This is a genomic window from Pacificoceanicola algae, assembly GCF_049341065.1.
GTDB lineage: Bacteria > Pseudomonadota > Alphaproteobacteria > Rhodobacterales > Rhodobacteraceae > Pacificoceanicola.
Genome location: NZ_JBMPIX010000003.1, coordinates 53,373 through 108,483 on the forward strand (window position 1 = coordinate 53,373; position 55,111 = coordinate 108,483).

General features: G+C 61.8%; 57 protein-coding genes (1 of these 57 running past the window's edge). 46 read left to right on the top strand and 11 right to left on the bottom strand.

The annotated features are described in order from the left end of the window. Nucleotides 1-253, bottom strand: partial view of a tyrosine--tRNA ligase gene (gene tyrS, locus ACOYQJ_RS05150; RefSeq protein ID WP_422904943.1) — the beginning only. Its footprint begins 995 nt before the window's first position; 253 of the gene's 1,248 nt are visible here — the first part of the coding sequence; the start codon lies at nt 251-253; the stop codon falls past the left edge of the window. A 100-nt stretch (nt 254-353) separates the two neighbouring features. Between tyrS and ACOYQJ_RS05155 the strand changes: the two genes are divergently transcribed. Continuing rightward, nucleotides 354-1,409, top strand: a complete 1,056-nt coding sequence (locus ACOYQJ_RS05155) for an anhydro-N-acetylmuramic acid kinase (protein WP_422905310.1) — start codon at nt 354-356, stop codon at nt 1,407-1,409. Nucleotides 1,410-1,784: 375 nt separating this feature from the next. Here the strand turns inward: ACOYQJ_RS05155 and moaA are convergent, their stop codons facing one another. Continuing rightward, a complete protein-coding gene (moaA, locus tag ACOYQJ_RS05160; RefSeq protein ID WP_422904944.1) occupies nt 1,785-2,792 on the bottom strand; it encodes a GTP 3',8-cyclase MoaA in 1,008 nt (335 codons plus the stop codon). 85 nt (nt 2,793-2,877) lie between these two features. Between moaA and ACOYQJ_RS05165 the strand changes: the two genes are divergently transcribed. Next, complete coding sequence (locus tag ACOYQJ_RS05165; protein ID WP_422904945.1) at nt 2,878-3,378, top strand: hypothetical protein; 501 nt, start codon at nt 2,878-2,880, stop codon at nt 3,376-3,378. Here ACOYQJ_RS05165 and ACOYQJ_RS05170 read toward each other — a convergent pair. Genes ACOYQJ_RS05170 through glmU form a run of 3 tightly spaced genes read right to left on the bottom strand, consistent with a single transcriptional unit; the run spans nt 3,375 to nt 7,251 of the window. After that, complete coding sequence (locus ACOYQJ_RS05170; RefSeq protein ID WP_422904946.1) at nt 3,375-4,049, bottom strand: DNA alkylation repair protein; 675 nt, start codon at nt 4,047-4,049, stop codon at nt 3,375-3,377. The genes ACOYQJ_RS05165 and ACOYQJ_RS05170 overlap by 4 nt on opposite strands. Nucleotides 4,050-4,078: 29 nt before the next feature. Then, a complete protein-coding gene (glmS, locus tag ACOYQJ_RS05175; protein ID WP_422904947.1) occupies nt 4,079-5,896 on the bottom strand; it encodes a glutamine--fructose-6-phosphate transaminase (isomerizing) in 1,818 nt (605 codons plus the stop codon). Continuing rightward, a complete protein-coding gene (glmU, locus tag ACOYQJ_RS05180; protein ID WP_422904948.1) occupies nt 5,896-7,251 on the bottom strand; it encodes a bifunctional UDP-N-acetylglucosamine diphosphorylase/glucosamine-1-phosphate N-acetyltransferase GlmU in 1,356 nt (451 codons plus the stop codon). Before glmU ends, glmS begins: the two co-directional genes overlap by 1 nt. A 133-nt stretch (nt 7,252-7,384) precedes the next feature. Between glmU and ACOYQJ_RS05185 the strand changes: the two genes are divergently transcribed. After that, entirely contained in the window at nt 7,385-8,047 is a 663-nt protein-coding gene (locus ACOYQJ_RS05185) for an HAD-IA family hydrolase (RefSeq protein ID WP_422904949.1), read from the top strand. 20 nt (nt 8,048-8,067) lie between these two features. Here the strand turns inward: ACOYQJ_RS05185 and ACOYQJ_RS05190 are convergent, their stop codons facing one another. Next, nucleotides 8,068-9,372, bottom strand: coding sequence for an MmgE/PrpD family protein (locus tag ACOYQJ_RS05190; protein ID WP_422904950.1), 1,305 nt, complete (start codon nt 9,370-9,372; stop codon nt 8,068-8,070). A gap of 104 nt (nt 9,373-9,476) precedes the next feature. Between ACOYQJ_RS05190 and ACOYQJ_RS05195 the strand changes: the two genes are divergently transcribed. The 41 genes from ACOYQJ_RS05195 (at nt 9,477) to ACOYQJ_RS05395 (ending at nt 45,596) form a co-directional block, all read left to right on the top strand. Beyond that, nucleotides 9,477-10,670, top strand: coding sequence for a DegT/DnrJ/EryC1/StrS family aminotransferase (locus ACOYQJ_RS05195; protein ID WP_422904951.1), 1,194 nt, complete (start codon nt 9,477-9,479; stop codon nt 10,668-10,670). A gap of 120 nt (nt 10,671-10,790) precedes the next feature. Next, nucleotides 10,791-11,954, top strand: coding sequence for an isovaleryl-CoA dehydrogenase (locus ACOYQJ_RS05200; protein WP_422904952.1), 1,164 nt, complete (start codon nt 10,791-10,793; stop codon nt 11,952-11,954). A 3-nt stretch (nt 11,955-11,957) separates the two neighbouring features. Next, the gene (locus tag ACOYQJ_RS05205) at nt 11,958-12,275 is read left to right on the top strand and encodes a hypothetical protein (RefSeq protein ID WP_422904953.1); all 318 of its coding nucleotides are present in this window, start codon (nt 11,958-11,960) and stop codon (nt 12,273-12,275) included. Further along, nucleotides 12,272-12,754 (top strand): lysozyme inhibitor LprI family protein, encoded by a 483-nt coding sequence (locus tag ACOYQJ_RS05210; protein WP_422904954.1) that lies wholly within the window; start codon nt 12,272-12,274, stop codon nt 12,752-12,754. The genes ACOYQJ_RS05205 and ACOYQJ_RS05210 overlap by 4 nt, the downstream gene beginning before the upstream one ends. Next, nucleotides 12,754-14,304 carry an AMP-binding protein gene (locus tag ACOYQJ_RS05215; RefSeq protein ID WP_422904955.1) on the top strand — a complete coding sequence of 517 codons (1,551 nt, stop codon included), beginning with the start codon at nt 12,754-12,756 and terminating at the stop codon, nt 14,302-14,304. Before ACOYQJ_RS05210 ends, ACOYQJ_RS05215 begins: the two co-directional genes overlap by 1 nt. Further along, a complete protein-coding gene (locus ACOYQJ_RS05220) occupies nt 14,301-14,588 on the top strand; it encodes a hypothetical protein (RefSeq protein WP_422904956.1) in 288 nt (95 codons plus the stop codon). Before ACOYQJ_RS05215 ends, ACOYQJ_RS05220 begins: the two co-directional genes overlap by 4 nt. Beyond that, nucleotides 14,585-15,169: a hypothetical protein gene (locus ACOYQJ_RS05225; protein ID WP_422904957.1), complete on the top strand. Its 585-nt coding sequence runs from the start codon at nt 14,585-14,587 to the stop codon at nt 15,167-15,169. The genes ACOYQJ_RS05220 and ACOYQJ_RS05225 overlap by 4 nt, the downstream gene beginning before the upstream one ends. 28 nt (nt 15,170-15,197) lie before the next feature. Continuing rightward, nucleotides 15,198-16,802 carry a carboxyl transferase domain-containing protein gene (locus ACOYQJ_RS05230; RefSeq protein ID WP_422904958.1) on the top strand — a complete coding sequence of 535 codons (1,605 nt, stop codon included), beginning with the start codon at nt 15,198-15,200 and terminating at the stop codon, nt 16,800-16,802. A 158-nt stretch (nt 16,803-16,960) separates the two neighbouring features. Beyond that, entirely contained in the window at nt 16,961-18,901 is a 1,941-nt protein-coding gene (locus ACOYQJ_RS05235; protein WP_422904959.1) for an acetyl/propionyl/methylcrotonyl-CoA carboxylase subunit alpha, read from the top strand. Then, nucleotides 18,898-19,566: a glutathione S-transferase family protein gene (locus ACOYQJ_RS05240; protein ID WP_422904960.1), complete on the top strand. Its 669-nt coding sequence runs from the start codon at nt 18,898-18,900 to the stop codon at nt 19,564-19,566. Before ACOYQJ_RS05235 ends, ACOYQJ_RS05240 begins: the two co-directional genes overlap by 4 nt. Nucleotides 19,567-19,617: 51 nt before the next feature. After that, a complete protein-coding gene (locus ACOYQJ_RS05245; protein WP_422904961.1) occupies nt 19,618-20,469 on the top strand; it encodes a hydroxymethylglutaryl-CoA lyase in 852 nt (283 codons plus the stop codon). Next, on the top strand, nt 20,466-20,987 hold the full coding sequence (locus tag ACOYQJ_RS05250; RefSeq protein ID WP_422904962.1) for a P-loop nucleotide/nucleoside kinase family protein: 522 nt from the start codon (nt 20,466-20,468) through the stop codon (nt 20,985-20,987). The genes ACOYQJ_RS05245 and ACOYQJ_RS05250 overlap by 4 nt, the downstream gene beginning before the upstream one ends. Beyond that, nucleotides 20,975-21,754, top strand: coding sequence for a crotonase/enoyl-CoA hydratase family protein (locus ACOYQJ_RS05255; RefSeq protein ID WP_422904963.1), 780 nt, complete (start codon nt 20,975-20,977; stop codon nt 21,752-21,754). The genes ACOYQJ_RS05250 and ACOYQJ_RS05255 overlap by 13 nt, the downstream gene beginning before the upstream one ends. Further along, a complete protein-coding gene (locus tag ACOYQJ_RS05260; protein WP_422904964.1) occupies nt 21,754-22,137 on the top strand; it encodes a hypothetical protein in 384 nt (127 codons plus the stop codon). The genes ACOYQJ_RS05255 and ACOYQJ_RS05260 overlap by 1 nt, the downstream gene beginning before the upstream one ends. Nucleotides 22,138-22,364: 227 nt before the next feature. Further along, the gene (locus tag ACOYQJ_RS05265; RefSeq protein ID WP_271433951.1) at nt 22,365-22,730 is read left to right on the top strand and encodes an NADH-quinone oxidoreductase subunit A; all 366 of its coding nucleotides are present in this window, start codon (nt 22,365-22,367) and stop codon (nt 22,728-22,730) included. Continuing rightward, nucleotides 22,721-23,254 carry a NuoB/complex I 20 kDa subunit family protein gene (locus ACOYQJ_RS05270; protein ID WP_422904965.1) on the top strand — a complete coding sequence of 178 codons (534 nt, stop codon included), beginning with the start codon at nt 22,721-22,723 and terminating at the stop codon, nt 23,252-23,254. The genes ACOYQJ_RS05265 and ACOYQJ_RS05270 overlap by 10 nt, the downstream gene beginning before the upstream one ends. Continuing rightward, nucleotides 23,251-23,847 carry an NADH-quinone oxidoreductase subunit C gene (locus tag ACOYQJ_RS05275; RefSeq protein ID WP_422904966.1) on the top strand — a complete coding sequence of 199 codons (597 nt, stop codon included), beginning with the start codon at nt 23,251-23,253 and terminating at the stop codon, nt 23,845-23,847. Before ACOYQJ_RS05270 ends, ACOYQJ_RS05275 begins: the two co-directional genes overlap by 4 nt. Next, the gene (locus ACOYQJ_RS05280) at nt 23,844-24,047 is read left to right on the top strand and encodes a hypothetical protein (RefSeq protein WP_422904967.1); all 204 of its coding nucleotides are present in this window, start codon (nt 23,844-23,846) and stop codon (nt 24,045-24,047) included. Before ACOYQJ_RS05275 ends, ACOYQJ_RS05280 begins: the two co-directional genes overlap by 4 nt. Continuing rightward, nucleotides 24,047-25,267: an NADH-quinone oxidoreductase subunit D gene (locus tag ACOYQJ_RS05285; RefSeq protein WP_422905311.1), complete on the top strand. Its 1,221-nt coding sequence runs from the start codon at nt 24,047-24,049 to the stop codon at nt 25,265-25,267. The genes ACOYQJ_RS05280 and ACOYQJ_RS05285 overlap by 1 nt, the downstream gene beginning before the upstream one ends. A 97-nt stretch (nt 25,268-25,364) precedes the next feature. Then, on the top strand, nt 25,365-25,667 hold the full coding sequence (locus tag ACOYQJ_RS05290; protein ID WP_422904968.1) for a hypothetical protein: 303 nt from the start codon (nt 25,365-25,367) through the stop codon (nt 25,665-25,667). A 58-nt stretch (nt 25,668-25,725) separates the two neighbouring features. After that, nucleotides 25,726-26,967 carry an NADH-quinone oxidoreductase subunit E gene (locus ACOYQJ_RS05295; protein ID WP_422904969.1) on the top strand — a complete coding sequence of 414 codons (1,242 nt, stop codon included), beginning with the start codon at nt 25,726-25,728 and terminating at the stop codon, nt 26,965-26,967. 32 nt (nt 26,968-26,999) lie between these two features. Continuing rightward, nucleotides 27,000-27,923, top strand: coding sequence for a helix-hairpin-helix domain-containing protein (locus ACOYQJ_RS05300; RefSeq protein WP_422904970.1), 924 nt, complete (start codon nt 27,000-27,002; stop codon nt 27,921-27,923). Between the two features lie 129 nt (nt 27,924-28,052). Next, complete coding sequence (locus ACOYQJ_RS05305) at nt 28,053-28,817, top strand: hypothetical protein (protein WP_422904971.1); 765 nt, start codon at nt 28,053-28,055, stop codon at nt 28,815-28,817. Nucleotides 28,818-28,829: 12 nt separating this feature from the next. Next, entirely contained in the window at nt 28,830-29,045 is a 216-nt protein-coding gene (locus tag ACOYQJ_RS05310) for a DUF5337 family protein (RefSeq protein WP_422904972.1), read from the top strand. A 9-nt stretch (nt 29,046-29,054) separates the two neighbouring features. Continuing rightward, complete coding sequence (gene nuoF, locus ACOYQJ_RS05315; RefSeq protein WP_422904973.1) at nt 29,055-30,353, top strand: NADH-quinone oxidoreductase subunit NuoF; 1,299 nt, start codon at nt 29,055-29,057, stop codon at nt 30,351-30,353. A 164-nt stretch (nt 30,354-30,517) separates the two neighbouring features. Beyond that, entirely contained in the window at nt 30,518-30,874 is a 357-nt protein-coding gene (locus ACOYQJ_RS05320) for a hypothetical protein (RefSeq protein ID WP_422904974.1), read from the top strand. A gap of 118 nt (nt 30,875-30,992) precedes the next feature. Then, entirely contained in the window at nt 30,993-31,400 is a 408-nt protein-coding gene (locus ACOYQJ_RS05325; protein WP_422904975.1) for a DUF5333 domain-containing protein, read from the top strand. A 207-nt stretch (nt 31,401-31,607) separates the two neighbouring features. Continuing rightward, nucleotides 31,608-33,626: an NADH-quinone oxidoreductase subunit NuoG gene (gene nuoG / locus ACOYQJ_RS05330; RefSeq protein ID WP_422904976.1), complete on the top strand. Its 2,019-nt coding sequence runs from the start codon at nt 31,608-31,610 to the stop codon at nt 33,624-33,626. A gap of 2 nt (nt 33,627-33,628) precedes the next feature. Next, nucleotides 33,629-34,027 (top strand): YNQ4 family lipoprotein, encoded by a 399-nt coding sequence (locus ACOYQJ_RS05335; protein WP_422904977.1) that lies wholly within the window; start codon nt 33,629-33,631, stop codon nt 34,025-34,027. A 7-nt stretch (nt 34,028-34,034) separates the two neighbouring features. Continuing rightward, nucleotides 34,035-35,072: an NADH-quinone oxidoreductase subunit NuoH gene (gene nuoH, locus ACOYQJ_RS05340; RefSeq protein WP_422904978.1), complete on the top strand. Its 1,038-nt coding sequence runs from the start codon at nt 34,035-34,037 to the stop codon at nt 35,070-35,072. A 5-nt stretch (nt 35,073-35,077) separates the two neighbouring features. Next, entirely contained in the window at nt 35,078-35,572 is a 495-nt protein-coding gene (gene nuoI / locus ACOYQJ_RS05345) for an NADH-quinone oxidoreductase subunit NuoI (protein ID WP_422904979.1), read from the top strand. Then, nucleotides 35,569-35,976, top strand: coding sequence for a carboxymuconolactone decarboxylase family protein (locus ACOYQJ_RS05350; protein ID WP_422904980.1), 408 nt, complete (start codon nt 35,569-35,571; stop codon nt 35,974-35,976). The genes nuoI and ACOYQJ_RS05350 overlap by 4 nt, the downstream gene beginning before the upstream one ends. Further along, a complete protein-coding gene (locus ACOYQJ_RS05355; RefSeq protein WP_422904981.1) occupies nt 35,973-36,575 on the top strand; it encodes an NADH-quinone oxidoreductase subunit J in 603 nt (200 codons plus the stop codon). Before ACOYQJ_RS05350 ends, ACOYQJ_RS05355 begins: the two co-directional genes overlap by 4 nt. Then, nucleotides 36,575-36,718 (top strand): hypothetical protein, encoded by a 144-nt coding sequence (locus tag ACOYQJ_RS05360; RefSeq protein ID WP_422904982.1) that lies wholly within the window; start codon nt 36,575-36,577, stop codon nt 36,716-36,718. Before ACOYQJ_RS05355 ends, ACOYQJ_RS05360 begins: the two co-directional genes overlap by 1 nt. 52 nt (nt 36,719-36,770) lie before the next feature. Then, nucleotides 36,771-37,076, top strand: coding sequence for an NADH-quinone oxidoreductase subunit NuoK (gene nuoK / locus ACOYQJ_RS05365; RefSeq protein ID WP_023849383.1), 306 nt, complete (start codon nt 36,771-36,773; stop codon nt 37,074-37,076). A 4-nt stretch (nt 37,077-37,080) separates the two neighbouring features. Next, nucleotides 37,081-39,246, top strand: coding sequence for an NADH-quinone oxidoreductase subunit L (gene nuoL / locus ACOYQJ_RS05370; protein WP_422904983.1), 2,166 nt, complete (start codon nt 37,081-37,083; stop codon nt 39,244-39,246). Then, a complete protein-coding gene (locus ACOYQJ_RS05375; RefSeq protein WP_422904984.1) occupies nt 39,246-40,799 on the top strand; it encodes an NADH-quinone oxidoreductase subunit M in 1,554 nt (517 codons plus the stop codon). Before nuoL ends, ACOYQJ_RS05375 begins: the two co-directional genes overlap by 1 nt. 12 nt (nt 40,800-40,811) lie before the next feature. Next, nucleotides 40,812-42,254, top strand: a complete 1,443-nt coding sequence (gene nuoN, locus ACOYQJ_RS05380) for an NADH-quinone oxidoreductase subunit NuoN (protein ID WP_422904985.1) — start codon at nt 40,812-40,814, stop codon at nt 42,252-42,254. Between the two features lie 140 nt (nt 42,255-42,394). Next, on the top strand, nt 42,395-43,132 hold the full coding sequence (locus ACOYQJ_RS05385; protein WP_422904986.1) for a biotin--[acetyl-CoA-carboxylase] ligase: 738 nt from the start codon (nt 42,395-42,397) through the stop codon (nt 43,130-43,132). A 12-nt stretch (nt 43,133-43,144) separates the two neighbouring features. Further along, a complete protein-coding gene (locus ACOYQJ_RS05390) occupies nt 43,145-43,939 on the top strand; it encodes a type III pantothenate kinase (RefSeq protein WP_422904987.1) in 795 nt (264 codons plus the stop codon). Continuing rightward, the gene (locus tag ACOYQJ_RS05395; protein ID WP_422904988.1) at nt 43,929-45,596 is read left to right on the top strand and encodes a ribonuclease J; all 1,668 of its coding nucleotides are present in this window, start codon (nt 43,929-43,931) and stop codon (nt 45,594-45,596) included. The genes ACOYQJ_RS05390 and ACOYQJ_RS05395 overlap by 11 nt, the downstream gene beginning before the upstream one ends. Nucleotides 45,597-45,599: 3 nt before the next feature. Here the strand turns inward: ACOYQJ_RS05395 and ACOYQJ_RS05400 are convergent, their stop codons facing one another. The 4 genes from ACOYQJ_RS05400 to ACOYQJ_RS05415 form a co-directional block, all read right to left on the bottom strand. Continuing rightward, nucleotides 45,600-45,971, bottom strand: a complete 372-nt coding sequence (locus ACOYQJ_RS05400) for a PilZ domain-containing protein (RefSeq protein ID WP_422904989.1) — start codon at nt 45,969-45,971, stop codon at nt 45,600-45,602. A gap of 169 nt (nt 45,972-46,140) precedes the next feature. Further along, entirely contained in the window at nt 46,141-47,658 is a 1,518-nt protein-coding gene (locus ACOYQJ_RS05405) for a DEAD/DEAH box helicase (RefSeq protein ID WP_422904990.1), read from the bottom strand. A 167-nt stretch (nt 47,659-47,825) separates the two neighbouring features. Further along, nucleotides 47,826-48,785 (bottom strand): glycosyltransferase family 2 protein, encoded by a 960-nt coding sequence (locus tag ACOYQJ_RS05410; RefSeq protein WP_422904991.1) that lies wholly within the window; start codon nt 48,783-48,785, stop codon nt 47,826-47,828. Beyond that, nucleotides 48,782-50,512 carry a glycosyltransferase family 2 protein gene (locus ACOYQJ_RS05415; protein WP_422904992.1) on the bottom strand — a complete coding sequence of 577 codons (1,731 nt, stop codon included), beginning with the start codon at nt 50,510-50,512 and terminating at the stop codon, nt 48,782-48,784. The genes ACOYQJ_RS05410 and ACOYQJ_RS05415 overlap by 4 nt, the downstream gene beginning before the upstream one ends. A 230-nt stretch (nt 50,513-50,742) precedes the next feature. Here ACOYQJ_RS05415 and tgt point away from each other — a divergent pair, with 230 nt between their 5' ends. After that, complete coding sequence (tgt, locus tag ACOYQJ_RS05420; RefSeq protein WP_422904993.1) at nt 50,743-51,870, top strand: tRNA guanosine(34) transglycosylase Tgt; 1,128 nt, start codon at nt 50,743-50,745, stop codon at nt 51,868-51,870. A gap of 14 nt (nt 51,871-51,884) precedes the next feature. Here tgt and ACOYQJ_RS05425 read toward each other — a convergent pair whose 3' ends face one another. Then, nucleotides 51,885-52,316, bottom strand: a complete 432-nt coding sequence (locus ACOYQJ_RS05425) for a hypothetical protein (protein WP_422904994.1) — start codon at nt 52,314-52,316, stop codon at nt 51,885-51,887. Nucleotides 52,317-52,596: 280 nt separating this feature from the next. Here ACOYQJ_RS05425 and lon point away from each other — a divergent pair, with 280 nt between their 5' ends. Beyond that, on the top strand, nt 52,597-55,005 hold the full coding sequence (gene lon, locus ACOYQJ_RS05430; protein ID WP_422904995.1) for an endopeptidase La: 2,409 nt from the start codon (nt 52,597-52,599) through the stop codon (nt 55,003-55,005). Nucleotides 55,006-55,111: the final 106 nt, after the last annotated feature.

Sequence of the window (55,111 nt, forward strand, 5' to 3'; positions counted from 1 at the left end):
GATCACCCACCTTTGTTGTGCCGCCGCCCATCAGGGTGATCGGCTGGTGGCCGGTCTTTTGCAACCAGCGCAGCATCATGATCTGGATCAGGCTGCCCACATGCAACGACTTGGCCGTCGCATCAAAGCCGATATAGGCCGGAACCACACCCTGTATCAGCGCATCGTCCAGCGCCTGATAATCGGTGCAGTCGGCAAGAAAGCCGCGCTCCATCATGACGCGCATGAAGTCCGATTTGGGATGGTAGGTCATAGCTTCACCTCTGTATACGTAAGCAAAGGCACCTATAGAAGGCGTGAGGGCGAAGGTGAAGGGCAAGTTGAGTGCAGAGCCGGTTTGGGCATTGGGGGCCATGTCGGGCACATCGCTGGACGGCGTCGACGCGGCGATGATCCGCACGAACGGGATAGAGATTTTCGAGTTTGGCGCTAGTGCCTACAGGCCCTATTCCGCGACCGAACGCGCAGGATTGCGGGCGGCGTTGGGACGTTGGCCAGGGGATGATCTGGGCGCAGCACCCGACATTTGCTTTGAGGCCCATCGTGACGTGCTGTCTGGCTTTGAAGGCGCTGAAATCATTGGCTTTCATGGTCAGACCCTTGCGCATGATCCTAGCGGCCGTGGCACCCACCAGATGGGGGATGGCGCGGCATTGGCCCAGGCTTTGGGATGCACTGTGGTCTGGGATTTTCGCTCGGCGGACGTGGCTCTGGGGGGGCAGGGCGCACCACTGGCACCGTTCTATCATTTTGCCTGCGCCAAGTGGATCGGCGCAACCGAACCGGTGGCGTTTCTCAACCTTGGCGGAGTGGGCAATCTGACATGGGTCGACCCCTCCAAGGCGCGCCCGCAGGACGACGGCGCCGTGCTGGCCTTTGACACCGGCCCGGCCAATGCACCGCTGAACGATCTGGTGGCAGAAAGATTGGGGCTGGACTGCGACTGCGACGGCGCCTTGGCGCGCAAAGGCCGAGTCGAAGAAGGCGCGTTGGAGCTGTTCCTGGATGAGGCCTATTTTCGCAAAATGCCGCCCAAATCTCTGGACCGGGACGATTTTTCCCTGATGATGGACCTCGTGCGGGAACTCTCCAATGCGGATGCCGCCGCGACGATGACGGCCATGGCTGCCACCGCCGTCATGCAGGGGATGGAACACTGCCCCAGCCTGCCGTCGCGTGTGCTGGTCACCGGGGGGGGGCGCAAAAATCCGGTGATGATGCAGATGCTGTCCGTCGGATTGGATTGCCCCGTGCAACCGATCGAAGAGGTCGGACTGGACGGAGACATGCTGGAGGCACAGGCTTTTGCCTTCCTCGCCGTGCGTGTGGCGCGTGGATTGCCCACTTCTGCGCCCGGAACTACCGGCGTCGCGGCGCCCGTTGGTGGCGGGCAAATCAGCCGCCCCTGACGTACCTCCCGTTGCAAGCCCTAGATGCCTCCGGCGGAGGTATTTGAGGCCCAAAGAAACCAAGAAAGCCGAACGCCCGCCACGTTCCGAGACATGGCGGGCGGGAAGCAATCTGGGTCTTCCAGAGGCTTCTTCGGGCGCGGTCATCGGCTCCTCAGCCTGTACCGCACAATCAGTTTTTCCAAAATTGGTTAGGAAAATGTTTCTTTGGGCTCAAAATACCTCGGGGGTGAATTGGCCGTAGGCCAAGAGGGGGCTGGCCCCTTCTGGGTGAAGCATTTCGCGACACCTTAAGTCGCCAATAGCCCACCGCGCCTTTCGCTCTCGGTGTATTGGCGTACTTTTTTGAGCCTGGTGTTTTTCAAAACGCTGAAGTCAGCCGCCCGTGTGGCTCATGTGGCGCGAGACGCGGCCGTCTACATTCTGACGCGAATAGTCAAAATCGTGCCCTTTGGGTTTGAGGGCGATGGCGGCGCGAATGGCCGCTTCCAGGGCGGCGTTGTCGCTGGGATGATTTCGCAAGGGGGCCCGCAGATCAGCCATGTCCTCTTGGCCAAGGCACATGAACAGCTCACCTGTGCAGGTCAGGCGCACTCGGTTGCAGCTTTCGCAGAAATTATGGGTCAGCGGCGTGATAAAGCCGATCTTCTGGCCGGTTTCTTCCAGCCGGACATAGCGCGCAGGCCCGCCTGTGCGTTCGTCCAGATCGGTCAGAGTGTAATGCTCGCCGAGCTTTGTCCGCAGATCGGACAGCTTCCAATATTGGTCCAGCCGCTGTTCATTGCCGATGTCACCCATCGGCATGACCTCGATCCACGTCAGGTCCATGTCGCGCTTGGCGCACCATTCGGTCATCGACAGCAACTCGTCTTCGTTGAAGCCCTTCAGCGCCACCGCGTTGATCTTGACCCGCAGGCCCGCCTTTTGCGCCGCGTCGATCCCGCGCAGAACCTGAGGCAAACGTCCCCAGCGCGTAATATCCGCAAATTTCTGTTCGTCCAGCGTGTCCATCGACAGGTTCACCCGACGCACACCAGCATCAAACAGATCCTGCGCAAAACGTTCCAGCTGCGATCCATTGGTCGTCAGCGTCAGCTCTTTCAAGGCGCCAGAGTCCAGATGCCGCGTCATCGACCGGAAGAAAGTCATGATATCGCGCCGCACCAGCGGCTCGCCCCCGGTGATCCGCAGCTTTTCCACACCCAGACCCACGAAGGTCGAACACATGCGGTCCAGTTCCTCCAGTGTCAGAAGCTCTTTCTTGGGCAGAAAGGTCATGTTCTCGGACATGCAATAGACGCAGCGAAAATCGCAGCGGTCGGTGACCGAGACCCGCAGATAAGAGATCGGGCGCTGGAAGGGATCAATCAAAGGTGCTGTCATGGTTTTAACCTAGTGCTCGGCGGATATTTGAGCAAGTCTGCGCGTGAAATTGTATTGGGGCGACCAAGGTCGTAGTGTGCGCGGTATGAGAGCAGCAGGTATCATCTTTTTGGCCTTCGGGTTGTCCGCTTGTGGTGGCAGTGGTTTTTTTCAACCCAACCCGCCTGAATCGAGCCTTCCCTCCGGTGCGACAACCGATCAGTCCCGCCCGCAGGCGCGCCCCGAAACCATTGCGGTCAAACCGCCCGCCAACGCCCGCTCGGTCGAAGATTTTGACACCACGACCGCAGCGGAACGCAAAGAGGCCGCTGCCGCCCCGAAACCTGCCGGTGAACAACAGTTGGGCGAAACCATTGCGTCGCTTGGAGACGTGTCAAAACCCGGGTTCTGGCTGGAGACTCCACTGGTCACGTCGCCTGCCAAGGGGCGTGTGTTTTTTCCCGCCTCGGGCAAATCCGCACAGGTCGATCTGATCCCGATTGATGGCCCTGCGACCGCAGGCAGCCGCCTGTCTTTGGCTGCGATGCGTCTGATCGAGGCGCCGCTGACCGACCTGCCAACCATTCAGGTTTTCTCGGGCGGCTAAAGGTACTTCCCGGCCTCGCGCCGGGCGAATCCCTTCATCTGCGTGCCATTTGTTTCCAGAAAGGCCCGCGCCCGATCGGCGTCATGTTTGGACAGATCGCGAATCCACCAGGCAACGGCTTTCTGGATGAACCATTGCTGATCGCTCACATAACCCGCGGCCCAGCCCAAGACCCTGTCCCGAATGGCAAGATCCTGTTCTGACGGGAAATTCTGCTTGGTCCAGGGCAGGGTGATCACCATAGCCGCGCGTTTGGTCCACATGTGCTCGGATCGGGTCCAGGCGTCGACTTCATCCAACCGGGCGGGGTTCGCCATCAGCCGCCGCGCACCGGCAGAACAGACGTGATCGGCAATCGCCCAGGCATCGAATTGCGGCACCCAAGATGCGATCAACCGCCATACCGCATCATCGTCCTTGATCCGCGCCTGCGTCAGCAGCTTGGCCGCCGCGATCCGCGCCTCGTGAATGTCGGTCTGCCAAAGGGCATCGGCCAGCCCAACGCGCGCGGCGATGTCCATGCCCTGCCGCCACCCCGTTACCAAGTCATTGATCGCCGGATTGGGCGTGCCGAGATAGGTGCGGCTGGCTTTGTGATAAGCTGCGCTGCCCTTGGCGCGCTCTGGGTCCGCCTCTGCCCTCAAGGCGGACAGAGCGGCTTCAAGGTCCATCGTCGCACCGAGTGGGGGCCGCGCCCCCGTCATTCCACCGTCACCGATTTTGCAAGGTTGCGCGGTTGGTCCACGTCGGTGCCTTTCGCGATGGCGGCGTGATAGGCCAAAAGCTGTGCGGGCAGGGCATACAGAATCGGCGTCAACTCTTCTAGAACCTCGGGCATGACGATGACTTGCCACACCTCTTCGCCCGCCACCTTTGCGCCTTGTGCATCGGTGATCAGACAGACCTTGCCACCGCGTGCCATCACCTCCTGCATGTTCGACACCGTCTTGTCGAAGAGCGAGTCCTGCGGCGCCATGACGACCACGGGCACGGTCTTGTCAATCAGCGCGATGGGGCCGTGTTTCAGCTCGCCGGACGCATAAGCTTCGGCGTGTATATAGCTGATTTCCTTTAGTTTTAGTGCGCCCTCCAGCGCGAGGGGGTACATCAGGCCACGCCCAAGGAACAGCACGTCGCGCGCCTCGGCGATCTGCCGGGCGGCGCGGGCGATCAGCTCATCGCGGTCCAGCGCGATGTTGAGGACGCCGGGCAAAGCGCGCATCGCTTCCATGATTTCGTGCAAACGATCGTCGCTCAGACGCCCGCGCGATTGGGCGGCTTTCAGCGCCAAGAGCAGCAGCACGTTCAACTGGCAGGTAAAGGCTTTGGTCGACGCCACGCCAATCTCGACCCCGGCGTGAATCGGCAGAACCAGATTGCTTTCGCGCGCAATCGAGGAGGTTTCGACATTGACCACGGCAACGATCTTGTCGGCCTTTTCCTGACAATACCGCAGCGCCGCCAGGGTATCCGCCGTCTCGCCCGATTGGCTGACGAACAGCGCAACGGTGCCGGGCATGATTGGCGGTTCGCGATAGCGGAACTCCGAGGCGATATCGACCTCGACCGGGATGCCTGCCAGCTTTTCGAACCAGTATTTCGCGGTCAGGCAGGCATAAAACGCCGTGCCGCAGGCAACCATGACCAGCCGATCAACCTTGTCGAAGTCCAGTCCCGGTTCTGGCAGCGCGATGCCCTCTTCGGTCAGATAGGCCGACAGCGCGCCGGACAACACGCCGGGTTGTTCCGCGATTTCCTTGGCCATGAAATGTTTGTAACCGGCCTTGTCGACACGGGCTGCATCCATGCGGATGGTCTTGACCTCTCGGTTGACGCGGCGCCCGGCTTCGTCGGTGATCACGGCACCGGCGCGGGTGATCACGGCGCGGTCGCCTTCCTCAAGATAGGTGATTTGATCGGTCAAAGGCGCCAGCGCGATGGCGTCCGAGCCGACGAACATTTCGCCTTCGCCATGGCCAATGGCAAGGGGCGAGCCCTTTCGGGCGGCGATCAGCAGGTCATCCTCGCCGTCGAAAAGAAAGACCAGCGCAAAGGCGCCTTCCAGCCGGTCGATGGTCTGCATGGCGGCGTCGATCGGAGACTTGCCCTGCGCCAAAAACTGCTGCGCCAACAGGGCGACGGTTTCCGTGTCGGTTTCGGTTTGCGGCTGGATTCCGGCCTCGGCCAGATCGGCGCGCAGATCCTTGTAGTTCTCGATGATCCCGTTGTGCACCACCGCCACCGGGCCCGCCTTGTGCGGGTGGGCGTTGTTTTCGGACGGGCTACCATGCGTGGCCCAACGGGTGTGGCCGATCCCCGACTTGCCGGGCAGAGAGTCATGCACCAGCAGGTCGGAAAGATTTACCAGCTTGCCAACTGCGCGGCGACGGTCAAGATGACCGTTGTTGATGGTCGCGATTCCGGCGCTGTCATAGCCGCGATATTCCAGCCTGCGCAGAGCCTCCACAAGGCTGGGCGCAACTTCGTGTGTGCCAAGAATACCTACAATACCGCACATTATTCTGCCCCTTTGATCTGCTTTGCCTTTCGGGCCCTTAACTTATCGAACAATTTTGTCGCCAATCCCGGCTTGGTCTCTTGTCGGGCCCGGGCCACGGCCAAGGCGCCAGAGGGCACGTCCTGCGTGATGGTCGAGCCACTGGCTGTCATCGCGCCATTGCCCAGCGTCACTGGCGCGACCAGCATGGTATCCGAGCCGATAAAGGCATCGGAGCCGATGGTCGTCTTGTGTTTGAACACGCCGTCGTAGTTGCAGGTCACGGTGCCCGCGCCAATATTCGTGCGCGCGCCGATTTCCGCATCGCCGATATAGGTCAGGTGGTTCGCTTTTACGCCGTCATGCAGCACGGCGTTCTTGATCTCGACGAAATTGCCGACGTGCACGTTTTCCGCCAGCTCGGCGCCCGGGCGCAGGCGGGCAAACGGCCCGACCACGCTGCCGCGGCTCACATGCGCACCCTCAAGGTGCGAAAAGGCCCGGATGCGCGCGCCGCTTTCGACCGTCACATCTGGACCGAAAACCACGTTCGGCTCGACCTCGGTATCGCCGCCGATATAGGTGTCCCATGCCAGAAACACCGTGTCCGGGGCCTGAAAGCTGACGCCATCGTCCATCATCTCGGCCCGGCGGCGGGTTTGGAAAAGTCGCTCTGCGGCGGCCAGTTCAGCGCGCGAATTGACGCCCAGCGTTTCCCCTTCGTCGCAGCGCACGACGGTCGCGGACAATTCTCGCGCTCGGGCAATGCCGACGATGTCGGTCAAGTAATATTCGCCGCTGGCGTTGTCGTTGCCCACCGCGTCGATCAAGTTGAACAGGGTTTCTGCCTTGGCGCAGACAACGCCAGAATTACAAAGCGTTATGGCGCGTTCCTCGTCCGAGGCGTCTTTGAATTCAACGATCCGCTCCAGATCATCGCCTTGTGTCACCAGCCGTCCGTAACGGCCGGGATCGGCCGCTTCAAAGCCCAGAACCACGACGTCATGCTGGGCGCGGGCCTCCAGCATCGCCTCCAGCGTTTCTTCGCGAATAAAGGGCGTGTCGCCGTACAGCACGATGGCATTGCCGCCAAAGCCTTCCAGCGCCGGACGCGCCTGCGCAACGGCATGGGCTGTGCCAAGCTGTTGGCTTTGGATCACCACTTGCGCTTCGGGGTCGTAGTCCTTGGCTGAGGCTTCGACCAGCGCCGCCTCGTGACCCGCGACGACGATGCAGGCCTCCGGCTCCAACGCGCGGCCAGCGCGCATGGCGTGCCAAAGCATCGGCGCGTGGGCAATGCGGTGCAGAACCTTGGGCAGATCCGAGTCCATCCGCGTGCCTTTGCCTGCCGCCAGTACGATGAGGGCTGTGCTCATGGCCTCTTTTCCCGTTTGTTTTTCTGTTGGCCCCGTTTTATCGGGTTATGGCGAAGGGGCAAGCGGACATTGCTCACGCTTGATTTCGGGATGTGACAGGGGCGCGCGCCCATATATGGCAGGAGGGCGGCACATGCGCTGCGTGATATTCGATCTGGACGGAACCTTGGCGGACACCAGCGGCGATCTGATCGCGGCGGCCAACCATTGCTTTGAAGCGATGGGCGAGGAGGTGCGTCTGGATGCCGTGGCCGATGCCGGAGTGGCTTTGCGCGGTGGTCGGCGCATGCTGACCGAAGGGTTGGAGCGCGCGGGCAAATTCTCGGCCGAGCGGGTGATGCAGTGGTATCCCGAACTGCTGTCTGCCTATGGCGACGCGATCGACGTGCACACAAAACTCTATCCCGGCGCGGTCGACGCAGTCGAAGCGTTGCGCAGCGGCGGCTATGCCGTCGGCATCTGCACCAACAAACCGGAAGGACTGGCCGAGACCCTGCTGCGCAGCCTTGGGGTGCGGGAGCTTTTCGGCTCGATGATCGGGGCCGATACGGTGTCCACCAGCAAGCCCGACGTCGCGCCCTATTGGGCGGCGGTGGACGGCTGCGGCGGTCGTCGCGAGGCGTCTTTGATCGTCGGCGACAGCGACACGGATCGCAAGACCGCTGCGGCAGCGGGCGTGCCGGCGATCCTTGTGACCTTTGCGCCGGGGGGGCAAACGGTGCGCGATCTGGCGCCCGAAGGGATCATAGATCACTTTGACGAATTGAGCGGCGAGGTGGCCCGCCTGATCGGCTGACAGGGCAATTCGGGCGTGGTTCAGCCCGGCTGTGCAGGGGCGAAAAGCAGACTGAGAAAGTCGCTTGCGGGCCGGGTTTCCAGAGTGTCGATGACCTGTGAAATCTGCGCGGCCCTTGCGCGGCCGAGCACAGGATCGGCCAATGCATGGAACTTGTCGTGCAACTCGGTCTGGGTCGGCGGCGCGTCCGGATCCCAGCGCGGTTGCATCCAATCGCTTTCGACCATCCCTCCGGTTCGCATAAAAAGCCGAACGCGCGCCAGCCTCGTGCCCGGAAACACCGCGTTGGCCTTGTCGCTTTCGATCATCCGCAATCCTTGGCTGAGGCGCAGAACCTCGGGGTCGTGTAACGTGGTGCCGTCCAAATCCTGCGGGTCCAGCGTGCCGCGCACCAAGGCAACCGCGCAGGGGAATGAGGTGGAATATTGCGCCTCTTCCGTGGTTTGCGGGGTTGCGGTGGCAAGGCGCAGCGCCTCGTGAAAGCTGTCGACCTCGATCCGGTCGACCTGATCGGCGCTCAGCCTATGTTGGGCGCGCAGCGCCAGCACGGCTTCGACCGGGGCCTGCGCCCAGCGGCAGACGGGATAGGGTTTGAAATACTGCTGAAGGATCAGCCAATCCTGTCCCAAACCGCCCCAGAACGCCGGGGCCTGCTCTACGATCAGAGCGGGCGCGCCGGTAAAGCTGCGCCGCGCAAGTTGTGCTGCCGAGACCCCCGCCATGGCGCCAAAGCCTGACCCGTCCTTGAGCATGGTCGGCCAGTCGATGCAGCGCATCATCTGGCTGCGCGGCCCGTGGTATTCGGCGATGCCAAGGGCCTGCCGGGTCTGATCCGGGCTCAGAGCCATCAATCGCGCGCCAGCCGCCGCCGCCGTCACCGCGCCCCAACTGCCCGAGGTGTGATAGTCCGGCGCCGTCGCGTGTTGCGCCGCCGCGGCGCGTGCGCCGACTTCGTAGCCCATGGTCAGGGTCGCCAGAAACTCCGCGCCCGAGGCTTGGCCGCCCAGCACCAGCAGCGCGGGCAACAGCGGGCAGCCGATATGCCCCTTCGCGGGGTTATACCCATCGTGGCCGTCAAGGCTGTCGATGGTCATGCCGGCGGCCATGGCAGTTGCGGCAGGGGCGGCAGACCGGGCGTCAAACAGCATGGGGGACAGGCCGGGCAGATCCTCGGCGGCATGATCGCGGATGATCTGGCTGAGGCGGGTTTGTGAGCCTGCCGCAGCCACCCCGATCAGATCACGCAGGCAGGATTTGACTTGCCTGCGCGGCGCCTCGGGGATGTCCTGCCAGCGCAGGGCGTGGATGAACTCCAGTGGTTCCATGTGCCCAGTCTTCGGGGTTCCACCCGCCGATTCTGTCCTAATCGCGACTTGCCGCGCCGTGGATGTGGATTGACCTGCGGCGCGCAGGACGCCATGAAACCGGTATGAGCACGCGTTTCACCGGCACATTCACCCAACAAGAGCCGATCCCCGAAGACGGGATCGAGGCCGCCTTGGCGGTCCTTCGTCACGGCCGGTTGCACCGCTATAACACCGCAGCCGGAGAGCTTTCGGAAACCGCTTTGCTGGAGCAGGAGTTCGCCGGTTTCACCGGGGCGAAATACGCGCTTGCGGTGGCATCGGGCGGCTATGCTCTGGGCTGCGCGCTTCGGGCTGTCGGGGTAAAGCCGGGCGACAAGGTGCTGACCAATGCCTTTACCCTCGCACCGGTGCCGGGGGCGATTGCTGCCCTTGGGGCGCAACCTGTCTTTGTTGGCGTGACCGAGGGGCTGGTGATTGATCTTGAGGATCTGGAGGCCAAGGCCGATCAGGCAAATGTCCTGATGCTGTCGCATATGCGCGGGCACCTGTGCGACATGGATCGACTGATGGCGATCTGCACGGCGCATGGGGTGACGGTGATCGAGGATTGCGCGCATACCATGGGCGCCGAATGGAACGGCACCCCGTCAGGGCGCTTTGGCGCCGTGGGGTGTTTTTCGACGCAGACTTACAAGCATATCAACTCGGGCGAGGGCGGTTTTCTGATCACCGACGATGCGGAGATCGCGGCGCGGGCGGTGATGTTGTCGGGGTCGTATATGCTGTATGAACGCCACCTTGCGGCGCCGGGGCCCGAGGTGTTCGAGCAAATCAAATACGACACGCCCAATGTCTCTGGGCGGATGGACAACCTGCGCGCGGCGATCCTGCGGCCGCAGTTGCGCGCATTGCCAGAGCAAGCGGTGCGCTGGAACGCGCGGTTTCATACGGTCGAAGACGGGCTGCGCGGCACCCCCGGTCTGACGCTGATCGACCGCGATGCGCGCGGGCGCTTTGTCGGATCGTCGATCCAGTTCCTGTTGCTCGACTGGGCCGCTGACAAGGTGCAAGAGGTCCTGCGCCGCTGCGCCGCGCGCGGGGTCGAACTCAAGTGGTTCGGCGGGTCCGAGCCAAGCGGCTTTACCTCTCGCTATGACAGTTGGCGCTATGCGCCCAGCCAGCCGATGCCGCAAAGCGACCGTATCTTGCGCGGCATCGTCGACATGCGTTTGCCTCTGACCTTCAGTCTTGAGGATTGCGCGCTGATCGCCAGCATTATTCGCGACGAAGTGGGTGCGGTCTTCCAGCAAGCCTGAGCTGGCCCAGTAGGGCATGCTTTCGGAAGCCACTCAACACGGCTGTTCAGCGCGACTTGACCCGACTCGCGCATTGTGACTTATTGAACGCGTGTTCAATAACCGCAGGGGAGGCGGAGCATGTTTCTGGCCAGCATGAAATTCGATCTGGGCGAGGATGTGAACGCCCTTCAGGAGATGGTTCACAAGTGGGCGCAAGAGCGCGTGAAGCCCATCGCCGCGCAGGTCGATCAGACCAATGAATTTCCCAACGAGCTGTGGCGCGAGATGGGCGATCTGGGCCTTCTGGGCATCACCACACCCGAGGAATACGGCGGCGCGGGCATGTCCTATCTGGCCCATGTCATCGCGGTCGAGGAAATCGCGCGGGCCAGTGCCTCGGTGTCCTTGTCCTATGGCGCGCATTCCAATCTTTGCGTCAACCAGATCAAGCTGAACGGCAGCGAAGAGCAGAAGAAGAAATATCTGCCGGGGTTGATTTCGGGCGAACATATCGGTGCGCTCGCGATGAGCGAACCCAGCGCCGGATCGGACGTGGTTTCGATGAAGCTGCGGGCGGAAAAGCGCAACGACCGCTTTGTGCTGAACGGTAACAAATACTGGATTACCAACGGCCCGGACGCCGATACTCTGGTGGTCTATGCCAAGACCGACCCGGATGCGGGCAGCAAGGGCATCACCGCCTTTATCGTCGAAAAGTCGATGAAGGGATTCAGCACCTCGCCGCATTTCGACAAGCTGGGGATGCGCGGCTCGAACACCGCCGAATTGATTTTCGACGATGTCGAAGTGCCCTTCGAGAATATCCTTGGCGAAGAAGGCAAGGGCGTGCGGGTGCTGATGTCCGGGCTGGACTATGAACGCGTCGTGCTGGCTGGGATCGGCACCGGGATCATGGCCGCCTGTCTGGACGAGATCATGCCCTATATGGTCGAGCGCAAGCAATTTGGCCAAAGCATCGGGGATTTCCAGCTGATGCAGGGCAAGATCGCCGACATGTACACCAAGATGAACAGCGCCCGCGCCTATGTTTACGAAGTCGCCAAGGCCTGCGATCGCGGGCAGGTGACCCGTCAGGATGCCGCTGCCTGCTGCCTTTATGCCTCGGAGGAGGCGATGACCGTCGCGCATCAGGCGGTACAGGCCATGGGCGGTGCCGGGTTCCTGTCCGACGCCGCGGTCAGCCGGATCTTCCGCGATGCCAAGCTGATGGAGATCGGTGCGGGGACATCGGAAATTCGCCGGATGCTGGTCGGCCGCGAACTGATGGCAGCGATGAGGTAAGCCATGCCGCGTTGGCTGTGGTTCCTGCCGCTGGGCCTGTTGGTGCTGTTTGGCGCCTTGCAGGCCTTTCGGCTGGGCTGGATCGCCGCCAACCTGACGGAAAGCGAAACCATTGCCGCCTATGCCGCGCGCTATGCTAATCAAGAGGGCGCGGGAGTGGAAAACTGGGATTGTCTGGCCCGACCGGGCGACACGGTCTGGCTGGTGATCCGCTGCGGAACGCCGCGGGCGTTTTGGGAATACCGCGTCAATCGGTTTGGCGGGCTGGTCGGCCTGTCCCCACCGGGGCAGGCGACAAGGGAAGGAGGGCCAAGAACATGAAATTCGCACTGACTCTTGTGGCGCTTGCGCTGAGCGCGCCTGCGGCAGCGCAGGATCTGGTCTTTTCCATGGACGCGACCGACGCATGTTTCGCCTCTGGCGGCACGTCCGAGGACTGCATCGGCGCTTCGGCCGAGGCCTGTACGGAAAACACCCCCGGTGGCTACACCACCGTCGGCATGGGCGGCTGTTATGACGCCGAGCGGCAGGCCTGGGATCAACAGTTGAATCAGGCCTACGCTGAAGCGATGGCCTATGCCAAGCAGATGGACGCCGAAAACGCTGATTTTGCGCCCTCGCAGGTCGATACCCTGCGCGAGATGCAGCGCGCCTGGATCCCCTACCGTGATCGCTCCTGCGATTACATCCGCAGCCAATGGGGCGGTGGAACCGGGGGCGGGCCAGCCTCGATCATGTGCCTGATGCAGGAAACCGCCAGACAGGCGCTGTTTCTCGAATCAACGATGCCCGGCGACTGATGCTGACCCGCGCCGCAACATACGACGCCCTGCGTGATGGCTTCGCTTGGCAGATCCCTGCGCGTATGAACCTTGGCGCGTCGGTCTGCGATGCATGGTGCGAACGGGACCCTGACCGCGTTGCGATCATTGATCTGACCGAAGGGCGGGACGAAATCACCTATGCCCAGTTGCGCCGCATGGCGGACTCTCTGGCTCTGAACATGTTGGCCCGAGGCATCGGGCGCGGCGATCGCGTGGGGGTTCTGCGCTCGCAAGGGGCGTGGTGCGCGGCCGCGCATATCGCGATCTGGAAGTTGGGCGCCATCTCGATCCCGTTGTTCAAGCTGTTTCGCCATGATGCGCTGGCCGCGCGCGTCAGTGACGCGGGCGCGCGGATCATCGTGACCGACGAAGAAGGCGCCCGAATGGTCGGCGCGCTGGATGGCGTCACGGCGCTGTTGCCCGAGACGCTGACCCTCGGCGACACCCGATTGCCCGCCGAAGACTGCAGCCAGGAAGACCCGGCGGTTCTGATCTACACCAGCGGCACCACCGGCAGCGCCAAGGGCGCGCTGCACGGCCACCGAGTGCTTGAAGGGCATATGCCGGGCGTCGAGATCAGCCATGATTTTCTGGGGCAGAATGGGGATGTCCTCTGGACTCCGGCGGATTGGGCCTGGATTGGCGGGCTGTTCGACGTGCTCATGCCGGGCCTGCGCCTTGGCGTGCCCGTTGTCGCCGCGCGGCTGGCGAAATTCACCCCGCAGGCCTGCGCCGAGATCATCGCGCAGGGCGGGGTACGCAACGTGTTTTTCCCGCCCACCGCGCTGCGGATGCTCAAGGCCGAGGCGGCCCGGATTTCCGGTCTGCGCACGGTCGCCAGCGGCGGCGAGCCTTTGGGGGCAGAAATGCTGGCCTGGGCACAAGAGGCGCTCGGCGTGACGATCAACGAATTTTACGGCCAGACCGAATGCAATATGGTCGCCAGTTCCTGTAGCGCGCTGTTCCCCCCGCGTCCCGGTTGCATCGGCAAACCGGCGCCGGGCTTTGAGATTGCGGTGCTGGACGAGGAAGGTCAGGAAACCACCGACGAGGGCGATATCGCCATCCGGCGCGGCGCGGCCTCGATGATGCTGGGGTACTGGAACCGCCCAGAGCAGACCGCCGAGAAATTCCGCGGTGACTGGATGCTGACCGGCGACCGGGGCATCTGGGACGACGGTTATCTGCGCTTTATCGGGCGCGAGGATGACGTGATCACCAGCGCCGGCTATCGCATCGGCCCCGCCGAGATCGAAGACTGCCTGCTGACCCATCCCGGGGTCGCAACCGTCGGCGTTGTCGGCAAACCCGATCCGCTGCGCACCGAAATCGTCAAAGCCTATGTGGTGCGTAAACCGGGCGCGGATGTCCACGAGCTCGAGCTTCAGGAGTGGGTCCAAGATCGCCTCGCAAGCTATTCATACCCAAGGGAAATCAGCTTTGTCAAAGCGCTGCCCATGACGGTGACCGGCAAGGTGATCCGCAAGGATCTGAAGGCGATGGCCGCGCAGGAGGTGAAAGAATGAGCGTCCTGCCAAATCGAAAGACCTGGCCGAAGTGGTTTCAAGGGGTGTCATTGTTGGGCGTGAGCCCTTTCATTGTGGCAATGGTTGGGGCGCTTGCCTTTTTTCCTGAAGGGGTGATCGCGGCGGTCTTTGGCCAGGTGGAGCCGGGAGGATTGATAGCGATCCTGATGGAAGTTGTGCTTCTGGGCTGCCTCGTTGCCTACGTTCTGGCCGTCTTGGTTCTGGGAGCCAGGCTGATCCTTCGGTTCGGAGGCTGGCTGTGGGGCGATGGGGAACGGACATGATGATCCGTGCTGCAGGTCTGTCGCTTGTCGCTATGTCGCCTTCCTTTGCTCAGGAACCCGAGCCGCTGCCGAGCTTTTCCGAGTGCATGGACGCCGAAGCGGCCCGTTTTGAGCGGGCCTTGAATCGGCATCTGACGGGGCCGGAGGCGGACAGTTTCGAGATCGGCGACACGCACGGTGTCGAATATTGCGGCACCCTCGGTATAGTGTCGTGCGACCGATCAGAGACGCCATTGGCCTGCCAGCATGCGCTTGGCGCCCAGCAGGACGTTCTGTCGGACAAGGTGCGCGCCGCGCTGCCCACTCCCGAAACCTTGGTCGGCCGGGGCGAAGAGCCGCTGTACGCCGCGCTTTACGCCTTGGCACTGGGCCAATGGGCCGAGCCGGATTGCGCGGGTAACACGCCCGTCATGGAAGCCTGGTGTCAGGCCCGCGAAGCCAACCGCAGGCTGATCAACGCGGTTTCGGCATGGCAATTGGCGCGCTATCTGGACGCCGTTCCCGATGCCTTCTCCGCAGGCTGGGCGCAGGTGCCGCCCCCCACGCGGCCTCGTGCGCGTGCAGGAAAGGACAAGGAATGACTCAAAAAATCATAACAGGAGCAGGCGCATGCGGCTGACATCGTCCTATATTGTCGGGTCGGAAACGGCCCGCGCCAACCGCGCGGCGCATGAAACCGCCCTGCGCGAAATCGCTGAAGCCGCCGAGCTGGCGGCACAGGGCGGCGGTGCACGGTCGCGCGAACGCCACGTCTCGCGCGGCAAGATGCTGCCGCGGGAACGTGTGGCCAACCTGCTTGATCCCGGGGCGCCTTTCCTTGAAATCGGCGCAACCGCAGCGCATGGCATGTATGATGGCGCGGCCCCGGCGGCGGGCATGATCGCGGGCGTCGGACAGGTGCACGGACGGCAAGTCATGGTGGTCTGCAACGACGCCACGGTAAAGGGCGGCACCTATTACCCGATGTCGGTCAAAAAGCACCTGCGCGCGCAGGAGATCGCCGAGGAAAACCATCTGCCCTGCATCTACCTCGTCGACAGTGGCGGCGCCAACCTTCCCAATCAGGACGAGGTCTTTCCGGACCGCGACCACTTTGGCCGGATCTTCTACAATCAGGCAAGGATGAGCGCCAAGGGCATCGCGCAGATCGCCGTGGTCATGGGGTCCTGCACCGCAGGCGGGGCATATGTGCCTGCCATGTCCGATGTCTCGATCATCGTGAAGGAACAGGGCACGATCTTTCTGGCCGGCCCGCCTTTGGTCAAGGCGGCGACCGGCGAAGTGGTCACTGCCGAAGATCTTGGCGGCGGCGACGTGCATACCCGCCTGTCCGGCGTGGCGGATTATCTGGCCGAGGATGATGCGCATGCCTTGGCATTGGCGCGGAAGGCGGTGGCAGGGCTGGGCGCGCCGCACCGGACCGATCTGCCGATCATAACGCCCGAAGATCCGGCCTATGACCCGGACGAAATCCTTGGCGTGGTGCCGGGCGATCCGCGCACGCCTTACGACATCCGCGAGGTCATTGCCCGCATGGTCGACGGCTCGCGCTTTGATGAGTTCAAGGCCCGCTTCGGCGAAACGCTCGTGACCGGATTTGCCCATGTTCACGGCATGCCCTGCGGGATCATCGCCAACAACGGCGTGCTGTTCAGCGAGGCCGCCCAAAAAGGCGCGCATTTCGTGGAACTGTGCAGTCAGCGCCGTATCCCGCTGGTTTTCCTGCAGAATATCACGGGCTTCATGGTTGGTCGCAAATACGAAAACGAAGGCATTGCCCGGCACGGCGCCAAGATGGTGACAGCCGTGGCCAGCACCAATGTCCCCAAGATCACCATGTTGGTTGGCGGCTCGTTCGGGGCGGGCAACTATGGCATGGCGGGGCGAGCCTACCAGCCGCGCTTCCTCTGGACCTGGCCCAACAGCCGCATTTCGGTCATGGGCGGCGCACAGGCGGCCGGGGTTCTGGCCACAGTCAAACGCGATGCGATCGAACGTCAGGGCGGCAGTTGGAGCGCCGAGGAAGAGGCCGAGTTCAAGCGCCCGACCATCGAGATGTTCGAACGCCAGTCGCATCCGCTTTATGCCAGTGCGCGGCTCTGGGACGACGGGGTGATCGACCCGCGCAAAAGCCGTGCAACCCTCGCTCTCAGCCTGCGCGCCGCGTTGAACGCGCCCATCGAGGAGACGCGTTTCGGCGTCTTTCGGATGTGAGCATCAGGGGGCTTCGATGCAAATGACTGTTTGGAACGAATGGACGCAGAGGGCAAAGCTTCATGCCTTCATCTTGTTTGAAATACCCCGGGGTGTGCGAGGGGCTGGCCCCTCGCTGTCGCGCCCGATGTGGACGCCAAGGCACAAGGAAGAGACCCATGTTTGACACGATCCTGATTGCCAACCGGGGCGAAATTGCCTGCCGGGTGATGGAAACGGCCCGCGCCATGGGGCTGCGCTGCGTTGCGGTCTATTCCGAGGCGGACGCGGCGGCAAAACACGTCCAGATGGCCGATACGGCGATCTGCATCGGCGGCGCGGCGCCCGCCGACAGCTATCTGCGCGGCGAGCGGATCATCGAAGCGGCGCTCGGTGCCGGCGCGCAGGCGATCCATCCGGGCTATGGTTTTCTGTCCGAGAACCCGGAGTTCGTCGATCAGGTCGAGGCGGCGGGGCTGACCTTTGTCGGCCCCTCGGCCAGCGCGATCCGCAAGATGGGGCTAAAGGATGCGGCCAAGGCCCTTATGGAAGAGGCGGGCGTGCCCGTTGTGCCCGGCTATCACGGCGCCGATCAGGATCCAGGGCATCTGGAGCTTGAAGCCGCGCGCATCGGCTATCCGGTGTTGATCAAGGCCGTCGCGGGCGGCGGCGGCAAGGGCATGCGACTGGTCGAGACGCCCGAGGCTTTTGTCGATGCGCTGGAACGCGCCAAAGCCGAGGCCCGGACCTCGTTCGGCAATGACGCCGTGTTGATCGAGAAATTCGTGACCCAGCCACGCCATATCGAAGTGCAGGTCTTTGGCGATGGCACCCGCGCGGTGCATCTGTTCGAACGCGATTGCTCGCTCCAGCGCCGCCACCAGAAGGTCATCGAAGAGGCCCCCGCGCCGGGCATGACCGAGGACATGCGCGCCGCCATGGGCGCCGCCGCCGTGCGCGCTGCCGAGGCGATTGGCTACAAGGGCGCGGGCACGGTGGAATTCATCGTCGATGGCTCGGACGGGCTGCGCCCCGACGGCTTCTGGTTCATGGAAATGAACACCCGCCTACAGGTCGAACACCCAGTGACCGAGGCCATCACCGGCATCGATCTGGTGGAATGGCAGATCCGGGTCGCGGCGGGAGAAAGCCTGCCTTGCACCCAGAACGATCTGACGATCACCGGCCATGCCTTTGAGGCGCGGCTTTATGCCGAAGACGTGCCCGCAGGCTTTTTGCCCGCCACCGGCCATCTGGCGCATCTGGCCTTTCCCGAAGGCGTGCGCGCCGACAGCGGCGTGCGTTCAGGCGATGACATCAGCCCGCATTACGATCCGATGATTGCGAAACTGATCGTACATGGCCCGACGCGCGCAGTGGCCTTGCAAAAACTGGCGCGCGGACTGGCGGAAACCCAGGTGGCCGGAACGGTGACCAATCTGGCCTTTCTGGGCGCATTGGCGGGGCACGCGGGCTTTGCCGCGGGCGAGGTCGACACCGGGTTGATCGGACGCGACATTGCCGCCCTGACCGCCGCGCCTGACGTGACGCCCGCCGTTCTGGCGCAGGCCGCGCTTTGGGCCGCAGGGTTAGATCAGCCGGGCGATTGGGATCGCGGCTTTACCCTTTGGCAGCCGCTGGAGCGATCGGTGGTTCTGCGCCGCGACGATCAGGATTTTCCCTGCGTGCTGCGCATCCTTGGGCCGGACCGCGCCGAGATTGCCGTCCCGGACGCAACGGTTCTGGCTGAACATCGTGGCGGGCGCTGGTGGTTTGACGGTAGCCTCTGCGGGCAGGCGCATCTGGCTGGCGGGCGGGTGACTGTCTTTGCCAGCTACGGCATTGGTTTTGATGTGGTCGATCCACTGGACCGCGCCGCCGAGGCTGCAGGCGGCAACGGGTTGACGCTGGCGCCAATGCCGGGACGGGTGGTCTCGGTGCATGTCCATGCGGGGCAGGTGGTGCAGGCCGGGGATCGTCTGGCGGTGCTTGAAGCAATGAAAATGGAACATACGCTCGTCGCCGGGCTGGACGGCACCGTGGCCGAAGTGCTGGTGAGTGATGGCGATCAGGTTGAGGCCGGCGCCCCGCTGATCCGCCTTGAGGAGGAAGAGGCATGATCCGTCTGCATCACGTGCAATATGGTCGCTCGTTCCGGGTGCTCTGGCTGCTGGAAGAAATCGGATTGGACAAACTGGGGCCGCTTGAGATCGTCGAGCACAGGATCGGCACCAGGGAAATGCGCGAAGGCGATCTTCCGCGTGTTTCGCCCGCCGTGCGCATCCCGGCCATCGAGATGGACGGGCTGGAACTGGCCGAAAGCGGCGCGATTGTCGAATATCTGACCGAACGCTTTGCCCCGGAACTGGGGCGTGCGGTGGATGATCCTGAACGGCCCGCCTATCTGCAGTGGATTCACTATGCCGAAACCCAAGCCAGCCTGATCGAGAACCTCAACCTGAACCACCTGTTTCTCAGACCGCCCGCGAAGGCCGATCCAGTTCTGCTGAAACTGCTGGCCGCGCGTCTCAAGGGCACCTTGGCAGGAATGGAAACGCGCCTTGGTGATCAGCAATGGTTGCTGCCATCGGGGTTTTCGGCGGCGGACGTGATGATGGGCTTCAACCTTTTCGCCGCGCCCTTCTACGTAAAGTTGGACCCGTTCCCGCGGCTTCAGGCCTACAAGGCGCGGATCGAGGCGCGCCCGGCCTATCTGCGGGCAGTGGCCCGCGAGGGGCAGCAGCGCTTTTACACGCAGGAGTTTTATCCTGTGCCCGAGGCGTGACCGGGCCCGCGAGGGCCACGCGAATTTGAAGACAAACAGACAGGGGGCAACATGGCCGAACATGTCGAGATTTTCGAAGTCGGGCCGCGGGACGGGCTTCAGAACGAGGCGCGGCAGATCCCGACCTCGGACAAGATCGCCTTGGTGGATTGCCTGAGCCGTGCGGGCTTTCGGCGGATCGAATGCGCCAGTTTTGTCAGCCCCAAGTGGGTGCCGCAGATGGCCGACAGTGGCGAGGTGCTGGCCGGGATAACGCGGGCGGCGGGCGTATCCTATGCCGCCTTGACGCCGAACATGCAGGGGCTCGAGCGCGCGATTACCGCCAAGGCAGACGAGGTGGCGATCTTCGGCTCGGCCTCGGAAGGGTTTTCCAAGGCCAATATCAACGCCACCATTGCCGAAAGCCTCGAACGGTTTGCCCCGGTGGCCAAGGCAGCGCAGGAGGCAGGACTACCGGTGCGAGGCTATGTCTCTTGCGTGGTCGAGTGCCCCTATGACGGCGCGGTGGCGCCGGACAGCGTGGCGCGTGTGGTTTCTGCCTTGCGCGACATGGGCTGTTACGAGGTGTCACTGGGCGACACCATCGGACGCGGAGAGCCCGAGGCAGTCGGGACGATGCTGGATGTGGTTCTACAGGACATGCCCGCGGCACGACTGGCCGGGCATTTTCACGACACCAGCGGGCGGGCGCTGGAGAATATCGAAGTGTCATTGGAGCGCGGGCTGCGGGTGTTCGATGCGGCGGTTGGCGGGCTGGGCGGTTGCCCCTATGCGCCCGGCGCGGCGGGCAATGTGGCAACCGAAGCGGTGCACGACCGCCTGACCGCCCTGGGCTACGAGACCGGCCTTGATCGCGCCGTGCTCGACCAAGCCGGAGCCATGGCGCGGGCGATGCGCGGGTGAGCGTCTGGATGGTCAGCCTTGCTGGCCTGCCGGGGGTCGGCAAAAGCACACTGGCGCGGATGCTGGCGGCCCGGACAGGCGCGCTTTGGCTGCGGATCGATGCGATCGAGGGGGCGATGCGCCTGTCACATATGCGCTGCGATGACCTTGCGGATGGCGGCTATGCGGCGGCGCAGGCGGTGGCATCGGGAGCCTTGCGGCAAGGTTTTTGCGTCATCGCCGATTGCGTGAACCCTTGGGCCATGACCCGCGCGGCATGGCAGGTGGCCTCGGCAAAGGCCGGGGCATTGCATCTGGATGTGGAGCTGGTCTGTTCCGACACCGCAGCGCATCGACGCCGGATCGAGGCGGACCGCGATGCGCCCGAAGGGGGGCAACAGCCCGACTGGCAGGCGGTCTGTACACGCGATTACACACCCTTTGACGGGGCCTTGCGTCTGGATACGGCGGATTTCTCCGCCGAGGCGGCAACCGGGCGGATCATCAAAGAACTGGAGGGCCGGGGATGGCTGAACTGATCGAGGTAACCAAAGACGCGCGCGGCGTGGCGACCATCTGGCTGGCCCGCGAGGACAAGCACAACGCCCTCTCGGCGCAGATGATGCAAGAGCTTGAGGCCGAGGCGCGCGCCTTGGCGCAGGATGACGCGGTGCGCGTGGTCGTTCTGGCAGCACAGGGCAAGACCTTTTGCGCGGGGGGCGATCTTGCTTGGATGCGCGAGCAGTTCGGCATGGACCCGGACACCCGCCGCCGCGAATCAGCGCGGATCGCCGCCGCGCTTGGCGCGCTGTACGACCTGCCTCAGCCGTTGATTGGACGGGTGCAGGGCAATGCCTTTGGCGGCGGCGTCGGCCTTGCCGCAGTCTGTGATGTGACGATTGGCGTGGCGGGGCTGAAAATGGCCCTGACCGAGGTCAAGCTGGGTCTGATCCCGGCCAATATCGGCCCCTATGTGCTGGCCCGCATGGGCGCACGCAGCGCCCGCGAAGTCTTTATGAATGCACGCGTTTTCGACGGGGACGAGGCGGTGCGGCTGGGGCTTTTGTCCCGCGCCGTGCCGCCCGAGGCGCTGGACGAGGCCGTTGAGGCCGAGATTACCCCCTATCTGAGCTGCGCCCCCGGCGCGGTCCGCGATGCCAAACGCCTGATCCGCGATCTGACCGGAGGCGTCACGCAGGCCGAGGTCGATCTGGCCATCGACGCGCTCGCCGCGAGGTGGGAAACCATTGAGGCCCGCGAAGGCATCGGGGCCTTTCTGGACAAGCGCCCGGCGCCCTGGGCGTAATGATTGTCCAGATCGCCCACCTTTATGCCACGGCTTGTCTGGCGGTGATCTTCTTTCAGATCGCCCTGATCCTTGGGACGCCGCTTGGGGCCTATACCCAAGGCGGGCAGCACCCGGGCAAACTGCCGTTGAAGGGCCGGGCGATGGCCGCACTGTCGATCCCGGTTCTGATGCTTCAGGCGCTGGCGATCCTGTCGGCAGCCGGGTTTCCGGGGCTTGACTGGCCGCGCTGGACGGGCTGGGCGGCGCTGGCCCTGTCGCTGGTCACAACGCTGCTCAACTGGATCACGCCGTCGCAGCGGGAGCGGGCGCTATGGGGTCCGGCGACTCTGGTGATGAGCGCGCTGGCCGCCTATGTCATGGTGATCTCGGGCGCCGATTAAAGCGTGCACGCCGCGACCCTTGAGCGCGGCATTTTTGGGCAAGCCGCACGGCAGACGCAGTATCCACCTGTGCTCAAAGAGAAAAATCCGGAAACATTCGGGCATTTGCATTTACTTTCAGCCCATTGAATGTGGCTTAGGCTTGTTGACCCTGATGGCGCGTAGGGATAAGTCAGGCCTGAACATCCGCGCGCGGGCCTCGCGCGCCTCAACGAAGGAGCCGCCTCGTGGAAGAGATGCTGCGGGAATACCTTCCCATTCTGGTCTTTCTGGCCATCGCCATCGGTCTTGGCCTTGTGCTTATCCTTGCCGCTGTGATCATCGCCGTGCGCAACCCCGACCCGGAAAAGGTTTCGGCCTACGAATGCGGGTTCAACGCCTTTGATGACGCAAGGATGAAGTTCGACGTCCGGTTCTATCTGGTCTCGATCCTGTTCATCATCTTTGACCTTGAGATCGCCTTTCTGTTCCCGTGGGCCGTGGCCTTCAAGGACGTCAGCATGGTGGGTTTCTGGTCGATGATGGTCTTCCTTGGCGTTCTGACCATCGGCTTTGCTTACGAATGGAAGAAAGGGGCGCTCGAATGGGAGTGATGACCGGAGTCAACACTGCTGGGCCCGACAAGGAAGTCGCCACGCAGGAGCTGAATCGCGAGCTGCAGGACAAAGGCTTTCTGCTGACCTCGACCGAGGACATCATCAATTGGGCGCGCACCGGCTCGCTGCACTGGATGACCTTCGGTCTGGCCTGCTGCGCCGTCGAGATGATGCACACCGCGATGCCACGCTATGACATGGAGCGTTTCGGCACCGCGCCCCGCGCCTCACCGCGCCAGTCGGACCTGATGATCGTGGCCGGGACGCTGACCAACAAGATGGCCCCGGCGCTGCGCAAGGTCTATGACCAGATGCCCGAGCCGCGCTATGTGATCTCCATGGGGTCCTGCGCCAATGGCGGCGGCTACTACCACTATTCCTATAGCGTTGTGCGCGGCTGCGACCGGATCGTTCCCGTCGATGTCTACGTTCCGGGCTGCCCGCCGACGGCCGAGGCGCTGCTGTACGGCATCATGGCGCTTCAGAAGAAGATTCGCAGAACGGGGACACTCGTACGATGAAAGACCTTGGTGCCCATATCGAACAGAAACGCCCGGATTGCGTGATCGGCTGGACCGTCACCCATGACGAGCTGACGGTTGACGTGGCGCCCGCGAATATTCGCGGGTTTGTCGAGTTTCTGAAGACCGATTCCACCTGCAAATTCACCACGTTGGTCGATATCACCGGGATCGATCACCCCGAGCGGCCCAAGCGTTTTGACGTGGTGTACCACTTCTTGTCGATGTACCAGAACCACCGCATTCGCCTGCGGGTGAGCATCCGCGAAGATGAAATGGTGCCGTCGATTGTTTCGGTGCATCCGTCGGCCAACTGGTTCGAGCGCGAAGTCTTTGACATGTTCGGTGTGATCTTTACCGGCCACCCGGACCTGCGCCGCATCCTGACGGATTACGGTTTTCGCGGCCACCCGCTGCGCAAGGACTTCCCGACCACGGGCTATACCGAGGTGCGCTATGACGAAGAGCAAAAGCGCGTTGTGTACGAGCCGGTATCGCTGGTTCAGGAATATCGCCAGTTCGATTTCATGTCGCCGTGGGAGGGTGCCAACTATATCCTGCCGGGTGATGAGAAGACCGAGGAAAAGGCATGATGGGCGGCTACGGCATGGGCGGAAGCGGCCTTGTGTGGCTTGTGGTATTTGGGGCGGCCATCATCATTCCGTTCTGGCGTCTTCTTCCCCGTTTCGGAATCCCGAATTGGGTTGCGTTGTTTACACTCATCCCGCTTGTGGCTTTGATCCTGCTTTGGGTTATGGCCTTCAAAGACAAGATTGACGGAGGCACGGCATGATGGACGGCTCCAAAGGTTTCGAAGACGCCCTGACGGGTGAACAGAAGATCCGCAATTTCAACATCAACTTCGGCCCGCAACACCCTGCGGCGCACGGGGTTTTGCGGATGGTTCTAGAGCTTGACGGCGAGATCGTCGAGCGGGCGGACCCGCATATCGGCCTGCTGCACCGGGGCACGGAAAAGCTCATGGAGAGCCGGACCTACCTGCAGAACCTGCCGTATTTCGACCGGCTGGACTACGTGGCCCCGATGAACCAGGAACATGTCTGGTGTCTGGCCATCGAAAAGCTGACCGGGGTCGAGGTGCCGCGCCGCGCCAGCCTGATCCGGGTGCTGTTCTGCGAGATTGGCCGGGTGCTTAACCACCTGCTGAACGTGACGACCCAGGCCATGGACGTGGGCGCGCTGACGCCGCCGCTTTGGGGCTTTGAGGAGCGCGAAAAGCTGATGGTGTTCTACGAGCGCGCTTGTGGCGCCCGTCTGCACGCCGCCTATTTCCGCCCCGGCGGCGTCCATCAGGACCTGCCGCCCAAGCTGATCGACGATATCGAAACCTGGGCCAATGAATTCCCCAAGGTGATGGACGACATCGACGGGCTGCTGACCGAGAACCGCATCTTCAAGCAGCGCAACTGCGATATCGGTGTTGTGACCGAAGAAGAGATCAACGAATGGGGCTTTTCGGGCGTCATGGTGCGCGGCTCGGGCCTCGCATGGGATTTGCGCCGCGCGCAGCCTTACGAATGCTATGACGAGTTCGAATTCCAGATCCCTGTCGGCAAGAACGGCGACTGCTATGACCGTTACCTCTGCCGTATGGAAGAGATGCGCCAGTCGGTGCATATCATCCATCAGGCGATCGCCAAGCTGCGCGCACCCGAAGGGCAGGGGGACATTCTGGCCCGTGGCAAGCTGACCCCGCCGACACGCGGCGACATGAAGACCTCGATGGAAGCCTTGATCCATCACTTCAAGCTGTACACAGAGGGTTTCAAAGTGCCCGAAGGCGAAATTTATGCCGCAGTCGAAGCGCCCAAAGGCGAATTCGGCGTTTACCTTGTGTCGGACGGCTCCAACAAACCCTACCGGGCCAAGCTGCGTGCGCCCGGCTTCCTGCATTTGCAGGCGATGGATCATGTCGCAACGGGCCACCAGCTGGCCGATGTGGCGGCGATCATCGGGACGATGGATGTCGTGTTCGGAGAGATTGACAGATAACAGGCGGGGCCACTTGGCCCCGTTCGCCTTTGAAGACCCAATGCCAGAACGGCACAATGCCGCGGCAGAGCGACAAAGTGACTACGAGGGACCTGTAATGAACAAGATTTTTGCTGCGTTTGCCACGCTGAGCCTGACCGCAGCCTGCGTGTTGCCCGAGGGGGTCACTGAACAAGATCTGGCCGCTTTTGATGCGGCTGTGGCCTCGATCGGGTGCGAGCTTTCGACAGAAACCGACTATCTCCCGGTCGAACTGCAAACCGGCATGACCCGTGAAAAACTGATCGAAGTCGCGCAATACAAGGTGTCGAGAGAGCAGGCTGTGTCGCTGCCCAATGGCGGCGTGCGCTCGGTCGTAGGCGCCTGCCAACCCAAGGCGACGGCCGCTGCCGAAGCCTGAGAATTCCTGATCCCGCGCCGCCAGCGAGGCGGCGCGCAACTTTCGGAGAACGTGCCCAATGCTGCGCCGTTTGCATAAAGAGCAACCTGAAACTTTCGCCTTCACGCCGGACAACCTGGCCTGGGCCGAGGCTCAGATGACGAAATACCCGGCAGGCCGTCAGGCCAGCGCGGTGATCCCGCTGCTGTGGCGGGCGCAAGAGCAAGAAGGCTGGCTGACACGCCCGGCCATCGAAGGCATCGCCGAGATGCTCGGCATGCCCTACATGCGGGTGCTGGAAGTGGCCTCGTTCTACTTTATGTTCCAGCTGCAACCTGTTGGGTCTGTTGCTCATATTCAGATTTGCGGGACGACCTCCTGCATGATATGCGGCGCCGAGGACCTGATTGCCGTCTGCCGTGAAAAGATCGCCGACAAGGCGCATACGCTCAGCGCAGATGGCAAGTTTTCTTGGGAAGAGGTCGAGTGCCTTGGCGCTTGCACCAACGCGCCGATGGCCCAGATCGGCAAGGATTATTACGAAGACCTGACCGTGGACAAGCTTCGCGCACTTCTGGATGCGCTTGGCAAAGGCGAGGTGCCGCAAGTCGGCCCGCAAAACGGTCGTTTCGCCGCCGAGCCCAAGTCCGGGCTCACCTCGCTGACCGAATTCGTCAACGGCTCGATCAAGCTGAACGCCTCGGCGCAACTGGCGCAGGACATTGGCGACACGGTCAAGCGCATCGACGGCACCGAAGTGCCACTGCGCGCGCCCTGGGGCGATGCCTCTGCCTTCACGACCACGGGCACGCCCGCCGAACAGCCCAAACCCGCCGCCAACAGCCCGGTCGACAAGACCGGCGTTGACAAGCGCGAGGCCGTCGCGACGCCCAAGGCCAAGCCCGAAACCAAGGCGAAAGGCGCTGAAACCGCTGCGAAACCGGCGAAATCCGGGGCTGCGGCCACGTCTAAGACCAAAGCAGCAGAGGCGGCGACAACCGTCCCTGACGCCGACGCACCCGACAGCCCCGGCACCAAGCCCGAAGCGCTGGACGGCCCGCGCGGTGGCCAGGCAGATGATCTCAAGCAAATCAAGGGAATAGGCCCGAAACTTGAGAAGCTTTGCAACAGCCTTGGCTTCTATCATTTTGACCAGATCGCATCTTGGTCCGAGGCGGAAGTCGCTTGGGTTGACGCCAATCTGGAAGGTTTCAAAGGCCGTGTGACGCGTGACACATGGGTGTCGCAGGCAAAAACGCTGGCGTCGGGCGGTGAAACCGAGTTTTCTAACCGTGTCAAGAAGGGGGATGTCTACGAATAGGGACATCCGGGATACGGATAGGGAGTGATCAGATGAACGAAAATACTGAGACCTGTGCAATGAAATGTTGGGGCGCGGCGGCTGTTTTTGGGCTGCTGGTGTTGGTCCTCAACCTTTCGTCGTCAATGGCATCGGCGGTCTTGTTGGGGCTTTTGGTCTTTGGATTTCTGGGATTGCTCTTCAACTGGCTGTTCTGTGCGCCTGTGCCGAAAGCCGGTCAGGCGAGCAGCCGTATGAGTTCTGCCACCAGCGCCGCTGCCACAACCGGCGCAGCCGCGGCCGTTGCGGCAAGCACGGCCAGCGCCGCCAACAAGCCGACGGCCTCTGCGCCGGAAGCTAAGGCAGCACCAAAGGCCGAAACCGCAGGCGCGGCGCAACCCGAAGCGGAAGCGGCGCCAAAACCAGATACTCCTGTCGAGGACAGCGCCCCCGCACCGGAAAAAGACGCGGCGCCGAAATCAGAGGCTTCTGCAAGTGCGGAGTCAGGTACCTTGGTCAAGCCGTCGAAACAATTGGCGGGGCAGGCTGAGTTGGCGGAACGCAAGGGCAGCTGGAAGTACGAAGGCGGCTCGACAAAGGCGAAGACCGCAGGCGACCCGCCTGCGTCCGGTGCCGATCAGGACAATGTCGACCGCGATGGCGATGGCGTGGTCGAGGGCACGAACGAAGGCTCCAAGCCGCAGATGCTGGACGGCCCGCGCGACGGCGGTGCGGACAATCTGAAAGAAATCAAAGGCATCGGCCCCAAGCTTGAAACGGTCTGCAACAGTCTTGGGGTTTACCACTTTGACCAGATCGCCGCCTGGACCGCGGATGAACTGGCTTGGGTGGATTCGAACCTTGTGGGCTTTAAAGGCCGGGCAACCCGGGATGACTGGGTTGGTCAGGCCAAGATCCTTGCAGCGGGCGGCGAGACGGAATTTTCGCAGCGCGTTGAAGAGGGCAAGGTCTACTAAGACCTGCGACGACATCGGGCCTTGCACGCCGAAATCCGGTGTGCGAGGCCTTGCACAGCGACGTCTGGGAGGAACGGCGCCCTGAAGGACGCGGATTGGCCGTGTTTCAACAGATATGGATACGATAACGTGACCTTGACGACCTCCAACTTCCCGATGATGCCGAACTTCGGTCCGGTGATTGATCTCTGGGCCAAGCAGGCCGAGATGATGATCGATATGAATTACTTCATGACGCAGGCTGCATTCGATCTGCCTCTGAGCGTTGCACAGTCGCTGCAGTCGCGTACTGCTGTCCCAGCGCCCAAAGCGGCTGTGACAACAGCGGCCAAGCCTGCTGAAGCGCCTGCGAAAAAGGCGAAGGCTGCAGCGAAAAAGCCCGCCAAAGCCGTTGCCTCCAAAGCCAAGCCGGTTGAGGCGAAGAAAGCCGCTCCGGCCGCAAAGCCTGTTGAGGCGAAGGCCGCTCCGGCTCCGGCCGCCAAGCCTGTTGAGGCGAAGGCCGCCCTGGCTCCGGCCGCCAAGCCTGTTGAGTCGAAGGCCGCTCCGGCTCTGGCCGCCAAGCCGGTTGAGGCGAAGGCCGCTTCGGCTCCGGTCGCCAAGCCTGTTGAGGCGAAGGCCGCTCCGGCTCCGGCCGGCAAGCCTGTTGAGGCGAAGGCCGCTCCGGCTCCGGCCGCCAAGCCGGTTGAGGCGAAGGCCGCTCCGGCTCCGGCCGCAAAGCCTGTTGAGGCGAAGGCTGCTCCGGCGACAACACCGGCCCCGGCTGCGAAACCCAAGACCACTGCTGCAAGCGCCTCTGCGTCCAAGACCGCCACGGCAAAACCGCGCGGCCGCAAAGCAGTGAAAACGAAGACAAAGCCGGCCAATGGCGTAGACAAAACCGCCGTCAAAGGGTAACGGGCAGGGGTGATGACACAGGCGAAACCGGACCAAGGCAAGACCGGGCGCAAGATTGCGCTGGTGATCGCAGGAACCGGTGTCGCCTGGATCATCGTCAACGCACTTGGCGCCGCGATGGGCTGGACCTCAAGAACACTGGCCTTGTTCGATCTCGCGGCGCTTGCCGCCTTCGGCTGGGCGATCTGGATGATTTACGGACTCTGGCGTGCGCGCCAGGAGAAATAGGACAAGAGCATGCTGCAGGATCAGGACCGCATCTTTACCAACATCTACGGGATGCATGACCGCACTTTGGCTGGCGCGCAGAAGCGTGGTCATTGGGATGGCACCGCCAAGATCATCCAGAACGGGCGCGACTGGATTATTGACCAGATGAAGGCGTCAGGGCTGCGTGGCCGCGGTGGCGCGGGTTTCCCGACCGGTCTAAAATGGTCCTTCATGCCGAAAGAAAGCGATGGCCGCCCGGCTTATCTGGTGATCAACGCCGACGAATCCGAGCCGGGCACCTGCAAAGACCGCGAGATCATGCGTCACGATCCGCACACGCTGATCGAAGGGGCGCTGATCGCCTCGTTTGCGATGCAGGCACATGCCTGCTACATCTACATTCGTGGCGAATACATCCGCGAAAAAGAGGCGCTGCAAGCCGCGATTGACGAAGCTTATGATGCCGGTCTTCTGGGCAAGAACGCTGCCAAGTCCGGCTGGGATTTTGATCTGTACCTGCACCACGGCGCCGGCGCCTATATCTGCGGCGAAGAAACCGCGCTGCTGGAAAGCCTCGAAGGCAAAAAGGGCATGCCCCGGATGAAGCCGCCGTTCCCGGCTGGCTCGGGTCTTTATGGCTGCCCGACCACCGTGAACAATGTTGAATCAATCGCGGTTGTCCCGACGATCCTGCGTCGCGGCCCGGAGTGGTTTGCCAGCTTTGGCCGTCCGAACAACGCCGGGACCAAGCTTTTCGCCATCAGCGGCCACGTGAACACCCCCTGCGTCGTCGAAGAGGCGATGTCGATCACCTTTGAAGAGCTGATCGAAAAGCATTGCGGCGGCATTCGCGGTGGCTGGGACAACCTCAAGGCGGTGATCCCCGGCGGCTCGTCCGTTCCGTGTGTGCGCGGCGAAAAGATGCGCGATGCGGTGATGGATTTCGATTATCTGCGCGGTGAACTGGGCTCGGGCCTTGGCACGGCGGCGGTGATCGTGATGGATCAGTCGACCGACATCATCAAGGCGATCTGGCGTCTTGCGAAGTTCTACAAGCACGAAAGCTGCGGCCAGTGCACGCCGTGCCGCGAAGGCACCGGCTGGATGATGCGCGTCATGGACCGTCTGGTCAAAGGCGAGGCCGACCCCGAAGAGATCGACATGCTCTGGGACGTGACCAAGCAGGTCGAAGGCCACACGATCTGTGCGCTTGGCGATGCGGCGGCCTGGCCGATTCAGGGCCTGATCCGCAATTTCCGCGACGAGATCGAAGATCGGATAAAGGCGCAGAAAACCGGCAAGATCAGCGCCGTCGCGGCTGAATAACCCGGCCTCTTGGTGTAAATTGATATCAGCCCCGGCATTGCTGCCGGGGCTTTTTTGAAATCACCACCACCTGAAACGCTTGGGGCGCGTGAGGCCCCGGCTTGACCATTTTCGGCGCAGCGGCGAGACTGCGCAAAACTTGATGACCCATGGGGAAAGATCGTATGCGTATTGTCCGCCTTATCGTGATTACAGGGCTTGTCCTGTCGACAGCCGCCTGTAGCGGCGGGTTGGGTAATCGGTTCGGTTTTGGCAAGGACAAGGAGTTCTTTGACGGCCAGCGGTATCAGGGGAGCGCCAAATCCGATCGCAGTGATCGCCATCAATTCGTCGCCTCTGTGCGGCCGGTGTCGGCCTCGTTCGACGGCGCAATCGAGGCGGCGCGTTACGAGGGTGTGAAGCACTGCATCAAGTATTTCGGCACCTCGGACATCATATGGTCGGTCGGTCCCGATACGCCGCGCGACACGCTGGTGATCGAGAAGGATACGCTGAGCTTTGCCGGAACCTGCGAAGAGTGACGCAGCCGGTTTTTCGCTGAAAATTGCCGAAATACAAAGGCTTGGGGTGGCTGCTATTGCATAACAGCCGCCCCATCTCACATCTGAGACAAAAGTTATACAAAACGGAGGCGAATATATGCGCCTGATTCCCAGTCTTGTGGCCTGTCTTACGGTTTGTGCCGCGCTTGTTGCCACGCCGCTGGCGGCCAAACCGCCGCTGAGCCAGGTGGATGAGATCGACAATGGCCTGATGGCGATCGCCATCGCCGACGAGATTCGAAACCAGTGCGACGACATCAGCGCGCGCATGATCCGGGCGCTGGCGACGATCAGCGCATTGAAATCGCGCGCCAAGGCGCTTGGCTATACCGAAGAGGAAATCGAGGACTACGTGACCTCGAAAGCCGAAAAGAAGCGGATGCGGGTCAAGGCCACGTCATTTCTGGCGTCCCAAGGGGTGGATGCCGCCAACACGGCGCAGCTCTGCGCCTTTGGACAGGTACAAATCGCCAAATCAACCGCCATCGGCGTGCTTTTGCGATAGATCGCGCGGCGTGGAGCGGGCGGCTTTGAGGATAACACATTTTCCAATTTGCATATAAAGCCCCGCACCGCGTCGATTTTTCTTGGCTTTCTGAGTGATAACGGCTGGTGTCTTGCGTCCAGCCGCGTTAGAACGCGCCCGACCACGGCCCTATCGCCGAAGCGCTGATTGGGGCTGTGCCTGCCATGGCAACTGAAGGGCTCGGGCATGTCCGATTTGCGCAAGATCATCATCGACGGCAATGAGCTGGAAGTGGATGGGGCTATGACCCTTATCCAAGCCTGCGAACAAGCCGGGGTTGAAGTACCACGTTTCTGTTATCACGAACGGCTGTCCATCGCGGGCAACTGCCGGATGTGCCTTGTTGAGGTCGTCGGCGGACCGCCGAAACCTGCGGCCTCTTGTGCCATGCAGGTGCGCGATCTGCGTCCGGGGCCGGAAGGGCAACCTCCGGTGGTGAAAACTAACTCTCCCATGGTCAAGAAGGCCCGCGAGGGGGTGATGGAGTTTCTCCTTATCAACCACCCGCTGGATTGCCCGATCTGTGACCAGGGTGGCGAATGCGACCTGCAGGATCAGGCCATGGCCTACGGCGTGGATTTCTCTCGCTTCCGCGAGGCCAAGCGCGCGACCGACGATCTGGACCTTGGTCCGCTGGTCGAAACCCATATGACGCGCTGCATTTCCTGCACCCGCTGCGTCCGCTTCACCACCGAGGTCGCCGGGATCACCCAGATGGGCCAGACCGGGCGCGGCGAAGATGCCGAGATCACCTCGTATCTGGGGCAAACCCTTGATTCGAACATGCAGGGCAACATCATCGACCTGTGCCCGGTGGGCGCGCTGGTGTCGAAGCCCTATGCCTTCACCGCCCGCCCGTGGGAGCTGACCAAGACCGAATCCATCGACGTGATGGACGCGCTTGGCTCGAACATCCGGGTTGATACCAAGGGCCGCGAAGTCATGCGCTTCCTGCCGCGCAACCATGACGGCGTGAACGAAGAGTGGATTTCCGACAAGACGCGTTTCGTCTGGGATGGCCTGCGTCGTCAGCGTCTGGACAAGCCCTACGTTCGTGAGAACGGCAAGCTGCGTCCGGCAACCTGGCCCGAAGCTCTGACCAAGGCCGCCGAAGCGATCAAGGGCGCCAAGGCGCTTGCCGGTGTGGTTGGCGATCTGGCGCCGGTCGAGGCGATCTTTGGCCTCAAGCAGTTGATCGAAGGGCAGGGCGGCGTTGTCGAATCCCGCACTGACGGGGCGAAACTGCCTGCCGGCAACCGCAGCGCCTATGTTGGCACTGCTGCCATCGAAGATATCGACTCGGCCGAGATGATCCTTCTGATCGGCACCAATCCGCGAGAAGAATCCCCGGTGCTGAACGCGCGCATCCGCAAAGCCTGGGCGCGCGGCGCCAAGGTGGCCCGGATCGGCGCACCCGTGGATCTGACCTATGACGTGATCGAGCTTGGCACCGGGCGTGCGGCGCTTGATTGGGTGGCCAAGCAGGACCATTCCGACAAGGAAGGCGTCAAAGGCGTGATGATCGTTGGCCAGGGCGCACTGACCGAGGCCGATGGCGCCGCCGTGCTGGGCACCGCGATGCAAGCCGCCGAGGCTGGCCATTCCAAGTTCATGGTGTTGCACACCGCCGCCGCCCGCGTGGGTGCGCTGGATGTGGGGGCGGTCAATGAGCGCGGCATGGACGCGGTCAATGAGGCTGATGTCATCTACAATCTTGGTGCGGACGAGATCGAAATCGGCGAGGGCGCCTTTGTGATCTATCAGGGCAGCCACGGTGATCGCGGCGCGCACCGCGCGGACGTAATTCTCCCGGGGGCCGCCTATACCGAAGAACAGGGCCTGTTCGTGAACACCGAAGGGCGTCCGCAATTGGCGCTGCGGGCGGGCTTTGCCCCCGGCGAGGCCAAGGAAAACTGGGCGATCCTGCGCGCGCTGAGCGCCGAGGTCGGTGCAACCCTGCCTTGGGACAGCCTTGCGCAATTGCGCAAGGCACTGGTCGAGGCCGTGCCGCATCTGGCGCAGATCGACGAGGTTCCCGAGAATACCTGGCAGGCCGAGCCTGCGGGTAAACTGGGCGACGCCGATTTCCGCTATGCGATCAAGGATTTCTACCTGACCAACCCGATCGCCCGTGCCTCGGAACTGATGGCCGAACTCAGCCGCGGCGCCAAGGCCCGTGCTGAGGCCCCCATCGCGGCAGAGTGATCTTGCGGGGCGGGGCCTTCATAACGCTCAGCGCACTGGCTCTGGCCAGTGGCCTCTCGGCCTGCACGCCAAGCGAGGATCAGCGCCCCTTTGCGCCGATCTACGAAGGAATCGAGACTCGTCTGCTGGACGGGGATCTTGTTCAATTCGATGTGAAAATGCGCGGCGCCCGTCAAAACGCGGACGTTGCCGACTATGCCGAATGCGCAGCCGCGCAATACGCGTTGATCCGGGGTTACGGGTTTGCGCGTCATTTGCGCACAAATGTATACGAAGAGGGTGGCCTCTGGCGCGGAGATGCGGTTTACACCATCTCGGCGGCGCTGCCCCGCGGGCTCAAGACCATCGACGCAGAAGTTGTGGCGCTGGCCTGTGCCGAAAACGGAATACCGATGGTGTGAGGATCTGATGGCCGACTTCTTTACCACGCCTCTGGGCATACTCGTGATCATCTTTGCACAATGCCTTGCTGTGCTGGGCTTCGTGATGGTCTCGCTGCTGTTTCTCGTCTATGGGGACCGCAAGATCTGGGCGGCGGTGCAGATGCGCCGGGGCCCCAACGTGGTGGGTGTCTATGGCATCCTGCAGTCCGTCGCAGACGCGCTGAAATACGTTGTAAAAGAGGTGGTTATCCCCGCTGGCGCCGACAGAACGGTGTTCATGCTGGCGCCGATGACCAGCTTTGTTCTGGCGGTGATTGTCTGGGCGGTGATCCCGTTTAATGACGGCTGGGTGATCTCGAACATCAACGTTGCCATCCTCTATGTCTTCGCCATGTCCTCGCTTGAGGTTTACGGCGTGATCATGGGCGGCTGGGCCTCGAACTCGAAGTATCCCTTCCTCGGCTCGCTGCGCTCGGCGGCGCAGATGATCTCTTACGAGGTCTCCATTGGCCTGATCATCATCGGCGTGATCATTTCGACCGGTTCGATGAACTTCGGCGACATTGTGCGCGCGCAGGACGGCTCCTTCGGGTTCTTCTCGTGGTACTGGCTGCCGCACTTCCCGATGGTCTTCCTGTTCTTCATCAGCGCGCTGGCCGAAACCAACCGCCCGCCGTTCGACCTGCCCGAAGCGGAATCGGAGCTTGTTGCGGGCTATCAGGTGGAATATTCGGCCACGCCCTTCCTGCTGTTCATGGCGGGCGAATACATCGCCATCTTTCTGATGTGTGCGCTGACCTCGCTGCTGTTTTTCGGCGGCTGGCTCTCGCCGATCCCAGGCCTGCCGGACGGCGTGCTCTGGATGGTCGCCAAGATGGCGTTCTTCTTCTTCATCTTCGCCATGGTGAAGGCGATCACGCCGCGCTATCGCTATGACCAGCTGATGCGCCTTGGTTGGAAGGTCTTCCTGCCGTTCAGCCTCGTCTGGGTGGTCTTCGTCTCGTTCGCGGCAAAATTCGACTGGTTCTTTGGGGCCTATGCCCGCTGGACCACAGGAGGTTAATGACAATGGCAAGCATCGACTACGGCCGCGCGGCCAAGTATTTCCTGCTGTTCGACTTCATCGAAGGGTTCCGGTTGGGGTTGAAGTATTTCTTCGCGCCCAAGGCGACGCTGAACTACCCGCACGAGAAGGGCCCGCTCAGCCCGCGCTTCCGCGGTGAGCACGCGCTGCGCCGCTATCCCAACGGGGAAGAGCGCTGCATCGCCTGCAAGCTGTGCGAAGCGATCTGCCCGGCGCAGGCGATCACCATTGACGCCGAGCCGCGCGAGGATGGCAGCCGCCGCACCACGCGGTATGACATCGACATGACCAAATGCATCTACTGCGGCTTCTGTCAGGAAGCCTGCCCGGTGGATGCCATCGTCGAAGGCCCGAACTTCGAATTCTCGACCGAAACCCGCGAAGAGCTGTTCTACGACAAGGATAAATTGTTGGCGAACGGCGACCGCTGGGAGGCCGAGATTGCCCGTAACCTCGAGTTGGATGCACCGTACCGATGAGCGACAGCAAAACCCCTTTCGAGTTGATGATGGAACAGGCGCAGGAAATGGCCAAAGCCTTCAATCCTGCGATGTCGTCGTTTGACCCCAAGGGATTTGAAACGCTGTGGCCGACGATGCCGAAGGACGCGATGGAAATGTGGTTCGGCAAGGGGCTGTCCAAGGACGGCCTTGATGCCAAGACCCGCCTGCTGCTGACCATCGCCGGTCTGACCATGCAAGGCGCACAGGCCGAAACGCCGTTTCGCATGACGGTGCGCCACGCCCTGGAGGCGGGCGCCACGAAAGAAGAGATCGCCGAGACCATCGCGCAGATGTCGATGTTCGCCGGTATTCCTGCCATGACCCGCGCCATGGATATGGCCAAGGCGGTCATGGAAGACAAAAAGGATGATGAGACATGATGGTCTTTGCCTTCTACCTGTTCGCGCTTGGCGCCATTGCGGGGGGGCTGTTCACCGTGATCAGCCGCAACCCGGTGCATTCGGTGCTTTGGCTGATCCTGGCTTTCCTGTCTTCGGCGGGCATGTTCGTTCTGATGGGCGCCGAATTCGTCGCCATGCTGCTGATCATCGTCTATGTCGGCGCTGTTGCGGTGCTCTTCCTGTTCGTGGTGATGATGCTGGACGTCGATTTTGCCGAGTTGAAGGCTGAAATGGCGCGCTACATGCCACTGGCCCTGCTGATCGGCATCGTCATCCTGATGCAGTTGGCCATGGCCTTCGGTGTCTGGGAAGCCTCGGATATGGCCGCGTCGCAGCTGGCGCAACCGATCCCGAGCGACATGCACAACACGCAAGCTCTGGGCATGATCCTTTACGACCAATACTTCCTGCTCTTCCAACTGGCTGGCCTGATCCTGCTGGTCGCCATGATCGGCGCCATCGTTCTGACCCTGCGCCACCGCGCTGGCGTCAAGCGTCAGGACATCGTCAGCCAGATCCTGCGCGATCCCAAGCAGCAAATGGCGCTGCGGGACGTGAAACCGGGGCAGGGGCTGTAATGGTGCTGGGGGCGCTGGCGGCTGTAAAAAGCTCGGTGGCGGCTCTGGGGATCGGCGGTTTGGCCCTGCTATGGGTGGTCAAGGCGCTGATCGGCTGGAAGTTGTGGAAATGGCTGCGCGTTCGGCGCGGCGCCAAGATCTAAGCGGGGCCAAAGGGCCCTGAAATGAAACGGGCAAAGGCCCGGAGGGACGAGAATGATCGGACTTGAACATTACCTGACGGTGGCGGCAGTGCTTTTCGTCATCGGCATCTTCGGGCTTTTCCTGAACCGCAAGAACGTGATCATCCTGCTGATGAGCATCGAATTGATGCTTCTGGCGGTGAACATCAACCTTGTCGCCTTTTCGACCCATCTGGGCGATCTGGTCGGGCAGGTCTTTACCCTTTTCGTTCTGACGGTTGCTGCCGCCGAGGCCGCCATTGGCCTTGCGATCCTTGTCTGTTTCTTCCGGAACCGCGGCACGATCGCCGTGGAAGATGTCAACGTGATGAAAGGCTGACCCGATGGAGACCATCATCCTCTTCGCCCCACTGGTGGGCAGCCTTATTGCCGGCTTCGGGTGGCGCTTTATCTCGATCAAGGGTGCGCAATACGTCACCACGGGCCTGCTGTTCCTGGCTTGCCTGCTGTCCTGGATCGTTTTCCTGAGCCACGGGCCGGAAACCCAGCACATCCAGATCCTGCGCTGGATCGAAAGCGGCACGCTGAGTACCGACTGGGCGATTCGTCTGGACCGACTGACCTCGATCATGCTGATCGTCGTGACTACGGTGTCTTCGCTGGTGCACCTGTATTCCTTTGGTTACATGGCGCATGACAGCCAGTTCAAAGAGGGCGAGGAAAGCTATCGCGCCCGGTTCTTTGCCTATCTGTCGTTCTTTACCTTCGCCATGCTCATGCTGGTGACCTCGGACAACCTTGTTCAGATGTTCTTTGGCTGGGAAGGCGTGGGCGTTGCCTCTTACCTGCTGATCGGTTTCTACTACCGCAAGCCAAGCGCCAATGCCGCCGCGATCAAGGCCTTTGTGGTCAACCGGGTGGGGGACTTCGGCTTTGCCCTCGGCATCTTTGCGCTGTTCTTCCTTGCGGACAGCATCAAGTTTGACGACGTTTTCGCAGCTGCTCCGGCACTGGCTGAAACGCAACTGACCTTCCTGTGGCGCGAATGGAACGCCGCCGAAGTGATTGCCTTCCTGCTGTTCGTCGGGGCGATGGGTAAGTCGGCGCAGCTGTTCCTGCACACGTGGTTGCCGGACGCGATGGAAGGCCCGACACCCGTGTCGGCACTGATCCACGCCGCGACCATGGTGACCGCGGGCGTCTTTCTGGTCTGCCGCATGTCGCCACTGATGGAATACGCGCCGCATGCCACCGGGTTCATCACCTTCATTGGGGCGACCACGGCGTTTTTTGCGGCCACGGTCGGCCTTGTGCAAAACGACATCAAGCGTGTGATCGCCTATTCGACCTGTTCGCAGTTGGGTTATATGTTCGTCGCTGCGGGCGTCGGTGTGTACGGCGTGGCGATGTTCCACCTGCTCACGCACGCTTTCTTCAAGGCGATGCTGTTCCTTGGCGCCGGTTCGGTGATCCACGGCATGCACCATGAACAGGACATGCGGAATTACGGTGGTCTGCGCAAGAAACTACCCTGGACCTTCCGCGCCATGATGATCGGCACGCTGGCCATCACAGGTGTCGGCATCCCGCTGACCGGCTGGTTCGGCTTTGCCGGTTTCGTTTCCAAGGATGCGATCATCGAGAGCGCCTGGGCGGGGACAAACGGGGGCTATGGCTTCTGGATGCTGGTCATCGCGGCCCTGTTCACTTCGTTCTATTCGTGGCGCCTGATCTTCATGACATTCTACGGCGAGGCGCGCGGCGACAAGCACACGCATGAGCACGCACATGAAAGCCCGATGGTCATGCTGATCCCGCTGGGCGTGCTGGCCATTGGCGCGGTTTTCTCGGGGATGCTGTGGTACGGATCGTTCTTTGGCGATCACAACAAGGTCAACGCTTTCTTTGGCATCCCGGCCCACCATGAAGCCGCTGCCGAAGGTCATGGTGACGCCGCTACGGCCGAGGCTGGACATGACGATGCGCCCGCGCCCGAGGCTGGTCACGCGGACACTGCCACCGAACAAGCCGCGACTGACGCTGGGCATGGCGAGGCTGCCGCTGCGGAGGCCGGTCATATGGCCACGGGCATGGCGCCCCAAGGTGCGATCTTCATGGCGCCGGACAACCATGTGATGGACGATGCGCACCATTCGCCGGTGTGGGTCAAACTGTCCCCCTTCGTCGCCATGGTCATCGGTTTCATCGTGGCCTTCTGGTTCTATATCGTGAACCCGGCGCTGCCCAAGCAACTGGTTGAAAACCAGCGCCCCTTGTACCTGTTCCTGCTGAACAAATGGTACTTTGACGAAATCTACGACTTCCTGTTTGTGCAGCCCGCCAAGGCACTTGGCCGCCTGTTGTGGAAGCGCGGTGATGGCGACGTCATCGACGGATCGATCAACGGTGTGGCGATGGGCATCGTGCCCTTCTTCACCAAGCTCGCGGGCCGGGCGCAGTCTGGCTACATCTTTACCTATGCCTTTGCGATGGTGATCGGGATCGCGGTCTTGATCACCTGGATGACGCTCAGCGGAGGAGCGCACTAATGGATAACTTGCTTTCCATTGTAACCTTTCTGCCTGCTCTCGCGGCTCTGATCCTTGCGCTGTTCCTGCGCGGCGGTGATGAGGCGGCGGATCGCAACGCCAAGTGGCTGGCAATGATCGCCACCTGTGCGACCTTCGTGATCTCTTTGTTCATCCTGTTCCAGTTTGACCCCTCGGACACCGGGTTCCAGATGCTGGAAGAGCGGGATTGGCTGCTGGGTATGAAGTACAAGATGGGCGTCGACGGGATCTCGGTTCTGTTTGTCATGCTCACCACCTTCATGATGCCGATGACGATCATGGCCAGCTGGGGCGTCAAGACCCGGGTCAAGGAATACATGATCGCCTTCCTGCTGCTTGAAACGCTCATGCTGGGTGTGTTCATGGCGCTGGATCTGGTGCTGTTCTACCTGTTCTTCGAAGCGGGCCTGATCCCGATGTTCCTGATCATCGGCATCTGGGGCGGGGCGAACCGCATCTATGCGAGCTTCAAGTTCTTCCTTTATACGTTCCTCGGCTCGGTGCTGATGCTGGTGGCCATGGTGGCCATGTACGCGGACGCGGGCACGACGGATATCGTGCAACTGCTGAACCACAACTTCTCGACCGAGGGGTTCAGCATTCTGGGCATTCAAGTCGTCGGCGGGCTTCAGACCATGCTGTTCCTGGCCTTCTTTGCCAGCTTCGCGGTCAAGATGCCGATGTGGCCGGTCCACACCTGGCTGCCGGACGCGCACGTTCAGGCGCCGACGGCTGGTTCGGTGGTGCTGGCGGCGATCCTGTTGAAGATGGGCGGCTATGGCTTCCTGCGCTTCTCTCTGCCGATGTTCCCGGTGGGCTCCGAAGTGATGCAGAACCTCGTCTTCACGCTGTCGGTTATCGCGATCATCTACACCTCGCTCGTGGCGCTGGTGCAGGAAGACATGAAAAAGTTGATCGCTTATTCGTCGGTGGCGCACATGGGCTATGTCACCATGGGGATCTTTGCGGCGAACCAGCAAGGCGTCGATGGCGCGATTTTCCAGATGCTGTCGCACGGCTTTATCTCGGGCGCGCTGTTCCTTTGCGTCGGTGTGATCTACGACCGGATGCACACGCGTGAGATCGACGCCTATGGTGGCCTCGTGAACCGGATGCCGGCTTATGCTCTGGTCTTCATGTTCTTCACCATGGCCAACGTCGGCCTGCCGGGAACAAGCGGGTTTGTCGGCGAATTCCTGACCCTGATGGGGATATTCCAGGTCAACACCTGGGTGGCCGCTGGCGCCGCGACAGGGGTTATCCTCTCGGCGGCCTATGCACTGTGGCTGTACCGCCGCGTGGTCATGGGCGATCTGATCAAGGAAAGCCTCAAGACCATCACCGACATGACAACCCGCGAAAAGGCGATCTTTGCGCCGCTGGTGGTCATGACGATCTGGATGGGTGTCTATCCGGCGCCGATCCTCGACCGGATCGGACCGTCGGTAGCGGCATTGGTTGAGCATTATGACACGGCTGTGGCCGCTGCCGATCTTGGCAGCGACACCCAAGTCGCTGTCGCAGAACATTAAGGGGGCGGGGCTATGATCTCGGCTGATCTCAATATCATCCTGCCGGAAATCCTGCTGGCGGTCTTTGCAATGCTCGCGCTGGTCGGCGCGGTCTATACCGGCAAGGACAAGCTTGCTCCGGCTCTGGTCTGGGCCACCGCCGCACTGTTCCTGGCGCTGGCGCTTTGGATTGGAGCATCGGGCGCCGGCACTCACCCGGCCTTCAACGGCATGTTCATCGACGATGGCTTTGGTCGTTTCGCCAAGGTGACGATCCTTGTATCGGCAGCCGCGGTTCTGCTGATGAGCGAAGGCTACATGGCCGCGCGCGGGCTGCTGCGGTTCGAATACCCGTTGTTGGTGGCGCTGTCGGCGGTGGGCATGATGATGATGGTCTCGGCGGGCAACCTTATGTCGCTCTACATGGGGTTGGAGCTGCAATCGCTGGCGCTTTACGTTGTTGCTGCGCTGCGCCGTGACAGTGCCAAGTCGACCGAAGCGGGCCTGAAGTATTTTGTCCTCGGCGCGCTGTCGTCCGGCCTGCTGCTGTACGGCGCGTCGCTGATCTATGGCTTTGCCGGAACGACCGACTTTGCCGGGATCATCCAGACCGCCACCGAAGGCAATGTTTCGGTTGGTCTGCTTATCGGTCTGGTGTTGCTGATTTCCGGTCTGGCCTTCAAGGTTTCGGCGGTTCCCTTCCACATGTGGACCCCGGACGTTTACGAAGGTTCGCCGACGCCGGTCACCGCCTTCTTTGCTACCGCACCCAAGGTTGCGGCGATGGGTCTGTTTGCCCGCGTGATGCATGATGCCTTTGGCAACGCGACCCATGAATGGGGGCAGGTTGTCGCGCTTCTGTCGCTGCTGTCGATGTTCCTTGGCGCCGTGGCGGCAATTGGTCAGCGCGATATCAAGCGCCTGATGGCCTATTCCTCGATCGCGCATATGGGTTTTGCCCTGATGGGTCTGGCGGCGGGGACGGCGCTGGGTGTGCAGGCGATGCTGATCTACATGGCGATCTACGTCACGATGAATGTCGGCACCTTTGCCTTTATCCTGTCGATGGAGCGGGACGGCCAGCCGGTGACGGACATCGAGGCGCTGGGGATGTATTCCAAGCGCGAGCCGGGCAAGGCGCTGGCGATGCTGATCTTGCTGTTTTCGCTGGCAGGCGTTCCGCCGTTGGTTGGCTTTTTCGGCAAGTTCTACGTGCTTCGCGCGGCCTATGAAGCGGGCTTTGCATGGCTGGCGGTTGCAGGGGTCGTGGCCTCGGTCATCGGCGCGTTCTACTACCTGCGCATCGTGTACTACATGTACTTCGGAGAAGACCGCGAGGACGCTTTGGACGGTGGCAAGTCGCCCGTTCTTTGGGGGTTCCTGATGGCCTCGGCGGTGATCATGGTCGCCGGTGTGGTGAACCTGTTCGGGATCGAAGGGGCGGCTGCGGCGGCTGCGGCGACGCTGGTCAACTGATCGCGTCATCCCGCTGTTATCAAATTGTGACGCGCCTTCGGGCGCGTCGCTTTGTTTTTGGGGAATGGGGGCTCTGCCCCCGCGCAGCTTTGCTGCACTCCCCCGGGATATTTTCGGACCAGTGAAAGCAGGGGGCAGATATGTGGCCTGAGGGATATGGCAAGCGGGTGCTGGCCGAGATCGACAGTACCAATGCCGAGGCTGCGCGGATTGCTGGCGATCTGGCGGGGCCGGAGTGGATTTTGGCGCTGAAGCAGACGGCGGCGCGGGGGCGGCGTGGTCGGGCCTGGGTCAACCCGGCCGGGAATTTTTCGGCAACTTTGGTTTTGCGCCCTGCGGAGGCGCCCGAGGTTGTTGCGCTGCGGTCCTTTGTGGCGGCTTTGGCCCTGTTCGACGCGTTGGAAGAGGTCACCGGAACGCCGGCGGGTCTGGCGTTGAAGTGGCCCAACGATGTGTTGATGAATGGCGGCAAGGTTGCCGGGATCCTGCTCGAAAGCCTTGGCGGAGCGGGGGGGCATCTGGCCATCGGGATCGGGATCAATCTGATTGCCGCGCCGGATGTCGGGCAGGTGGAGGCCGGAGCTGTGCCTCCGGTCTCGGTGCTGGCGGAGACCGGCAAGAGGGTAACGCCCGAGGCGATGCTGGAGGCGCTTGCCCAAGCCTATGCGGCGCGGGATGCGGCCTTTGTCACCTATGGGTTTGCACCGATCCGCAGCGCCTGGTTGTCACGCGCGGCGCGTATTGGCGAGGTGATCACCGCCCGCACCGGGCGCGAAGAGCTCACCGGTACGTTCGAGACGGTGGACGAGACAGGCAATCTTGTCTTAAAGACCTCGGAAGCCCGTCGCGCAATCGCCGCGGCAGATGTGTTTTTCTAGAAGGCCTTACCCATGCTTTTGTGCATCGACTGCGGCAACACGAATACGGTCTTTTCCATCTGGGACGGGACGCGGTTTTTGTGCACCCTGCGCACCTCGACCCATCATTCGCGCACGGCGGATGCTTATTTCACATGGTATTCGACGTTGGTGAACCACTACAAGATCGATGCGGAAATCACCGATGTGATCATCTCATCGACAGTGCCGCGCGTGGTCTGGAACCTGCGGGTCTTTGCGGACCGGTTTTTTGGCTGCCGCCCTTTGGTGGTGGGCAAACCGGAATGTTCGCTGCCGCATGCGCCCCGGGTTGATGCAGGCACCGGCGTGGGGCCGGACCGTCTGGCCAACGCCGCCGCCGCCTTTGACCGGCATGGTGGCGATGTGGTGGTCGTCGATTTCGGCACTGCCACCAATTTCGACGTGGTGGCGGAGGATGGCGCCTATGTCGGCGGGGTGATCGCCCCCGGCGTGAACCTGAGCCTTGAGGCGTTGCACCAAGGGGCGGCGGCGCTACCTCATGTGGATATCAGCCAGCCCGAGCGGGTCATTGGCACCAATACCGTGGCCTGTATTCAATCCGGCGTCTTTTGGGGCTATGTCGGTTTGATTCAGGGCATCACCGAACGGATCAAGGCCGAATATGGCCGCCCGATGAAAGTGATCGGCACCGGCGGGCTTGCCCCGCTTTTCGCCTCTGGCGAGGTGTTGTTCGACAAGATCGAGGATGATTTGACCATGCATGGTCTGACCGTCATTCACGACTATAACAAAGAGCAAATAGGGGCAGACTTACATGAGCAGTGACCGCTTGATTTACCTCCCACTTGGGGGCGCCGGTGAGATCGGCATGAACTGCTATGTCTACGGACACGGCAAGCCGAGACAGGAACGCCTGATCGTAGTCGATTTGGGGGTGACCTTTCCGGATATGGATGGCTCGCCCGGTGTGGATCTGATCCTGCCGGACATCAGCTGGCTGAAAGAAAACCGCGCGCGCATCGATGCGGTCTTTATCACCCATGCGCACGAGGACCACGTTGGCGCGGTGGGCCACACCTACGAAGACCTTGGCGTGCCGATTTATGCGCGCGCCTTCACCGCCAATATCGCCCGACAAAAGCTGAGCGAGTTCGGGGTGGATGCAAAGGCGGTGACCACCGTTTCAAAATGGCCGGAAACAGTGCGGGCCGGGCCGTTCACCGTGGGCTTTTTGCCGATCTCGCACTCGATCCCGGAAAGCAGCGCGCTGGTGATCGACAGCCCGGGCGGGCGCATCATCCACTCGGGCGATTTCAAACTGGACAAGACACCGCTGGTCGGTGAGCCTTGGGATCCTGAGCTTTGGGCCGAGGTGTCCAAAGACGGCATCAAGGCGCTGATCTGCGATTCCACCAACGTGTTCTCTCCGAACCCCGGCCGTTCCGAGGCCGAGGTCGGCCCGATGGTCGAAGAGCTGGTGGCGAATGCCCCGCATATGGTGGTGGCGACGACCTTTGCCAGCAACGTGGCGCGGGTCAAGACATTGGCCGAGGCAGGCGAACGGGCAGGGCGCTCTATCTGCCTGATGGGCCGGGCCATGCGGCGGATGATCGAGGCCTCGATCGAAACCGGCGTTCTGAAAGGCTTTCCCAAGGTGATCGGCCCCGAGGACGCGTCATCCATCCCGCGCGAAAACCTGATGCTTCTGGTCACCGGATCGCAGGGCGAACGGCGCGCAGCCAGCGCGCAACTGGCGCGCGGCAAGTATCACGGCATGACCTTGAAAGAGGGCGATCTGTTCCTGTTCTCCTCCAAGACCATCCCGGGGAACGAGCGCGGCGTGATCCGGATCATGAACCAATTGTCCGAGCAAGGTGTTGATGTCGTTGACGATTCAAACGGGCTTTACCACGTGTCGGGGCACGCGAACCGCCCCGATCTGGAGACGCTTCAGGATGTGGTCCGCCCGCAGGTGGTGATCCCGATGCACGGCGAACACCGCCACCTGCGCGAGCATGTGAAGATGACCCAAAGCAAAGGCCGCAAAGGTGTTCTGGCGGTCAATGGCATGATGATCGAGCTGTCCGGCAATGAACCCAAAGTGGCCGAATATGTCGAGACCGGCCGCACCTATCTGGATGGCACGGTGCAGATCGGCGCGCTGGACGGGATCGTGCGCGACCGAATTCGCATGGCGCTGAACGGCCATGTGGTTGTCACAGTGCTGATCGACGAAGAGGATGAGCCGCTGGGTGAACCCTGGTGTGAGCTGATGGGGCTTGCGGAAACCGGCCGGTCGCGCGTGCCATTGACCGATGTGCTTGAGGAAGACCTGACGCAGTTTCTTGGCCGCGCCGGGGACAAGATCATGACGGACGATGACAAGCTTGAAGAAGGCATGCGCCGGATCGTACGCCAGACCTGCCAGAACGAGATTGGCAAAAAGCCAGAAGTCACGATTGTCGTCAGCCGCCTGATGTAGGCCTCAGGACGGATCGAATTTGTCCAGCAGGCGCGCCCGTAGGGCAAGCCTGTGCGCCGATGAGATCTTGAAGTGCAGTCCGGCATTCGTGCCGGACCGCCACCGGAAAACCGCCGGGTATTGTCCGATGCCGGGAATAGAGATCGACAGCGCTTTATCGTAAATGGATTTTACCGAAAGGCTGTCAAATTTGATTTGCACACCGCCGGCCGAGATGTTCACCACGTAGCACGGCACCTCGAAGCCATCCTGAATGGCGTGAGCATAGAGATGGCAAGAATAACGCTGCTCGGCGCGCAACTTGCGCATCCTTGTCACGACGGTTGGTTCGGGAAGTCCGGCCCCGTCCCCAAAGCCGTCTTCAAACAAGGCCATAACGTCAATCCTGCGTGTAAAGAATACAATGGCGACTGTATGGCAAACTCGGTTAACGGCATGTTGAAACCGCAGCCGCTTTCCGCAGACCAGAGCAACTTTGCCGCCTGCACAAAAAAGCCCGCACAAAAGATGTGCGGGCGATTGGTTTTGCCGTTGAGTGATGCGCTTAGCTGGCGCGGCGCTCGTCAAAGCTCAGCGCGATGAACTCGGGCAGATGGTCGCCCATTCCAACCACGTTGTTGTCATTGCGGCGCGGGCGGTCCTGACGGTCCTGGCGTTGGTCCGAGCGCTCCTGACGTTGCTCCGGGCGGTCTTGGCGTTCGGTTCGTTCCTGGCGGGCAGGCTTGGCGGCGCGCGGTTCGCTTTCGCGGCGGGCCTCAGGCTCGGCGCTTTTGGTACGCGGGGCGCGGGTCCGGGTGCGCGTCGGCTTTTTCTCGTCGCTTTTGGCCGGAGCGTCGCTTTGCACAACCTCTTCGGCAGCTTTTGGCTCCGTATCGGATTTCAGCGGGTTGTCGATCCGCGGGATATCTTTTTGAAGCAGCGCCTCGACCGCAGCAAGGTTCTTTTCGTCCCGCGCTGCAACAATGGTAAAGGCCTTGCCATCGCGTCCGGCGCGGCCAGTGCGGCCAATCCGGTGTACGTAGTCTTCGGCATGGCCGGGCACGTCGAAGTTGATCACATGGCTGACCGAAGGCACATCAAGCCCGCGCGCCGCAACGTCCGAGGCGACCAGAATGCGCAGGCTGCCAGCGCGGAAGCCGTCCAGCGTCCGGGTGCGTTGCGACTGATCCAGATCGCCGTGGATCGGCGCCGCGTCATAGCCGTATTTGGTCAGCGATTTCGAAACGATATCCACATCCACCTTGCGGTTGCAGAAGATGATCGCATTGGTCAGCTTGTCGCCTTCGCCATCGATGATCGCGCGCAGGATCTTGCGCTTTTCGGTGGCTTCGCGATCCTTGCGCGAGGCTTTGAAAACCACGGCAGCCTGTTCGATGGTCTCCGAGGCAGTGGCCTGGCGGGCAACTTCGATCCGGGCGGGGGACGACAGGAAGGTATTGGTGATGCGTTCGATTTCCGGCGCCATCGTGGCCGAGAAGAACAGCGTCTGGCGAGTAAAGGGCGTCAGGCCGAAAATGCGTTCGATATCGGGGATAAAGCCCATATCCAGCATCCGGTCAGCTTCGTCCACCACCATGACCTTGACGTCAGACAGGATCAGCTTGCCGCGCTCGAAATGGTCGAGCAGGCGACCGGGGGTGGCGATCAGAACGTCAACGCCCTTGTCGATCAGCGCATCCTGTTCCTTGAACGAGACACCCCCGATCAGCAGCGCCTTGGTCAGTTTGACGTTCTTGGCGTAGATGTCGAAGTTTTCGGCCACCTGAGCGGCCAGTTCCCGTGTCGGGCACAGAACAAGGCTGCGCGGCATCCGCGCGCGCGCGCGCCCGCGGGCGAGCATCGTGATCATCGGCAGCGTAAAGCTGGCGGTCTTGCCTGTGCCTGTCTGGGCAATTCCCAGAACGTCGCGGCCTTCGAGGGCAGGGGGGATGGCCCCGGCTTGAATAGGCGTGGGGATTTGGTAGCCAGCCTCTTCGACGGCTTTGAGAACTTTGGGGTTCAGGTTCAGGTCAGAGAATTTTATTGTGGTCATGCCGGTCCGATCAAGGCAGGCACTTTCCATGGCCTGCGCGTCCAAGTGAGTTAAGGCCCGTTCGGCCCCGCATATCGTCGCGTGAATAACTCCTGTGGCTTGCATTAGTGAAAAGCGCGGCAAAGGTCAATTGTAGCCTTCATTGCTGGGCAAGTGATCGCGCGTCAGTGTTTCGCAAATCGAAACAGTGCGTGCGCTCAGGCAGGACTGACGCCGGGAAAGTGTTTTTCGCGCAATCCCGGCAGGTTCATCACCCTGCGTCGCAGCAAGCCATGCGCCTCAAGTCGTTCGCAAAGCTCGGGGGTGGCGGTGCAGACCTCTTGGAAAAAGGCGCGCAGCCCGTCTTCGCCTGCCTCGGCTTCGATTGCGCGGAACAGATCGTGCAGGTTCACGGCATCGCCGCGCCGCACTTGCGGTTTCAACTCGGCCCGGTACGAGCCGCGTTCAAGCCGAAAGCGGTAGGCGCGCTTGAAATGATCCCAACTGTCGGCGTGGAAATGGCCCAGTTCGGTGCCGGTCAGATCGGCCTGACCGGGGTTCTCTTCGCCATCAAGGATCACGTTGTGGATCTTGATGTTCAACCCCTTGAGACCGGTGCGAAAGAACAGCTTGCCCGCCACATGGCTGAGGAACCCGCCGGACAGATGCGGCCCCCAGGTTGGAAAACAGGCCTCGGCGGCCTTTTGGCGGGCGTCCTGGTCCAGATGAAATGCCTTGAAGGCGGTGTCGCTGGGCGCGCTGCCTTTGCCCGGGGCCAGCGCTTCGACCGGGCGGACACGGGCACAAAGCGCGTTTTGTGGCAACTCGCTCAGCTGGTCCGAGATCGGATAGGCGGGCAGCAGGAATTCATCGACGTCGATATGGGCCAGCCATTCGGTTTCGGCTTTGCGGTTGTTGGCATGGCGCGCGTTCTTGCATTGGCGCAGCTGATGTTTGTTCGGACGGCCATTGCGTTTGCCCCACCATGCCGCATCAGTGTGCTGGACGCGGATTTTCGGATGACCGGCAAGGGCGGCTTCGATGTCCGGCGCGGCATCGTCGAGATAGATGTAGAGCCGGTGCGCGCCCAATTCGAGGTGCCACGCGGCGAAATCGAGCACCGCGCCAAGTGGCGCCTTGATGGTCGAGACAACGCCCCAGCGGGCCAGAGTGGTCATGGAAGCTCTCCAAAAACACGGGCGACGGCGCCGTCCAGATCGAAGGTATGTGTCAACAGCATGTTGCGGGCAGCAAGCCGCGCGCGCAACTCTGGCGTGTCTGCGCAAACCTCGTTGAAAAAGGCGCACAGGCCGTCGTCGCCTTCTTCTTCGCTGAGAAATTTCAGCAGTTCGGCCTGTCCGAGCTCGGGGCGTTCAGAGCGCGGTCGGTACGAGCCTTTGGTCTGGCGAAAGTCCAGATGATCGCGAAAATGCTGCCACGACGGCGCATGAAAATGCGCAAGGTAAAGGCCGGGCGGTTTGACGCGATTGGTGGTGTCCTCGCCTTTGTATTTCATCGTGTGGATGCCAAGGCGGGTGTCGGGAATACCGGTGCGGGCAAAGACCTTGCCCGAGGTATGCGACAGGAAACCGCCGTAAAGATGCATGCCGAAGGTGGGGTAGATGTCCTGAAGCTCAGATTTTTTGACGTTGGCCTGTTTGTGGCTCAGCTTGAAGTGACGCGGCAGGCCGGTTTCCGGTGCCAGCGCTTCGGCAGGGGGAACGCGGGCGATGGCGTTGGAGGGCGCGACCGAGGCGAGCTTTTCGTTCAGAGGCAGATCAGAGATCAGGAATTCATCCACGTCGATATGGCCGAGCCATTGCAGATCATCGGCCACGGCGCGCAGGCACCGCGTCGCGTTATAGGCTTGCCGGCGCTGGTGTTCGGGCAGCCGTCTGCGGCCCGAGGCCTTCCAATAGGCGTCATCGCACAGGGTGACATGGATTTTCGGATGCCGGGTCAGATAAGCCCTGGTCGCGTCGTCGGGCTCATCAAGGTAGATGTGCAGGGCATCGGCGCCCAGTTCCAGATGATAGGCCGCAAAACGGGCGATCGCGGGCAGCGGCGCCTTGATCGTGCTGACAAGGCCCCAGCGCAGGCTGTCGGCGGTCAGCTGTGTCTGAGCCTTGGGAACCGGGGCGATGTTGCCGGGGGCGGCATCCTTGCGGGCCTTGCGTTTGCGCATGGTCATCAGGCGGCGCATCACCGTGCGCTCATCATGGATGAGCAAATCCAGCAGGTGATGGGCGAGGGGGGCAATGACCGCATCGCCTTCGGCTTCTTGCCAGAGGCGCGCGATCAGATTGACGTCCAGCCCGCCCGAGGCGATGGCGTAGCTGTCCATCTCAAGCGGCAGCTTGGCGCGGGTCTTGCCATCCAGAGCGAAGGGTTGGTCTGGCGTCAGGCCGGAATAGAGCCGTTCGGATTCATACAGCTTCATGGCGCCGAAAAGGGTGGTCAGGGCCAGCCCGACCGAGCGTTGAACGCCGGTCGTGCCGTGATCGCCGAAAGTTGTCACCGCCGAGACCAGCCAGCGCGGATCGAGTTGCCCGATCAGATGCGCGCCCTGTTCCGCCCAAAGGCGTTGGAACAAGGCGGGGGCATGATCCGGCCAGTCGCGTTTGCGCAGGTGCGCGATCAGAATGCCGTTCAGGTAGGCCAGCTCGGACAGTCCGGTGAGTTCGCGGCGCAGGGCGAACCGTTTGCGGTGGTAAGACGAGCGGAAGGGTGGGGCTTCGCCCGGGTCATCTTCGGGCGCGGGGACGGTTTGCTTTGCCAGAGCGGCAAGGTCGCAATCGAGCGCAGGCAAGCCTTCGCCCGGGGCATAGGTGAAGCTGTCCCTGCGGGTTTCATATTGTGTGAGAAGCGCGGCCATGCCGCCGGGATAGGTGGGGGTTCTGCTCATGGCGCTACATTGGCTGTGACAAGACCGTTCGGCAAGCGGGCCACTGGTAAAATGTGCGCCTGCGGCGCGCAGGATGTCTCGGCGCCGGCCTTCGGCCTTTGCCTCGTTGAAACAGACCCGTGGAGAGGCGACATGTTTCTTTGAGCTTGGCGCTTTGGTCAACTTGGAAAATGTCCCGGTAGACGCGCCGGGGGCTTTTCAAAGGGCGCTGGCTGGGGCAAAGGGGCGGCATGGCACAGACACGATTTGAACTGAAAGCCCGGGATGGGCAGGCGCGGTTGGGAGTGATCTCCACCCCGCGCGGCGAGATCCGGACACCGGCCTTCATGCCCGTGGGCACGGCGGCAACGGTCAAGGGGATGATGCCCGAAAGCGTGCGGGCAACCGGCGCGGACATTTTGCTGGGCAACACCTATCACCTGATGTTGCGCCCCGGGGCCGAGCGGATCGCGCGGTTGGGCGGATTGCACAAGTTCATGAACTGGGAGCGACCCATCCTGACGGATTCGGGCGGCTTTCAGGTGATGAGCCTCTCTGGGCTGCGCAAGCTGACCGAAGAGGGGGTCACGTTTTCCTCTCATATCGACGGCTCGAAGCACATGCTCAGCCCCGAGCGGTCGATGGAAATCCAGAAGTTGCTTGGCTCTGACATCGTGATGGCCTTTGACGAATGCCCCGCGCTGCCCGCAGACCGCAAGCGGATCGCAGAAAGTATGCGGCTGTCGATGCGTTGGGCGCAGCGATCCCGCGATGCCTTTGGCGATCGACCGGGGCATATGCTGTTCGGGATCATGCAGGGCGGTCTTGAGCGGGATCTGCGCGAGGAAAGCGCCGAGGCGCTGAAGGCGATTGGTTTTGATGGCTATGCCGTCGGCGGTCTGGCCGTGGGCGAGGGGCAAGAGGCGATGTTTGATTGCCTGGACTATGCGCCGGACCTCTTGCCCGAGGACAAGCCGCGCTACCTGATGGGGGTCGGCAAGCCCGACGACATCGTCGGCGCGGTCAAACGCGGGATCGACATGATGGACTGCGTTTTGCCGTCGCGTTCGGGGCGCACCGGGCAGGCATTTACCCGGCACGGGGTGGTGAACATCAAGAACGCCCGCCATGCGGATGATCCGCGGCCGCTGGACGAGGGATGCACCTGTCCGGCCTGTTCCAGCTATAGCCGCGCGTATTTGCACCACGTCTTTCGCTCGGGTGAAATGATCAGTGGCATGCTGCTGACATGGCACAACCTGCATTATTTCCAGGAGATCATGGAGGGCATGCGCGGGGCGATTGCCGCGGGTACCTTCGACGCCTGGGAAGCGGAGTTTCATGCGCAGCGGGCCGAGGGAGATATCGCCCCGCTATAGGCGTTTGCTGGCGCTCAGGGTTGGATCGTCTCGCGCAGGGTGACGATGTTGCCGCGGCCATCTGATGTGGTGATTTCGACCAGGTGCTTGCCTTTGTACTCGTTGTTCTTGGTGATGTATTCGATCTCGATGCCAGCAGACTTGCCCTTGAAACGCTCTGGCATCCCGCCCGCGCAGGTGGTTTCGAATTTCTGAAGGACCTGACCGCGCCGCTTGCGGGCCTTGCCGACGTGCGCGATCTGCCCGATTTTCCCACCCTTGCAATATTTACGCATCATGCCGGTGATCTCGGTCAAAGAATATCCACCCACTGAATAGAGTCCTTCAACCTTTTGCGAGCTGCGCTCGAGGCGAAAGAAGAACCCTTTGATCGGGTCGGCCGCGACGGCGGGCGTCGCGCCAAGAACAGCAATGAGGGGAAGGGCAAATCGGATTTTCGAAATCATGGTGGGCTCTTACAAGATAATCTTCATTCGGGCGCTCGGTATCACAGGGTGGTCGTTCCATCAACTATGTTCGGTGCCCACAGGCGCCTCCGTGTTTCCTGACAATTCCCTCTAAAGTGCGCTTGCACCTAGGCTCCACACGGGTCATTCTGTCGGCCAGCCTGCTGGGGCGCGCGGGTTGAAAATCTGTTAACCCGCCCCATCTGTAAGTCCGATACCGGAGAAACCTGCGTTGCCGCCGAGCGGGACAGGGTTTCTTGCCAAGAACAGGATAACGAGCATGAAATATCCCTTGAATCCTTCCTACCCGGTGCTGCCGCTGCGCGATATTGTGGTGTTCCCGCATATGATCGTGCCGCTCTTTGTGGGGCGCGAAAAATCGGTGCGCGCGCTGGAAGAAGTGATGAACGACGACAAGCAGATTCTGCTTGCCAGCCAGATAGACCCTTCGGTGGATGATCCGCAAACGGATGGTATCTACAAGGCGGGTGTACTGGCCAATGTGCTGCAACTGCTCAAACTGCCCGATGGCACGGTAAAGGTGCTGGTCGAAGGGCAGAGCCGTGTGCGCATTACCGAATACCTTGAAAACCCGAACTTCTTCGAGGCCTCCGCCGAGTATCTGACGGAAATGCCGGGGGATTCCCTGTCGATCGAGGCGTTGACGCGCACCGTGGCCGAAGAATTCGAGCGTTATGCCAAAGTCAAAAAGAACATCCCCGAAGAGGCGTTGACCGCCGTTGGCGAAGCGCAGGACGCGGCCAAACTGGCTGACCTTGTGGCCGGCCATCTGGGAATCGAAGTGCCGCAAAAGCAGGAACTGCTTGAGACGCTGAGCGTGAGCGAACGGCTTGAGAAGGTCTATGGCCTGATGCAGGGCGAAATGTCGGTTCTTCAGGTCGAGAAAAAGATCAAGACCCGCGTCAAATCCCAGATGGAGAAGACCCAGCGCGAATACTATCTGAATGAGCAGATGAAGGCCATTCAGAAAGAGTTGGGTGACGGCGAAGAGGGCGAAGGCGAAATTGCCGAGCTTGAGGAAAAGATCGCTGGTACAAAGCTGTCCAAGGAAGCCAAGGACAAGGCCGAGGCCGAGTTGAAGAAGCTCAAGAACATGTCGCCGATGTCCGCCGAGGCCACCGTGGTGCGCAACTATCTGGACTGGATGTTGTCGATCCCTTGGGGCACCAAGTCGCGTGTCAAAAAGGATCTGAACCGCGCGCAGGACATCCTCGACGCCGATCACTACAGCCTTGAAAAGGTCAAGGAGCGGATTGTCGAGTATCTTGCCGTTCAGGCGCGCTCGGCCAAGCTCAAGGGCCCGATCCTTTGTCTTGTCGGCCCTCCGGGCGTGGGTAAAACCTCGCTTGGCAAATCGATGGCCAAGGCCACCGGGCGCGAATTCATTCGGATTTCGCTGGGCGGCGTGCGCGACGAAAGCGAGATCCGCGGTCACCGCCGGACTTACATCGGCTCGATGCCGGGCAAGATCATTCAGGCGCTGAAAAAGGCGAAAACCACGAACCCGCTCATCCTGCTCGATGAAATCGACAAGATGGGGCAGGACTTCCGTGGCGATCCGGCATCAGCCATGCTTGAGGTGCTGGACCCTGAGCAGAACTCGACCTTCATGGACCACTATCTTGAGGTGGAATATGACCTCTCGAACGTGATGTTCGTGACCACGTCGAACAGCTACAACATGCCGGGTCCTCTGATGGACCGGATGGAGATTATCCCGCTCTCGGGCTACACCGAGGACGAAAAGCTCCAGATCGCTAAGCGGCATTTGCTGGACAAACAGGTCAAGAACCACGGTCTGAAAAAGCACGAATTCTCGGTTGATGACTCGGCCTTGACGGATATCATCCGCTACTACACCCGCGAGGCGGGCGTTCGGAACCTTGAACGCGATATCGCCAAGCTGGCTCGGAAAGCGGTCACCAAGATCGTCAAGAAAGAGACTGAGAAGGTGCACGTCACTTCCGACAACCTTGATGATTTCCTCGGGGTCAAGAAGTATCGCTATGGTCTGGCCGAGGATGAACATCAGGTCGGTGTCGTCACCGGGTTGGCCTATACTTCGGTCGGTGGCGATCTGCTGCACATCGAGGCGCTGCGCCTGCCGGGCAAAGGCCGGATGAAGACCACCGGCAAGCTGGGCGATGTGATGAAGGAATCCATCGAAGCGGCCAGCAGCTATGTGCGCTCCATCGCGCCGCAGATCGGGGTGAAACCTCCGATGTTCGACAAGATGGACATCCACGTGCACGTGCCCGATGGCGCGACGCCCAAGGATGGACCCTCGGCAGGCTTGGCCATGGTGACTTCGATCGTTTCGGTGCTGACGGGTATCCCGGTGCGCAAGGATATCGCCATGACCGGCGAGGTTTCTCTGCGCGGCAACGCGATGCCAATCGGCGGTCTCAAGGAAAAACTCCTGGCGGCCCTGCGCGGCGGGATCAAGACGGTCCTGATCCCGGAAGAGAACGAAAAGGATCTGGCGGAACTGCCCGACAACGTGAAAGAGGGGCTGGAGATCATCCCGGTCAAACACGTTTCCGAAGTTCTGAAACTTGCGCTGATCGACACGCCCGAGCCGATTGAATGGGACCAGGAGGCTGAAGAAGCTGCAGCCGCAGCCGCCGCCAAGGGTAAAGAGGCAGAGGCTGGCCTTACCGCACACTAATCTTTGGTTTCTGACAACATAGCGGCCCCGGTGACACTGTCGCCGGGGCCGTTTCTTTTGTGCCTGGTTGATGAGAACGCGATCCGTCGTCAGATTGACAGAAATC

What these genes read in the sequence shown, in the direction of transcription:
- ACOYQJ_RS05400 (WP_422904989.1), bottom strand. Translation starts at nt 45,971, where the DNA reads ATGGCCTTGTTTGAAGACGGCTTTGGGGACGGGGCCGGACTTCCCGAA.
- ACOYQJ_RS05395 (WP_422904988.1), top strand. Translation starts at nt 43,929, where the DNA reads ATGAGCAGTGACCGCTTGATTTACCTCCCACTTGGGGGCGCCGGTGAG.
- nuoG (WP_422904976.1), top strand. Translation starts at nt 31,608, where the DNA reads ATGTCCGATTTGCGCAAGATCATCATCGACGGCAATGAGCTGGAAGTG.
- ACOYQJ_RS05195 (WP_422904951.1), top strand. Translation starts at nt 9,477, where the DNA reads ATGAGCACGCGTTTCACCGGCACATTCACCCAACAAGAGCCGATCCCC.
- ACOYQJ_RS05405 (WP_422904990.1), bottom strand. Translation starts at nt 47,658, where the DNA reads ATGGAAAGTGCCTGCCTTGATCGGACCGGCATGACCACAATAAAATTC.
- ACOYQJ_RS05310 (WP_422904972.1), top strand. Translation starts at nt 28,830, where the DNA reads ATGACACAGGCGAAACCGGACCAAGGCAAGACCGGGCGCAAGATTGCG.
- ACOYQJ_RS05255 (WP_422904963.1), top strand. Translation starts at nt 20,975, where the DNA reads ATGGCTGAACTGATCGAGGTAACCAAAGACGCGCGCGGCGTGGCGACC.
- nuoI (WP_422904979.1), top strand. Translation starts at nt 35,078, where the DNA reads ATGGCAAGCATCGACTACGGCCGCGCGGCCAAGTATTTCCTGCTGTTC.
- glmS (WP_422904947.1), bottom strand. Translation starts at nt 5,896, where the DNA reads ATGTGCGGTATTGTAGGTATTCTTGGCACACACGAAGTTGCGCCCAGC.
- ACOYQJ_RS05170 (WP_422904946.1), bottom strand. Translation starts at nt 4,049, where the DNA reads ATGGACCTTGAAGCCGCTCTGTCCGCCTTGAGGGCAGAGGCGGACCCA.
- ACOYQJ_RS05165 (WP_422904945.1), top strand. Translation starts at nt 2,878, where the DNA reads ATGAGAGCAGCAGGTATCATCTTTTTGGCCTTCGGGTTGTCCGCTTGT.
- ACOYQJ_RS05205 (WP_422904953.1), top strand. Translation starts at nt 11,958, where the DNA reads ATGCCGCGTTGGCTGTGGTTCCTGCCGCTGGGCCTGTTGGTGCTGTTT.
- nuoH (WP_422904978.1), top strand. Translation starts at nt 34,035, where the DNA reads ATGGCCGACTTCTTTACCACGCCTCTGGGCATACTCGTGATCATCTTT.
- ACOYQJ_RS05155 (WP_422905310.1), top strand. Translation starts at nt 354, where the DNA reads ATGTCGGGCACATCGCTGGACGGCGTCGACGCGGCGATGATCCGCACG.
- ACOYQJ_RS05415 (WP_422904992.1), bottom strand. Translation starts at nt 50,512, where the DNA reads ATGAGCAGAACCCCCACCTATCCCGGCGGCATGGCCGCGCTTCTCACA.
- ACOYQJ_RS05375 (WP_422904984.1), top strand. Translation starts at nt 39,246, where the DNA reads ATGGATAACTTGCTTTCCATTGTAACCTTTCTGCCTGCTCTCGCGGCT.
- ACOYQJ_RS05185 (WP_422904949.1), top strand. Translation starts at nt 7,385, where the DNA reads ATGCGCTGCGTGATATTCGATCTGGACGGAACCTTGGCGGACACCAGC.
- ACOYQJ_RS05230 (WP_422904958.1), top strand. Translation starts at nt 15,198, where the DNA reads ATGCGGCTGACATCGTCCTATATTGTCGGGTCGGAAACGGCCCGCGCC.
- moaA (WP_422904944.1), bottom strand. Translation starts at nt 2,792, where the DNA reads ATGACAGCACCTTTGATTGATCCCTTCCAGCGCCCGATCTCTTATCTG.
- ACOYQJ_RS05285 (WP_422905311.1), top strand. Translation starts at nt 24,047, where the DNA reads ATGGACGGCTCCAAAGGTTTCGAAGACGCCCTGACGGGTGAACAGAAG.
- ACOYQJ_RS05275 (WP_422904966.1), top strand. Translation starts at nt 23,251, where the DNA reads ATGAAAGACCTTGGTGCCCATATCGAACAGAAACGCCCGGATTGCGTG.
- ACOYQJ_RS05300 (WP_422904970.1), top strand. Translation starts at nt 27,000, where the DNA reads ATGAACGAAAATACTGAGACCTGTGCAATGAAATGTTGGGGCGCGGCG.
- ACOYQJ_RS05220 (WP_422904956.1), top strand. Translation starts at nt 14,301, where the DNA reads ATGAGCGTCCTGCCAAATCGAAAGACCTGGCCGAAGTGGTTTCAAGGG.
- ACOYQJ_RS05325 (WP_422904975.1), top strand. Translation starts at nt 30,993, where the DNA reads ATGCGCCTGATTCCCAGTCTTGTGGCCTGTCTTACGGTTTGTGCCGCG.
- ACOYQJ_RS05350 (WP_422904980.1), top strand. Translation starts at nt 35,569, where the DNA reads ATGAGCGACAGCAAAACCCCTTTCGAGTTGATGATGGAACAGGCGCAG.
- ACOYQJ_RS05320 (WP_422904974.1), top strand. Translation starts at nt 30,518, where the DNA reads ATGCGTATTGTCCGCCTTATCGTGATTACAGGGCTTGTCCTGTCGACA.
- ACOYQJ_RS05290 (WP_422904968.1), top strand. Translation starts at nt 25,365, where the DNA reads ATGAACAAGATTTTTGCTGCGTTTGCCACGCTGAGCCTGACCGCAGCC.
- ACOYQJ_RS05245 (WP_422904961.1), top strand. Translation starts at nt 19,618, where the DNA reads ATGGCCGAACATGTCGAGATTTTCGAAGTCGGGCCGCGGGACGGGCTT.
- ACOYQJ_RS05385 (WP_422904986.1), top strand. Translation starts at nt 42,395, where the DNA reads ATGTGGCCTGAGGGATATGGCAAGCGGGTGCTGGCCGAGATCGACAGT.
- nuoK (WP_023849383.1), top strand. Translation starts at nt 36,771, where the DNA reads ATGATCGGACTTGAACATTACCTGACGGTGGCGGCAGTGCTTTTCGTC.
- ACOYQJ_RS05225 (WP_422904957.1), top strand. Translation starts at nt 14,585, where the DNA reads ATGATGATCCGTGCTGCAGGTCTGTCGCTTGTCGCTATGTCGCCTTCC.
- ACOYQJ_RS05390 (WP_422904987.1), top strand. Translation starts at nt 43,145, where the DNA reads ATGCTTTTGTGCATCGACTGCGGCAACACGAATACGGTCTTTTCCATC.
- ACOYQJ_RS05240 (WP_422904960.1), top strand. Translation starts at nt 18,898, where the DNA reads ATGATCCGTCTGCATCACGTGCAATATGGTCGCTCGTTCCGGGTGCTC.
- ACOYQJ_RS05200 (WP_422904952.1), top strand. Translation starts at nt 10,791, where the DNA reads ATGTTTCTGGCCAGCATGAAATTCGATCTGGGCGAGGATGTGAACGCC.
- glmU (WP_422904948.1), bottom strand. Translation starts at nt 7,251, where the DNA reads ATGAGCACAGCCCTCATCGTACTGGCGGCAGGCAAAGGCACGCGGATG.
- ACOYQJ_RS05270 (WP_422904965.1), top strand. Translation starts at nt 22,721, where the DNA reads ATGGGAGTGATGACCGGAGTCAACACTGCTGGGCCCGACAAGGAAGTC.
- ACOYQJ_RS05260 (WP_422904964.1), top strand. Translation starts at nt 21,754, where the DNA reads ATGATTGTCCAGATCGCCCACCTTTATGCCACGGCTTGTCTGGCGGTG.
- ACOYQJ_RS05295 (WP_422904969.1), top strand. Translation starts at nt 25,726, where the DNA reads ATGCTGCGCCGTTTGCATAAAGAGCAACCTGAAACTTTCGCCTTCACG.
- ACOYQJ_RS05410 (WP_422904991.1), bottom strand. Translation starts at nt 48,785, where the DNA reads ATGACCACTCTGGCCCGCTGGGGCGTTGTCTCGACCATCAAGGCGCCA.
- ACOYQJ_RS05280 (WP_422904967.1), top strand. Translation starts at nt 23,844, where the DNA reads ATGATGGGCGGCTACGGCATGGGCGGAAGCGGCCTTGTGTGGCTTGTG.
- ACOYQJ_RS05190 (WP_422904950.1), bottom strand. Translation starts at nt 9,372, where the DNA reads ATGGAACCACTGGAGTTCATCCACGCCCTGCGCTGGCAGGACATCCCC.
- nuoN (WP_422904985.1), top strand. Translation starts at nt 40,812, where the DNA reads ATGATCTCGGCTGATCTCAATATCATCCTGCCGGAAATCCTGCTGGCG.
- ACOYQJ_RS05355 (WP_422904981.1), top strand. Translation starts at nt 35,973, where the DNA reads ATGATGGTCTTTGCCTTCTACCTGTTCGCGCTTGGCGCCATTGCGGGG.
- lon (WP_422904995.1), top strand. Translation starts at nt 52,597, where the DNA reads ATGAAATATCCCTTGAATCCTTCCTACCCGGTGCTGCCGCTGCGCGAT.
- ACOYQJ_RS05360 (WP_422904982.1), top strand. Translation starts at nt 36,575, where the DNA reads ATGGTGCTGGGGGCGCTGGCGGCTGTAAAAAGCTCGGTGGCGGCTCTG.
- nuoL (WP_422904983.1), top strand. Translation starts at nt 37,081, where the DNA reads ATGGAGACCATCATCCTCTTCGCCCCACTGGTGGGCAGCCTTATTGCC.
- nuoF (WP_422904973.1), top strand. Translation starts at nt 29,055, where the DNA reads ATGCTGCAGGATCAGGACCGCATCTTTACCAACATCTACGGGATGCAT.
- ACOYQJ_RS05210 (WP_422904954.1), top strand. Translation starts at nt 12,272, where the DNA reads ATGAAATTCGCACTGACTCTTGTGGCGCTTGCGCTGAGCGCGCCTGCG.
- ACOYQJ_RS05215 (WP_422904955.1), top strand. Translation starts at nt 12,754, where the DNA reads ATGCTGACCCGCGCCGCAACATACGACGCCCTGCGTGATGGCTTCGCT.
- tgt (WP_422904993.1), top strand. Translation starts at nt 50,743, where the DNA reads ATGGCACAGACACGATTTGAACTGAAAGCCCGGGATGGGCAGGCGCGG.
- ACOYQJ_RS05425 (WP_422904994.1), bottom strand. Translation starts at nt 52,316, where the DNA reads ATGATTTCGAAAATCCGATTTGCCCTTCCCCTCATTGCTGTTCTTGGC.
- ACOYQJ_RS05235 (WP_422904959.1), top strand. Translation starts at nt 16,961, where the DNA reads ATGTTTGACACGATCCTGATTGCCAACCGGGGCGAAATTGCCTGCCGG.